At 72.7% G+C, this 57419-nt stretch carries 52 protein-coding genes (1 of these 52 running past the window's edge); 35 read left to right on the top strand and 17 right to left on the bottom strand.

The annotated features are described in order from the left end of the window. The 4 genes from ACFRCG_RS35120 to ACFRCG_RS35105 all read left to right on the top strand — a co-directional run. On the top strand, positions 1-733 hold the 3' portion of the coding sequence (locus ACFRCG_RS35120; RefSeq protein WP_380039058.1) for a dihydrodipicolinate reductase. 347 nt of this gene lie to the left of the window's left edge; only the last 733 of its 1080 coding nucleotides appear in the window; the start codon falls outside the window, past its left edge; the stop codon is at positions 731-733. Beyond that, complete coding sequence (locus ACFRCG_RS35115) at positions 730-1209, top strand: carboxymuconolactone decarboxylase family protein (protein WP_380039056.1); 480 nt, start codon at positions 730-732, stop codon at positions 1207-1209. Before ACFRCG_RS35120 ends, ACFRCG_RS35115 begins: the two co-directional genes overlap by 4 nt. Positions 1210-1323: 114 nt before the next feature. After that, complete coding sequence (locus tag ACFRCG_RS35110) at positions 1324-2052, top strand: TetR/AcrR family transcriptional regulator (RefSeq protein ID WP_380039054.1); 729 nt, start codon at positions 1324-1326, stop codon at positions 2050-2052. A gap of 106 nt (positions 2053-2158) precedes the next feature. Continuing rightward, the gene (locus ACFRCG_RS35105) at positions 2159-2302 is read left to right on the top strand and encodes a hypothetical protein (RefSeq protein WP_380039052.1); all 144 of its coding nucleotides are present in this window, start codon (positions 2159-2161) and stop codon (positions 2300-2302) included. Positions 2303-2374: 72 nt separating this feature from the next. Here ACFRCG_RS35105 and ACFRCG_RS35100 read toward each other — a convergent pair whose 3' ends face one another. The 4 genes from ACFRCG_RS35100 to ACFRCG_RS35085 all read right to left on the bottom strand — a co-directional run bounded on the left by ACFRCG_RS35100 (position 2375) and on the right by ACFRCG_RS35085 (position 7069). Next, positions 2375-3643, bottom strand: coding sequence for an alpha/beta fold hydrolase (locus tag ACFRCG_RS35100; protein WP_380039050.1), 1269 nt, complete (start codon positions 3641-3643; stop codon positions 2375-2377). A gap of 13 nt (positions 3644-3656) precedes the next feature. After that, positions 3657-4400 (bottom strand): GntR family transcriptional regulator, encoded by a 744-nt coding sequence (locus tag ACFRCG_RS35095; protein ID WP_380039048.1) that lies wholly within the window; start codon positions 4398-4400, stop codon positions 3657-3659. A 188-nt stretch (positions 4401-4588) separates the two neighbouring features. Then, on the bottom strand, positions 4589-5998 hold the full coding sequence (locus ACFRCG_RS35090) for an aldehyde dehydrogenase family protein (RefSeq protein ID WP_380039108.1): 1410 nt from the start codon (positions 5996-5998) through the stop codon (positions 4589-4591). A gap of 159 nt (positions 5999-6157) precedes the next feature. Further along, the gene (locus ACFRCG_RS35085) at positions 6158-7069 is read right to left on the bottom strand and encodes a dihydrodipicolinate synthase family protein (protein ID WP_380039046.1); all 912 of its coding nucleotides are present in this window, start codon (positions 7067-7069) and stop codon (positions 6158-6160) included. 467 nt (positions 7070-7536) lie between these two features. On the opposite strand from ACFRCG_RS35085, the gene ACFRCG_RS35080 reads away from it, so the two are divergent. The 5 genes from ACFRCG_RS35080 to ACFRCG_RS35060 all read left to right on the top strand — a co-directional run bounded on the left by ACFRCG_RS35080 (position 7537) and on the right by ACFRCG_RS35060 (position 13582). Then, positions 7537-8541, top strand: a complete 1005-nt coding sequence (locus ACFRCG_RS35080; protein ID WP_380039044.1) for an ABC transporter permease — start codon at positions 7537-7539, stop codon at positions 8539-8541. A 52-nt stretch (positions 8542-8593) separates the two neighbouring features. Next, the gene (locus ACFRCG_RS35075) at positions 8594-10354 is read left to right on the top strand and encodes an ABC transporter substrate-binding protein (RefSeq protein ID WP_380039042.1); all 1761 of its coding nucleotides are present in this window, start codon (positions 8594-8596) and stop codon (positions 10352-10354) included. A 140-nt stretch (positions 10355-10494) separates the two neighbouring features. Next, the gene (locus ACFRCG_RS35070) at positions 10495-11469 is read left to right on the top strand and encodes an ABC transporter permease (RefSeq protein WP_380011495.1); all 975 of its coding nucleotides are present in this window, start codon (positions 10495-10497) and stop codon (positions 11467-11469) included. Continuing rightward, positions 11469-12566, top strand: a complete 1098-nt coding sequence (locus tag ACFRCG_RS35065) for an ABC transporter ATP-binding protein (RefSeq protein ID WP_380039040.1) — start codon at positions 11469-11471, stop codon at positions 12564-12566. The genes ACFRCG_RS35070 and ACFRCG_RS35065 overlap by 1 nt, the downstream gene beginning before the upstream one ends. After that, positions 12563-13582 carry an ABC transporter ATP-binding protein gene (locus ACFRCG_RS35060; protein ID WP_380039038.1) on the top strand — a complete coding sequence of 340 codons (1020 nt, stop codon included), beginning with the start codon at positions 12563-12565 and terminating at the stop codon, positions 13580-13582. The genes ACFRCG_RS35065 and ACFRCG_RS35060 overlap by 4 nt, the downstream gene beginning before the upstream one ends. 121 nt (positions 13583-13703) lie before the next feature. On the opposite strand, the gene ACFRCG_RS35055 is transcribed toward ACFRCG_RS35060, so the two are convergent. The 4 genes from ACFRCG_RS35055 to ACFRCG_RS35040 all read right to left on the bottom strand — a co-directional run bounded on the left by ACFRCG_RS35055 (position 13704) and on the right by ACFRCG_RS35040 (position 17281). Next, entirely contained in the window at positions 13704-13973 is a 270-nt protein-coding gene (locus ACFRCG_RS35055) for a hypothetical protein (protein WP_380039036.1), read from the bottom strand. A gap of 92 nt (positions 13974-14065) precedes the next feature. Next, on the bottom strand, positions 14066-15433 hold the full coding sequence (locus ACFRCG_RS35050) for a sensor histidine kinase (protein ID WP_380039034.1): 1368 nt from the start codon (positions 15431-15433) through the stop codon (positions 14066-14068). Continuing rightward, a complete protein-coding gene (locus tag ACFRCG_RS35045) occupies positions 15430-16110 on the bottom strand; it encodes a response regulator transcription factor (RefSeq protein ID WP_380039032.1) in 681 nt (226 codons plus the stop codon). Before ACFRCG_RS35045 ends, ACFRCG_RS35050 begins: the two co-directional genes overlap by 4 nt. 37 nt (positions 16111-16147) lie before the next feature. Beyond that, positions 16148-17281: an MBL fold metallo-hydrolase gene (locus ACFRCG_RS35040; protein ID WP_380039030.1), complete on the bottom strand. Its 1134-nt coding sequence runs from the start codon at positions 17279-17281 to the stop codon at positions 16148-16150. A 251-nt stretch (positions 17282-17532) separates the two neighbouring features. Here ACFRCG_RS35040 and ACFRCG_RS35035 point away from each other — a divergent pair, with 251 nt between their 5' ends. After that, positions 17533-18969 carry an amidase gene (locus tag ACFRCG_RS35035; RefSeq protein ID WP_380039028.1) on the top strand — a complete coding sequence of 479 codons (1437 nt, stop codon included), beginning with the start codon at positions 17533-17535 and terminating at the stop codon, positions 18967-18969. Positions 18970-19197: 228 nt separating this feature from the next. On the opposite strand, the gene ACFRCG_RS35030 is transcribed toward ACFRCG_RS35035, so the two are convergent. Then, positions 19198-19608: a RidA family protein gene (locus tag ACFRCG_RS35030; RefSeq protein WP_380039026.1), complete on the bottom strand. Its 411-nt coding sequence runs from the start codon at positions 19606-19608 to the stop codon at positions 19198-19200. Between the two features lie 174 nt (positions 19609-19782). Between ACFRCG_RS35030 and ACFRCG_RS35025 the strand changes: the two genes are divergently transcribed. Next, entirely contained in the window at positions 19783-20229 is a 447-nt protein-coding gene (locus tag ACFRCG_RS35025; RefSeq protein ID WP_380039024.1) for a MarR family winged helix-turn-helix transcriptional regulator, read from the top strand. A 269-nt stretch (positions 20230-20498) separates the two neighbouring features. Here ACFRCG_RS35025 and ACFRCG_RS35020 read toward each other — a convergent pair whose 3' ends face one another. Beyond that, a complete protein-coding gene (locus ACFRCG_RS35020; protein ID WP_380039106.1) occupies positions 20499-20906 on the bottom strand; it encodes a DUF2267 domain-containing protein in 408 nt (135 codons plus the stop codon). Between the two features lie 768 nt (positions 20907-21674). Here ACFRCG_RS35020 and ACFRCG_RS35015 point away from each other — a divergent pair. The 5 genes from ACFRCG_RS35015 (at position 21675) to ACFRCG_RS34995 (ending at position 27446) form a co-directional block, all read left to right on the top strand. Continuing rightward, entirely contained in the window at positions 21675-23111 is a 1437-nt protein-coding gene (locus ACFRCG_RS35015; protein ID WP_380039022.1) for a hypothetical protein, read from the top strand. 39 nt (positions 23112-23150) lie between these two features. Next, positions 23151-25157 carry a phosphocholine-specific phospholipase C gene (locus ACFRCG_RS35010; RefSeq protein WP_380039019.1) on the top strand — a complete coding sequence of 669 codons (2007 nt, stop codon included), beginning with the start codon at positions 23151-23153 and terminating at the stop codon, positions 25155-25157. Positions 25158-25390: 233 nt separating this feature from the next. After that, entirely contained in the window at positions 25391-25582 is a 192-nt protein-coding gene (locus ACFRCG_RS35005; protein WP_078981407.1) for a hypothetical protein, read from the top strand. Then, positions 25575-26546, top strand: a complete 972-nt coding sequence (locus tag ACFRCG_RS35000) for a hypothetical protein (RefSeq protein ID WP_380039017.1) — start codon at positions 25575-25577, stop codon at positions 26544-26546. The genes ACFRCG_RS35005 and ACFRCG_RS35000 overlap by 8 nt, the downstream gene beginning before the upstream one ends. 84 nt (positions 26547-26630) lie before the next feature. After that, positions 26631-27446, top strand: a complete 816-nt coding sequence (locus tag ACFRCG_RS34995; protein ID WP_380039015.1) for a hypothetical protein — start codon at positions 26631-26633, stop codon at positions 27444-27446. A 3-nt stretch (positions 27447-27449) separates the two neighbouring features. Here ACFRCG_RS34995 and ACFRCG_RS34990 read toward each other — a convergent pair whose 3' ends face one another. The 3 genes from ACFRCG_RS34990 to ACFRCG_RS34980 form a co-directional block, all read right to left on the bottom strand. Continuing rightward, positions 27450-28229: a gamma-glutamyl-gamma-aminobutyrate hydrolase family protein gene (locus tag ACFRCG_RS34990; RefSeq protein ID WP_380039013.1), complete on the bottom strand. Its 780-nt coding sequence runs from the start codon at positions 28227-28229 to the stop codon at positions 27450-27452. A 97-nt stretch (positions 28230-28326) separates the two neighbouring features. Further along, positions 28327-29808 (bottom strand): ethanolamine permease, encoded by a 1482-nt coding sequence (gene eat / locus ACFRCG_RS34985; protein ID WP_380039104.1) that lies wholly within the window; start codon positions 29806-29808, stop codon positions 28327-28329. Positions 29809-30127: 319 nt separating this feature from the next. Further along, positions 30128-30871: a FadR/GntR family transcriptional regulator gene (locus ACFRCG_RS34980; RefSeq protein ID WP_380039011.1), complete on the bottom strand. Its 744-nt coding sequence runs from the start codon at positions 30869-30871 to the stop codon at positions 30128-30130. Between the two features lie 83 nt (positions 30872-30954). Here ACFRCG_RS34980 and ACFRCG_RS34975 point away from each other — a divergent pair, with 83 nt between their 5' ends. The 3 genes from ACFRCG_RS34975 (at position 30955) to ACFRCG_RS34965 (ending at position 34532) form a co-directional block, all read left to right on the top strand. After that, a complete protein-coding gene (locus ACFRCG_RS34975; RefSeq protein ID WP_380039009.1) occupies positions 30955-32322 on the top strand; it encodes a glutamine synthetase family protein in 1368 nt (455 codons plus the stop codon). Positions 32323-32393: 71 nt separating this feature from the next. Further along, positions 32394-33746 (top strand): aldehyde dehydrogenase family protein, encoded by a 1353-nt coding sequence (locus ACFRCG_RS34970; RefSeq protein ID WP_380039102.1) that lies wholly within the window; start codon positions 32394-32396, stop codon positions 33744-33746. After that, complete coding sequence (locus tag ACFRCG_RS34965) at positions 33747-34532, top strand: 3-oxoacyl-ACP reductase (protein WP_078981401.1); 786 nt, start codon at positions 33747-33749, stop codon at positions 34530-34532. Positions 34533-34882: 350 nt separating this feature from the next. On the opposite strand, the gene ACFRCG_RS34960 is transcribed toward ACFRCG_RS34965, so the two are convergent. Together ACFRCG_RS34960 and ACFRCG_RS34955 are read right to left on the bottom strand one after the other, a co-directional pair. Next, positions 34883-35422: a DUF1772 domain-containing protein gene (locus ACFRCG_RS34960; protein WP_380039007.1), complete on the bottom strand. Its 540-nt coding sequence runs from the start codon at positions 35420-35422 to the stop codon at positions 34883-34885. 317 nt (positions 35423-35739) lie between these two features. Next, complete coding sequence (locus ACFRCG_RS34955; protein WP_380039005.1) at positions 35740-36741, bottom strand: LacI family DNA-binding transcriptional regulator; 1002 nt, start codon at positions 36739-36741, stop codon at positions 35740-35742. A gap of 397 nt (positions 36742-37138) precedes the next feature. Here ACFRCG_RS34955 and ACFRCG_RS34950 point away from each other — a divergent pair, with 397 nt between their 5' ends. The 9 genes from ACFRCG_RS34950 to iolD all read left to right on the top strand — a co-directional run bounded on the left by ACFRCG_RS34950 (position 37139) and on the right by iolD (position 47240). Further along, a complete protein-coding gene (locus ACFRCG_RS34950) occupies positions 37139-38317 on the top strand; it encodes a Gfo/Idh/MocA family oxidoreductase (protein ID WP_380039100.1) in 1179 nt (392 codons plus the stop codon). Continuing rightward, positions 38314-39201 (top strand): TIM barrel protein, encoded by an 888-nt coding sequence (locus tag ACFRCG_RS34945; RefSeq protein WP_380039002.1) that lies wholly within the window; start codon positions 38314-38316, stop codon positions 39199-39201. Before ACFRCG_RS34950 ends, ACFRCG_RS34945 begins: the two co-directional genes overlap by 4 nt. 213 nt (positions 39202-39414) lie before the next feature. Further along, complete coding sequence (locus tag ACFRCG_RS34940; RefSeq protein WP_380039000.1) at positions 39415-40410, top strand: sugar ABC transporter substrate-binding protein; 996 nt, start codon at positions 39415-39417, stop codon at positions 40408-40410. Next, positions 40407-41525: an ABC transporter permease gene (locus ACFRCG_RS34935; protein ID WP_380038997.1), complete on the top strand. Its 1119-nt coding sequence runs from the start codon at positions 40407-40409 to the stop codon at positions 41523-41525. Before ACFRCG_RS34940 ends, ACFRCG_RS34935 begins: the two co-directional genes overlap by 4 nt. Beyond that, entirely contained in the window at positions 41522-42397 is an 876-nt protein-coding gene (locus tag ACFRCG_RS34930) for an ATP-binding cassette domain-containing protein (RefSeq protein WP_380038994.1), read from the top strand. Before ACFRCG_RS34935 ends, ACFRCG_RS34930 begins: the two co-directional genes overlap by 4 nt. Before the next feature lie 73 nt (positions 42398-42470). Beyond that, positions 42471-43508 (top strand): 5-dehydro-2-deoxygluconokinase, encoded by a 1038-nt coding sequence (iolC, locus tag ACFRCG_RS34925; protein WP_380038991.1) that lies wholly within the window; start codon positions 42471-42473, stop codon positions 43506-43508. Beyond that, positions 43505-44422 carry an aldolase gene (locus tag ACFRCG_RS34920; protein ID WP_380038989.1) on the top strand — a complete coding sequence of 306 codons (918 nt, stop codon included), beginning with the start codon at positions 43505-43507 and terminating at the stop codon, positions 44420-44422. The genes iolC and ACFRCG_RS34920 overlap by 4 nt, the downstream gene beginning before the upstream one ends. Beyond that, positions 44419-45321, top strand: a complete 903-nt coding sequence (gene iolB / locus ACFRCG_RS34915; protein ID WP_380038987.1) for a 5-deoxy-glucuronate isomerase — start codon at positions 44419-44421, stop codon at positions 45319-45321. Before ACFRCG_RS34920 ends, iolB begins: the two co-directional genes overlap by 4 nt. A 62-nt stretch (positions 45322-45383) precedes the next feature. Then, entirely contained in the window at positions 45384-47240 is a 1857-nt protein-coding gene (gene iolD, locus ACFRCG_RS34910) for a 3D-(3,5/4)-trihydroxycyclohexane-1,2-dione acylhydrolase (decyclizing) (protein WP_380038985.1), read from the top strand. An 80-nt stretch (positions 47241-47320) separates the two neighbouring features. Here the strand turns inward: iolD and ACFRCG_RS34905 are convergent, their stop codons facing one another. Continuing rightward, entirely contained in the window at positions 47321-48148 is an 828-nt protein-coding gene (locus tag ACFRCG_RS34905) for an inositol monophosphatase family protein (protein ID WP_380038983.1), read from the bottom strand. A 233-nt stretch (positions 48149-48381) separates the two neighbouring features. Then, positions 48382-49308, bottom strand: a complete 927-nt coding sequence (locus tag ACFRCG_RS34900) for an HNH endonuclease (RefSeq protein ID WP_380038981.1) — start codon at positions 49306-49308, stop codon at positions 48382-48384. A 170-nt stretch (positions 49309-49478) separates the two neighbouring features. Here ACFRCG_RS34900 and dnaK point away from each other — a divergent pair, with 170 nt between their 5' ends. The 7 genes from dnaK to ACFRCG_RS34865 form a co-directional block, all read left to right on the top strand. Continuing rightward, positions 49479-51353, top strand: a complete 1875-nt coding sequence (gene dnaK, locus ACFRCG_RS34895) for a molecular chaperone DnaK (RefSeq protein ID WP_380038979.1) — start codon at positions 49479-49481, stop codon at positions 51351-51353. After that, entirely contained in the window at positions 51350-51877 is a 528-nt protein-coding gene (gene grpE / locus ACFRCG_RS34890; RefSeq protein ID WP_380038977.1) for a nucleotide exchange factor GrpE, read from the top strand. The genes dnaK and grpE overlap by 4 nt, the downstream gene beginning before the upstream one ends. Then, the gene (locus ACFRCG_RS34885; RefSeq protein ID WP_380038975.1) at positions 51874-52170 is read left to right on the top strand and encodes an acylphosphatase; all 297 of its coding nucleotides are present in this window, start codon (positions 51874-51876) and stop codon (positions 52168-52170) included. Before grpE ends, ACFRCG_RS34885 begins: the two co-directional genes overlap by 4 nt. A gap of 154 nt (positions 52171-52324) precedes the next feature. Further along, positions 52325-52591 carry a DUF1876 domain-containing protein gene (locus tag ACFRCG_RS34880; RefSeq protein ID WP_380002618.1) on the top strand — a complete coding sequence of 89 codons (267 nt, stop codon included), beginning with the start codon at positions 52325-52327 and terminating at the stop codon, positions 52589-52591. A 338-nt stretch (positions 52592-52929) separates the two neighbouring features. Further along, positions 52930-53739: a LuxR C-terminal-related transcriptional regulator gene (locus tag ACFRCG_RS34875; protein WP_380038973.1), complete on the top strand. Its 810-nt coding sequence runs from the start codon at positions 52930-52932 to the stop codon at positions 53737-53739. A gap of 169 nt (positions 53740-53908) precedes the next feature. Then, complete coding sequence (locus ACFRCG_RS34870) at positions 53909-55945, top strand: AAA family ATPase (protein ID WP_380038971.1); 2037 nt, start codon at positions 53909-53911, stop codon at positions 55943-55945. Continuing rightward, positions 55945-57419 (top strand): DUF4157 domain-containing protein (locus ACFRCG_RS34865; RefSeq protein WP_380038969.1); only part of this gene is annotated, 1475 nt, incomplete at its 3' end. The genes ACFRCG_RS34870 and ACFRCG_RS34865, both read left to right, overlap by 1 nt.

Genomic DNA, 57419 nt, shown 5'->3' with positions numbered 1-57419 from the left:
GCTGCGCGATCCGGTGCTGGCGGCGATCGCGGCGGGCGGCGGTTCGTTGTTCGTCTCCGGCGTCGACCCGGGGTGGGGCAACGACGTACTGCCACTGCTGATCAGCGGATTGGGCACCACGGTCGACGCGATCCGCTGCCAGGAGATCTTCGACTACTCCACCTACGACCAGGAGGACTCGGTCCGCAACCTGGTCGGCATGGGCCAACCCATGGACTACGGCGCGCCGATGTTGTGGCCGGACATGCCGACCATGGTGTGGGGCGGGCAGATCCGGCTGATGGCCCGGGCGCTCGGCGTGGAACTCGACGAGATCCGCGAGACGATGGACCGTCGGGCGCTGGAGAGCACGGTGCGGACCTCGACGATGGGCGAGTTCGCGGCGGGCACGCAGGGCGCGGTGCGGTTCGAGGTGCAGGGCATCGTCGAGGGCGAACCGCGCATCGTGATCGAACACGTCACCCGGATCCACCCGTCCTGTGCGCCCGACTGGCCGACGCCGCCCGACGGGGCCGGGGCGCACCGCGTGGTGATCGAGGGCCGGCCGCGGATCGAGGTCACGGTGGAGGCCGCGGACGAGGGCGAGAACCGATCCGCAGGCGGCAACGCCACCGCCGTCGGGCGCCTGGTGGGCGCCATCGACTGGCTCGTGGCCGCCGAACCCGGGCTCTACGACGCACTCGACATCCCCCTTCGGCCGGCCGTGGGCAAACTCGGAAGGAAACACGCATGAGGATCGACATCCCCGAGGACAAGGACCCGATCGCCTACGTCTGGGGCGAGATGGTGCCGGAGATCGGCATCGCCGCCTCGACCTTCTCGATGAAGGTCTACGACCACAGCACGCTCGGCCTGCGCGAGTTCGAGGCCGCGCGGTTGCGCATCGCGCAGATCAACGGCTGTGTGTTCTGCCTGGACTGGCGCACCGAACGGGACGGGGAGAAGGTCGAGGACGGCTTCGACGAGGCGGTCGCGCAGTGGCGCACCACCGAGGTCTTCGACGACCGCACCCGGATGGCCGCGGAGTACGCCGAGCGTTACGCGGAGGACCACCACAACCTGGACGACGAGTTCTGGGCCCGGATGTCCGCGCTGTACAGCCAGGTCGAGATCGTCGAGCTGAGCATGGCGATCGGCTCCTGGCTGGCGTTCGGCCGGCTCAACCACGTGCTCGGCCTCGACACGGTGTGCGTGCTGACGCGGGACTGACGCCGATCGGCCGGGCGCGGTCGTCCCGGTCGCCCGGTCGGCGGGCGACCGGGACGGGATCCCTCCCCGTACGAGCGTTCGTATGGATCGGGAGGCGCGTGGGACGATGGAGGTATGAGTCCGACACGTCCCGATTCGGCAGCCGGGCCGGCCCGCGAGCCGGTGGATCCGGCCGATGCCGTCGATCCGCTCGACCCGATGGAGCCGATGGAGCCGGTGGATCCGGTGGATCCGGTCGCGTCAGGGACGACCGATCGACGGCTGTTGCGCGGCGCTCGGGCTCGGCAGGTGATCGCGCGGCACGCCGTCGACGTGGCCTCCATGGAGGGGCTGAACGGTCTCAGCATCGGGCGACTGGCCGGTGACCTGGGGCTGAGCAAGAGCGGCATCGCCACCCTCTTCGGCTCCAAGGAGAAGTTGCAGCTCGCCGCCGTGGCCTGGGCGCACGCCGCCTTCCTCGACGCGGTCGTGCGTCCCGCCTCCGCCGCCCCGCGCGGCGCCGCGCGACTGCGGGCGCTGATCGAGCACTGGATCGGCTACGCCGAGACGCCGCTGTTCGCCGGCGGTTGCTTCTGGGCCGCCAACCTCCCCGACTTCGACAGCCGGCCCGGCCCGGTCCGGGACGAACTGCTGCAACACCACCGCGGCTGGCTGGCCCTGCTCGCCGGCGAGGTGCGCCAGGCCGTCGAGGCCGGCGAGATCGTGGACCCCGACGCGGACCTGGCGGCGTTCCAGATCGACGCGGTGCTCACCGCGGCCAACACCGCGCTGCGCCTGGGCGACGCGGACGCGCCGGGCCGGGTGCGCCGGATCGTGGACACGCTGCTCGTGCCGCCGGCGTGAGGCGCGGGTGCGCGCGGCGGTCGGGCGGCCCGCGGCTCGAGGGTCGCCCGCCGGGCCGAGTCTCGCTGGAGCCCCGGCCGGGGGCGGCCGGCCCGACGAAGCCGGCGTGGTCGTTGTCGAAGACGGGGCGTCGGCGGAACGCCGCCCGGCCGAACGGCTCGGTGCCGAGGAGGTGGCGACCACGCGCGAGGTGTTGTCCCGCGTCGTGGCGACCACGTCCGACTCCACGCGCCCGTTCCGGTCCGTGTAACCGCCCGCGGACACGATCGAGTCGTGCCGCGCGGACGCGGCACGACTCGGGTTCGAGGTGGTGCGGGCGGGCTCAGAGCACGCCGGCCGTCATGTCCATCAGGCGGGACAGGACCGCGTCGCCGGAGGCGGTGACGCCGTCGTGCTCCCACTCGTTGGTGACCCAGGTCCGGAGCGCGCCGACCGCGCGGGCGGTGCGCAGGGACAGGCCGGCGTCGACGTACATGTCGTCGTGGTAGACGACCGCCGCGACCGGGACCCGGTTGGCGGCCAGCCGCGCCGGGTCGTACAGCGGCGCCCAGTCGGCACGCTCGGCGAGCAGGTGGGCGGCCTCGGCGAACGGGCGCAGGCCGGCGATCTCGTCGAACATCCAGGGGTGGATGGTCTCGCCGGTGAGCAGCAGCGGGTCCGCGTCGTCGGCGAAGTCCGCCAGCGCGGTGTGGGTTCGCTCGGCGGCCCATCCGGTGGGGCCCGCGCCCTGGGCGTAGATGGGCTCCTGGAGCACCGCGTACAGCGGGTTGTCGACGAACCCGGTCAGCGTGGCCACCTGGCGCAGGAAGGTGTCGGAAAGTTCGCCGGTCGTGGGGTCCAGCGCCTCGTCGAGCAGCCAGTGCACCCGCTCGAAGCCGTCGCCCATGCCGAACACCTGGCCCAGGGTGCGCAGTCGACGCACCGTCAGCACATCGCCGTCGGGCAGTCGCACGCCGCCGCCGGCGACCGTGTCGGCGATCCGGCGCAGCCGGGCCACGTCGTCCGGGTAGCGCTCGCGGAACTCGGCGTTCTTGTCCCGGATGCGCGGGTAGGTCAGCGCGTACACGTCGTCGGCCGTGGCGGACAGGCCGGGCAGGCCGCCGGTGATGTGGCAGCGGCGCAGTCCCTCCGGGGCAAGTGACAGGTAGCTGAGCGTGATGAAGCCGCCGTAGCTCTGACCGAGCGTCTCCCAGGGTTCGTCGTCGCACAACGCGCGGCGGATCGCCTCGGCGTCGGCGACGATCGAGTCGGCGCGGAAGTGCGCGAGGTGGGCGGCCAGTTCGTCGGCGGAGCGGAACCGGGCGGCGGCCCGCGCGGTCACCGGGGTGCTGCGTCCGGTGCCGCGCTGGTCCAGGAGCAACACGCGGTGGGTCCTGGTGGCGTGCCGCAGCCAGCCGGGGGAACCGGAGATCGGCCGCGGCGACTTGCCGCCCGGGCCGCCCTGGAGGTAGAGCAGCCAGGGCAGCTTCTCGTGGGCGCGGGCGGGATCGACGACCTCGCGGGCGAAGACGTCGATCCGGGGACCGGTCGGATCGTGGTGGTCCAGCGGCAGCGGGAACACGTGGTCGGTGATCGTGTATCGGTGGTTCATGGGGGAGTTCGCCCTAGTCTTCCGGTGTGGACTCGCCCGCCCGGTCGGACCAGAGCGAGCGGATGTGGCCCAGGTGTTCGCTCATCGCGCGGCGTACGCCGGCCGCGTCTCCGGCGAGCAACAGGTCGAGGATCTCCTCGTGTTCGCGGGCCGAGGCGACCAGCGCGCCGCGTTCGGCGAGTCGGGTGAGGCCGTACAGCCGCGAGCGCTTGCGCAGGTCGCCGACCACCTCGACCAGGCGGCGGTTGCCGCCGAGTTCGAGCAGGCCGAGGTGGAACTGGCGGTCGGATTCCAGGTATCCGATCAGGTCGCGGCGTTCGGCGGCGGCCACGATGGCCGCGGCCACCGGGCGCAGCGCCTCCAGGGCCGCGTGGTCGGCGGTCTCGGCGAGGCGTTCGATCACGGGGATCTCGATCAGCGCCCGGATCTCGGTGTATTCGTCGAGGTCGCGGCCGGACAGCGCGGTCACCCGGAAGCCCTTGTTGCGGACCACTTCGACCAGGCCCTCCTTGACGAGGTCGAGCATCGCCTCGCGCACGGGGGTGGCCGAGACGCGGAACTGGGCGGCCAGGCTCGGTGCCGAGTAGACGACGTCGGGGCGCAGCTCGCCGGCGATCAGGGCGGCACGCAGCGCGTGTGTGACCTGATCGCGCAGACTGCGGTGTTCCCGCACGGACGGCAGGTTCAGCGAGCCGGAGGTGTCCCCGGCGCCGTTCCCGAGGACGTGCCCGCTCGATACTTCGGCGTCCGCGCTCATCTGGTGTGTCCCTCCTCGGGACCGGATACGATCCGGCCTTTGTACGATGTGCAATGGCACAGCGTAGCCGCCACCGCGCCCGAAGCCTCCTTTCCGTCGTGATCTCTTTGTGCGCCGGTGTGCCGACCGGGCGCCCGGCGGGTCCGGCCGCGGGTCGGCAGTGGGCCGGCCGTGGGTCGACCGCGCGGCTACGGCGTGCCGGCGGGGTCCGCCGGGAGCAGGCTCACGGTGCGTACCGACGTGTAGAAGTCGGCGGCGGCGCGGCCCTGTTCGCGGGGGCCGTGGCTGGATGCCTTGGTGCCGCCGAAGGGCATGTGGAAGTCGACGCCGGTGGTCGGCGCGTTGACCTTGACCAGACCGGTGTCGATCCGGTCGACCACGGTCAGCGCGGCGTCGAGGTCGCGGGTGTGTACGGACGTGACCAGGCCGTGCGGCACGTCGCGGGCCAGTTCCAGGGCCTCGGTGAGGTCGGGGGCGGTCTGTAGGACGGCGACCGGGCCGAAGACCTCCTCGCGCAGGATCGGGTGGCCGGCGGGGACCCGCTCCAGGATGGTCGGGGCGGTGTACCAGCCGGGGCTGTCGGGGGTCTGGCCCGTGGCCAGGATCCCGGCGCCGGCGCCGGTCGCGGCGTCGATCGCGGCGCGTACCCGGTCGCGGGCCGCCTCGCCGATCACCGGTCCGCACACCGTGGCGGCGTCGCGGGGGTCGCCCACGGTCAGGGCGCGGACGGCGGCGGCCAGGGCCGCGCGCAGCGGCTCGGGGTCGCCGACCACGATGATCCGGCCGGTGGCGGTGCACTTTTGGCCCGCGTAGCCGAACGCGGCGGCGATCAGTTGGCCGGCGGTGGTGCGCACGTCGGCGTCCGGGAGCACCAGCGCGGCGTTGCAGCCGCCCAGCTCGGCCTGTACCGGGATGCCCCGGGCGGTGGCGGCGCGGACCACCTCCTGCCCCACGGTGGTGGAGCCGGTGAAGGAGACCACGTCGGCGGCCTCGACCACGGCCGCGCCGGTGGCGGCCTCGCCGGGCAGCACGGTGAACACGTCGGCGGGCAGCACCTCGGCCAGCAGTTCGGCCAGGCGCAGCGCGCAGCCCAGGGCCTGCGGAGCGGGCTTGAGCAGGACGGCGTTGCCCGTGGCGAGCGCGGGCGCGGCCTTCCAGAGCGGGATGGCCAGCGGGAAGTTCCACGGGGTGATCAGCCCGGCCACGCCGTGCGGGCGACGGCGGGTGAGCAACAGGCCGGGACCGGCGGCGGGTTCGTGCACGGTGCCGACCGGGTCGTACGCCTGCTGGGCGTTGAAGCGCAGGATCGCGACGGCCCGGGCGACCTCGCCGCGGGCCTCGGCGATCGGCTTGCCGACCTCGCGCACGATCAGGTCGGCGAGGTCGCCGGCCGCGGCGGCGATCCGGTCGGCGGCGGCGTCGAGCGCGGTACTGCGGGCGCCGGCGCCGGCGTCGAGCCAGGCCCGCTGTGCGATCCGGGCCCGCTCGACGGCCCGACGCACGTCGGCGGGCGCGACGGCCGGAGCCTCGGCGACCCGCGTGTCGGGGTCCGCGGGGTCGTGGCTGCGGACGGGCGGTGCGGTGGTGGTGGTCACGATGGCAAGCCCTTCGGGAACGGAACGGCGGGGGCGGTTGGCGTCGATGCGGCCGGTCGGCGGCCCGCGACGGGCGTGACCCGGAGCGCTGCCCGGGTGGGCGAGGGTGGCGTCGCGGGCCGGAGGCGGGTGTGGGCCGGCCGGTCGGGGCCGGTGGGTCGGTCAGCTCAGCCCGGCGGCGACGGCGCGTTCGGTGGCTCGGCGCACGGTGTCCTGGGCCTCGGCGGACAGCGGGCGGCGCGGGGGACGGCAGGGGCCGCCGGGCTTGCCGACCACATCCATCGAGAGCTTGATCGCCTGGACGAACTCGGTGCGGGTGTCCCAGCGCAGCAGCGGGTGCAGGATGTCGTACAGCTCGCGGGCACGGACCAGCTCGCCGGCGCGCGTGGCGTGGTACAGCTCGGCGCAGGCGGTCGGCAGCACGTTGGAGAAGCCGCCGATCCAGCCCTTGGCGCCGCCGACGGCCAGCTCCAGGAGCACATCGTCGGCACCGGCCAACAGGTCGAGGTCGGGGGCGAGTTCGGCGATCCGGTAGGCGCGTCGAGTGTCGCCGCTGAACTCCTTGACGCCGACGATGTGGCCGTCGGCGTGCAGCTTGGCGAGCAGTTCGGGGGACAGGTCGACGCGGGTGTCGAACGGGTTGTTGTAGGCGACGATCGGCAGCCCGACGGCGGCCACGTCGGCGTAGTGCGCGTGCACCTCGGCGTCGTCGGCGCGGTAGGCGTTGGGCGGCAGCAGCATGACCGCGCGGGCGCCGGCCTCGGCGGCCTGTTCGGTCCAGCGGCGGGCCTCGGTGGAGCCGTACGCGGCGACTCCGGGCATCACCCGGTCGCCGCCGATGGCCTCGATCGCGACCTCGACCACGCGGGCGCGTTCCTCCGGCGTGAGGGTCTGGTATTCGCCCAGGGATCCGTTGGGCACCACGCCGTCGCAGCCCGCCTCGACCAACTCGCGCAGGTGCTCGGCGAACGCGTCGTAGTCGATGCTCAGGTCGGCCCGCAGCGGCAGCGTGGTGGCGACCATGAGGCCGCGCCAGGGGTGCAGGGTGCGGTCGGTGGTGGTCGGTGCGGACATGGGAACTCCTTGGCGGGTGAGGCGAATCGGATGGTGGCGCGCACTGCGGAGGCGGCCCCCGGGCGCCCTCGGTGAGCATTCGCGCGGGCTCGGCGCGGGCCGAGGGGCGGGTGACGGGGGAGGGCGGGTGCCGGTCGTCGGCGAGGCGAACGACCGGCACCCGGGCGCCGGGGCCGGGGGTGCGGCGCCGGTGCCGGTCCATGTCGGCTCGTGCGACGTCGTTGTCGCAGGGCTCCGCTCCGGTCACCTCAGTACAATGTCACATGGCTCCAGTGTTGCGCCAGCCCTCTGCCGAAGGCGGCCAAAAAATGGCCGCGAGGGTAAAGCCGCAGGTGGAAGGTAAAGACAAGGTAAATACAATGTCGCACCTCAAATGTGACACGACCTAAACCTTGACCCTTGGATCACCCGTGGGCAGAGTTCCCCACCACCACCCACCCCGCCGCCTCCCGAGAGGCTCGCCAAAGATGACCACCCTCGCGCCCCCCACGGATCCGCCGGTCGAGGAGGATCCGCCCATCACCCGGCCGGCCCCCGCCGGGCTGCGCCCCTCGCAACTCGCCTGGCGACGCTTCCGGCGCGACCGCACCGGGATCGCCGCCGCCTGCGTCGTCGCCGTCTTCGTCGTCGCGGGCCTCGGCGCACCGCTGTTCGCCAAGCTCTACGGCAAGGACCCGTACACCACCTACGGCCAGAACCGCCCCGGCCTGCTCAACGAGTTCGGCTTCCCGATCGCCCCCAACGGCGGCATCTCCGGCGACTTCTGGCTCGGTATCGAACCCGGCCTCGGCCGGGACGTGCTCACCCAACTCCTGTACGGCATCCGCACCTCGCTGCTCATCTCGCTCGCCGTGGTCGTGGTGGTCACCGTGCTCGGGGTGCTGGTCGGGGTGACCGCCGGATACCTGGGCGGCGGCACCGACTTCGTCGTCGGCCGGGTGATCGACGTGATGCTCAGCTTCCCCTCGACGTTGTTCTTCATCGCTTTCACGCCGGTGGTCACCTCGCTGCTCACCGAGCCCGGCGAACAGATGTCCTCGGTACTGCGGGCGGGGGTGATCATCGCCGTGCTCGCCGCGTTCGGCTGGGCGTCGGTGGCCCGCCTGCTGCGCGGCCAGGTGTTGTCCCTGCGCAGCCGCGAATATGTCGAGGCCGCGCGGGTGATCGGGGCCTCGCCCGGCCGCGTGGTGCTGCGCGAGCTGCTGCCCAACCTGGTCACCCCGATCCTGGTCAGCGCATCGATGGCGGTGCCGACCTACGTGACCACCGAGGCGGCGCTGTCCTACCTCGGCGTGGGCATGGTCGAACCCACCCCCGACTGGGGGCGGATGTTGCTCAAGGGCGCCGAGGTCTACAAGACCGACATCACCTACATGTGCGTGCCGGGCATCTCGATGCTCGTGTTCGTCGTCGCCTTCAACCTGCTCGGCGACTCGGTCCGCGACGCGCTCGACCCGAAGAGCGACCGCTGACCACCGCGCTCCTCGCGATACCGCACCAGCACGGCAACCCTCGGAAGGAACCATGACCCTGCGCACCGGTACCACCAGAGCCACGCTCGTCACGCTGGTCCTCGCCCTCGGCGCGGCCGCGTGTTCCAGCGGCGGCGACACTTCCGACGGCGGAGGACCCGGCAAGGGCGCCGCTCCCAAGGCCCAGGTCCGCGCGGTGTCGATCGGCGCCGCCGCCGAGTCGAAGGGTCCGGCCAAGGAACTCCCCGGCGCCAAGCCCGGCGGCACCGCCACGGTCCTGGAGCGCGCCGACTTCAACCATCTCGACCCGGCGCGCGTCTACGTCTCGCACGAGCAGACCGCCGAACTGCTGATCTCGCGTCAGCTCACCACGTACAAGCAGGAGGGCGACCACACCACGCTGGTCGGCGACCTGGCCACCGACACCGGCACCAGCCCCGACGGCGGCAAGACCTGGACCTTCACCCTCAAGGACGGGCTCAAGTACGAGGACGGGTCGCCGATCACCGCGCAGGACGTCAAGTACGGCGTCGAGCGCTCCTTCGCCAAGGAGATCACCGGCGGCCCGACCTGGATCCAGGAATGGCTGGTCGGCAACACCGACTTCCGCTCGGTCTACGACGGCCCGTACGGGGGCCGCGAGTTGGACGCGATCAAGACCCCCGACGCGCGTACCATCACCTTCGCGCTGCCCGCGCCGCGCGGAGACTTCCCGTTCGCGGTGGCGATGCACACCAGCACCCCGGTGCCGCGCGCCAAGGACACCAAACTCGAGTACGACAAGCACCCGTTCTCCAGCGGCCCCTACAAGATCTCCGGCCGCGAGATCGACAAGTCCATGACCATGGTGCGCAACGAGCACTGGGACCCGAACACCGACGCGGTCCGGCACGCCTACCCCGATCAGTGGAAGTTCGAGTTCGGCGCGTCCAACCAGCAGATCAACGAGCGGCTGATCGCGGCGAACGGCAACGACCGCAGCGCGATGACCTTCCGTGTCGCGGTCGGCCGCGAGGTCGCCCAACAGGTGCTCACCACACCGGAGTTGAAGGCCCGCACGGCGGACGCGGCCACCCCGTACACCGAGTACTTCGAGATGAACAACCGGCGCCTGACCAACCCGAAGGTGCGCCAGGCGCTGATCGCGGCGTTCCCCAAGGAGCAGGTGCGACAGATCCTCGGCGGCCCCGCCTACGGCGAGTTCGCCACCACGCTGATGGGCCCGACGGTGCTCGGCTTCGAGTCGTACGACCTGGCGGGTGTACCGCCCACGGGTGATGTGAACAAGGCCAAGCAGCTGCTCGCCGAGGCCGGCACGCCCAACCCCACCATCACCTACGCGTACAACCAGACCCCCATGTGGGAGCAGGTCTCGGTGACCATCGTCCAGGCCCTCCAGCAGGCGGGCTTCAAGGTGGTTCCGCAGCCGATCAACGACAAGAGCTACTACACCGAGATCGGCCGGGTGGACAACAAGTACGACCTGTACTGGGCCGGTTGGGGCGCCGACTGGCCGAGCGCGGCGACCGTGCTCCCGGCCAAGTTCGACGGCCGCAAGATCATGGACGACGGCTCCGTGTACAGCCTGTACAACAACCCGGCGATGAGCACCGAGATGGACCGGATCACCGCGATGTCGGACGTGGTCGCCGCGGGCAAGGAGTGGTCGAACCTGGAGAAGAAGATCATGGCCGACGCCCCCGTGGTGCCGTTCGTCTACCGGCGCCAACTGACCCTGTACGGCCCCGGCCTGGGCGGCGTGCGGGTCGGCTTCATCGGCTCGACCTACCCGATCGACGTCTGGGTCAAGTAGCCCCGGGCGAGGCGGCCCCGGCTCCGGCCGGCGGCGCGGGCGGGAAGGCTCCCCCCTTCCCGCCCGCGGCACCCACGCCGCCGGGCCGCCCGGCCGCCCGGCCACCCCCAGGTCCGACCTCCAGTGAGGGCCCCATCCCCATGTTCCGATTCCTCGTGCAGCGACTGCTCGGCGCGGCGCTGATCCTGTTCGTCGTCTTCACCGTCACCTTCTTCCTGTTCTTCGCGATGCCGGACGACCCGGCGCGGCTGTCCTGCGGCAAGACCTGCACCCCCGAGACGCTGGCGCTGATCCGCCGCGACCTCGGCCTGGACGAGTCCGTGCCGATGCAGTACTGGCACTACATCGTCGGCGTCTTCGCCGGCCGCGACTTCGGCGCCTCGCACTGCTCCGCGCCGTGCCTGGGCTACTCGTTCGTCAACCACGAGCCGGTCCTCGACACCCTGCTCGACCGCTTCCCGGCCACCCTGTCGCTGGCGCTCGGCGCCTCGGTGATCTTCCTCGGCGTCGGCGTCATGATCGGCATGCTCGCGGCGCTGCGGCGCGGCACCTGGCTGGACAAGTCCACCATGGCGCTGTCGCTGATCGGCGCCTCGGTGACGATCCAGTTCCTCGGCGTGATCGCCCGCTACGTATTGGTCGACCAACTGCGCTGGTTGCCCAAACCCGAATACCTCCCGTTCACCGGTGATCCCGGCGGCTGGATGGGCGGGTTGTTGCTGCCGTGGCTGACGCTGGCCTGCGTCCAGGCCGCGGTGTACGCCCGACTGACCCGCGCGTCGATGATCGACGCGCTCGGCGAGGACCACGTACGCACCGTGCGGGCCAAGGGATTGACGTCGCGTCAGGTCTATCTGAAACACGCGTGGCGCGGCGCGATCACCCCGGTGGTGACCGTGTACGGCATCGAGTTGGGCGTGCTGCTCGGCGGCGCGGTCGTCACCGAGACCACCTTCAACATCCCCGGCATCGGCAAGCTCGCGGTCAACGCGGTCGCCAACTCCGACCTGCCGATGATCACCGGAGTGGTACTGATCGCCGCCACCGCCATGGTGCTCGCCAACGTCGCGGTGGACGCCGTGTACGCCGTCATCGACCCCCGGGTGCGTGTGTGATGACCCCTCCGCTGCTTGCGGTCCGCGACCTGCGGGTCCGCTTCGCCACCGAGGGCGGCGTGGTCAAGGCCGTCGACGGTGTCTCCTTCGACGTCGAGCGCGGCCGTACCCTCGGCATCGTCGGCGAGTCCGGCTCGGGCAAGAGCGTCACCAACCTCACCCTCCTGGGCCTGCACAACCCCGCCCGCACCACCGTCGAGGGCAGCGCCGTCCTGGACGGCACCGAACTGGTCGGCGCGTCCGAACGCACCCTGCGGGACCTGCGCGGACAACGTGTGTCGATGGTCTTCCAGGACCCGCTCACCGCGCTCTCCCCCTACTACACGGTCGGCGCGCAGATCATGGAGACCTACCGGCGCCACACCGGCGCCGGCCGCCGCGAGGCGCTCGACCGGGCGATCGAGATGCTCGACCGGGTCGGCATCCCCCAGGCCGCCCGACGGGCCCGGGAGTATCCGCACCTGTTCTCCGGGGGTATGCGCCAGCGCGCGATGATCGCCATGGCGCTGGTGTGCGAACCCGACCTGCTGATCGCCGACGAGCCCACCACCGCGCTCGACGTCACCGTCCAGGCCCAGATCCTCGACCTGCTCGGCGAACTCCAGGCGCAACTGGGCACCGCGATCATCCTGGTCACGCACGACCTCGGCGTGGTCGCCGACGTCGCCGACGAGGTGCTGGTGATGTACGCCGGCCGGGCCGTCGAACTCGGCCCTGCCGCCGAGGTGTTGGAGAGCCCCAAGCACCCGTACACCCGGGGTCTGCTCGCCTCGGTGCCGCGGCTGTCCGATCCGCTGGACCGGCCGCTGCGACCGGTGCCCGGCGCACCGCCCAGCCTGCTCGCGCCGCCGCCCGGCTGCGCCTTCCACCCGCGCTGCGCCCAGGTGATCGCGGGGCCCGGATCGCCGTGCCGCACCCAGGCGCCGGTGCTCGTGGGGGAGGGCGACAGCGGACACGCGGCCGCCTGTCATCTGGAGGCGGTGCCCGTGGCGGTGGCGGCCGGGTCGGTGGCGGTGCCGGCGGCAGCCGGGTCCGCGGAACGGGAGCAGGAGCGGGCGCAGGTGCCCGACGCGCGAGAAGGCGGGAAGAACGTATGAGCACATCCGAGGCGCCGCTGCTCGAAGTGGCGGGACTGACCAAACACTTCCCCGGGCCGCGCAGTCTGCTCCGCCGCCGAGTCGGAGCCGTCCGCGCGGTGGACGGCATCGACCTCACGGTCGAGGCCGGGGAGAGCATCGGACTGGTCGGCGAGTCGGGCTGCGGCAAGTCGACCACCGGGCGGCTGATCACGCGCCTGCTCGAACCGAGCGCGGGCACGATCCGGTACCGGGGCCAGGACATCACGCACGCCTCGCGCCGCGAACTCGCGCCGATCCGGGCGCAGATCCAGATGGTGTTCCAGGACCCGTACTCGTCGCTGAACCCCCGGCACACCATCGGCGGCATCCTGCGCGCCCCGCTGGACGTCAACAACATCGACCCACCCGGCGGTCGGCGCAAGCGGGTCCAGGAACTCCTCGACACCGTCGGCCTGAACCCCGAGCACTACAACCGCTTTCCGCACGAGTTCTCCGGTGGACAGCGGCAACGCATCGGGATCGCCCGCGCGTTGGCCGCCGGGCCCAAGCTGATCGTGGCCGACGAGCCGGTGTCCGCGCTGGACGTGTCCATCCAGGCGCAGGTGATCAACCTGCTCGCGGACCTGCGGCGCGATCTGGGCATCGCGTTCGTGTTCATCGCGCACGACCTGGCGGTGGTCCGGCACTTCTGCGACCGGGTCGTGGTGATGTACCTGGGCCGGGTGGTGGAGAGCGCGGAACGCGGCGCGCTGTACGAGAACGCGCATCACCCGTACACACACGCCCTGTTGTCGGCGGTGCCCGGTGCGGTCGGGCCGGACGGCGGCCGGCGTGAACGTATCCGCTTGACGGGTGACGTGCCCAGTCCGATCAACCCGCCCTCGGGCTGCCACTTCCGGACCCGCTGCCACAAGGCACAGGACGTGTGCGCGACGACCGCGCCGCCGTTGACCGCCCTGACGGGGGATCCCGGGCATCGGGTGGCCTGCCACTTCCCGTCGCCCGCCAAGACGTTGGCGCCGGTGGGGGGATAGGACCCCGGCCGGGCGGGGGGCGGCCGGACGGGGGGATGGGGGACGGGGGCGGGGCGGGCGGCCGGTCATGGCTTTGGCAGGCCGCCCGCCCCGTGGGGGCGCCGGTGAAGGGCCGATCCCTTCACCGACGTTCGGTGTTCCGGTGCCACCACCGCCAGGCCCGCTCGACCGGCTGCCAGGCGGGGTTGCCCACCGATTCGACGGTGGGCCGACGCGGCGCCGGTTGGTCATGCCGGGCGGCGTCGGGACCGAACACCGCGGCCGGGACCACGATCACGATCACCACGGCCACCACGATCGACACCAGCACCCGACGGGCGGTGCGGGACGAGGGTTTCGGGCGCCGGGTATCGGAGCGGCGGGAGTCGCCGTGGCCGGGGGTGACGGACATGGGAAGAGTCTGGCGCGGGGTTCATGAGGATTTCGTGATGCGGCTGATGTGGCCTCGAGGTGGCCGGATCGGTGGCGCCGGGGCGGGTCGGGTCAGGGTTCGCGGGGTTCGCGGGGTTCGGGGGGCGATTCGGGGCGGGATTCCGGGGGCTGTTCGGTCGGCAGGCGGAGTTCGGCGACGGCGCCGCCGCCGGGGGCGTCGGTGATGCGGGCGGTGCCGCCGTGCAGGTCGGCCACCCAGCGCACGATCGCCAGGCCGATTCCGGTACCGCCCGTCGGGCCCATCGCGCGCCGCTCGAAGACCCGCTCGCGGTCGCCCTCGGCCACCCCGGGCCCGCGGTCGCGCACCCGTATCGCGCCGTCCGCGACCTCGACGTCGATCGCGGCATCGCCGCCGCCGTGCTTGAGCGCGTTGTCCACCAGGTTGCGCACCGCCTGGGCCAACAACTCCGGATCGCCGCGCACCACGGTCGGCTCGGTCCGTACCACGAACCGTGCCCCGGACGGCGGCAGTTCGTCCACCACCTGCTCGACCAGCTGATCGAGCCGCAGTGCCTCGCGCTCCACCTCCTGCGTCCCGGCCTGGACCCGGGCCCGCACCAGCAACCCGGTGATCAACCGGCCCAGCTGATCCACCAGGCGCGTCGCGCGGGCCAGTTCCCTCGGCGCGGTATCCGGCGCCGCCGCGCCCGCGGAGGTGACCAGACGCAACGTGGCCAACGGGGTGCGCAGTTCGTGCGCGGCCTCGGACAGGAACTGCTCCTGCTGCTCCAGCGTGCGCAGCGCGGGCCGCATGCTGCGCCCGGACAGCAGATGCCCGGCCAGGCCCGCCGCCGCGGCCAGGGCGAGGCAGCCCAGGAACAACCAGCGCACGAGCCGATCGTGGTCGCGCCGCCCGGGTCCCGGGTCGGCGACGGCGATCAGCGCCGCGTCGACTCGGTCGCCCTCCCACACCGGCGCCGCGGCCGCCCGCACCGTGCGGCCGTCGCGCCCCTCGGCGTCCCAGGCCACCGCCGACTGCACCTCCCGGGCGTCCGCGCCGATCTCGGTCAGCTGCTCCGCGCTCGGCAGCAGCGGCGAGTCGGCGGGTTCGGCGTAGGAGCGTCGGGGCACCCCGGCCGGATCCCATTCGACCACGGCGATCGCCACGTCGCCCTCGACGAGTTCGTCCTCGTGCAGCGAGTCCAGGCGCAGCGTCCCGTCCTCGTAGTAGAGGGCCCGGGACAGGCCCGAGACGCGGCGGTCGAGGTCGTTGTCCAACTCGCGGTCCCGGGACTGGCCGTCGATGGATCCGGCGACCACGGCGAGCACGACCAGGCAGACCGCCGTGGTGAGGGTGAACAGCGCGGTCAGCGTCCAGCGCAGGCGACGCAGCCGGGTGACGGCGGGGCGGAGGGGCCGGCCGGCACGGGTGGGCGGTGCGTTCGGTGCCCGGGCCGCCGATCGGGCGCGGAATCTCACGGGGTGCCGGCCGCTTCGTCCGCGCCGATCACGAAACCGACGCCGCGCACCGTCCCGATCAGGGCCGGTGGGCCGAGTTTGCGGCGCAGTTGGGCGATCACCGCGTCCACGACGTTGGACATCGGTTCGGCCATCTCGTCCCAGCAGCACTCGATCAGGTCGGCGCGCGGCACCACCTGTCCGGCGCGGGCGGTCAGCAGTTCCAGGACCGCGAACTCCTTCACGGTCAGCGTGAGCAGCACCCCGGCCCGGCGCACCCGACGGCGGGCGGTGTCGATCTCGACGTCGCCGATCACCGAGACCGGCGGCCGGGGCTGCTCGGCGCGGCGGCACAACGCACGTACCCGGGCCGCCAGTTCCTCGAAGACGAAGGGCTTGACAAGGTAGTCGTCGGCGCCGCCGTCGAAGCCCGCGAGCCGGTCGGGCACGGCGTCCATCGCGGTCAGCATCAGCACCGGCGTACGTGCGCCCGCCGCGCGCAGCCGGCGGACCAGGTCCAGCCCGTCGCCGTCGGGCAGGCCGCGGTCGACGACCAGGCAGTCGTAGGTGTTGACCGCGACCTTGAGGTCGGCGTCGCCGATGCGTGCGGCAGCGTCCACCGCGAACCCGACCGTTTGCAATCCGGACACCACGGCCCGACCCAGATCCGGATCGTCCTCCACCACGAGCACACGCATGATCGTGAGCTTAGGCCCTGCCCGGCGGGGGCTCGGGTCAGTGGCTCCGGGCGGGGGTCGGGCCGCGGGTGAGTTCCCACCACGGGCTGACCTGGGCGGCGTCGTCGGTGTCGACCCGATCCCCGGGGCGCGGGATGGCCAGCCGTACGTCCTTGGCCTTGGCCTCCTGCCACAGCCGGTCGACCGGTTCGGCCCACGGGTGCAGGGCGAGGTCGAAGGTCGCCCAGTGCACCGGGAGGAGCACGTTGCCGCCCAGGTCCAGGTGGGCGGCGACGGCCTCTTCGGGGTTCATGTGGATGTCGGGCCAGCTCGGGCTGTACGCGCCGATCGGCATCAGGGTCAGGTCGAAGGGGCCGTGCGCGGCGCCGATTCGGGCGTAGCCGTCGAAGTAGCCGGAGTCGCCGGCGTAGAACACCCGGCGCTCGGTGCCCGAGACCACCCACGAGCCCCACAGCGTGTCGTTGCGGCGCAGGGTGCGGCCGGAGAAGTGGCGGGCCGCGGTGGCGGTGAAGCGCAGGCCGGCGACCGTGGCGTCCTCCTCCCAGTCGAGTTCGACGATGCGGTCGGCGGGGACGTTCCAGCGCTCCAGGTGGGCGCCGATGCCGAGCGGGACGAGGAAGGGCGCGGTCTGGGTCGCGGTGAGCGCGCGTACGGTGGCGCGGTCGAGGTGGTCGTAGTGGTCGTGCGAGATGACCACCGCGTCGACGGTGGGCAGGGCGGCGAGCGGGACCGGCAGCGGATGCATCCGGCGGGGGCCGACGAGCTGCGACGGGGAGACGCGGTCGCTCCACACCGGGTCGAAGAGCACGCGGCGGCCCTCGATCTCGACCAGGGTGCTCGCGTGGCCGTACCAGACGGCACTCACCCCGTGCGGGGACTGCGGCACGGTCGGGGCGGCGACCAGGGGTACGGGCGCGGCGGGTCGGCGCAGGTCACGGTCGCGGAGCAGGTCCGCGATCAGGCCGGGCGCGCTGCCGGCCGCGACCAGGGCGGCGGGTACGGGGTTGTGGAACGCGCCGTCCCGGAACTGCGGCGAGCGCCGCATGCGGGCCAGCCGTTCGCCGTCGGCTTTGCCGCCGAGCTCCGCCGGGACGTCCCGCAACGCCCAGCCGGCGGCGGCCAACGCCAGCCCGCCCGCGACCAGTCGGCCCGCCGATCGGATTCCCGCCATCGATCACACTCTCCTCGTGTCGTCCTCAGGCACTTCAACCGACGACGGGTGTGACACGTTCCCCAAACCACGATTCCCAACGCATCCACCACGCCCGCACCCATTGCCCGGCCCCCACATTGCCGCCCCCTCGCGCTCGCCGCCCACGCGCCCGCCGCGCCGATCGGCTTCGTTGTGGTTGTTGTGTTCCGGATTGCTTGATTGCATCATGCAGTTGATGGATTGAGTCAAGCGAAGCGAGGGTGCGCGCGATGGACACCGGTGAGTTGTTGGACGACCACGACGCCGTGGGGCTGGCCGATCTTGTTCGGCGGCGGGAGGTGTCGCCGGCGGAGTTGCTCGATGCGGTGCTGGGGCGGATCGAGGAGCGCGATCCGACGCTGCGCGCGTTCGTGTCGACACGTGTCGCCGCGGCCCGGGCGGAGGCGGCGGGGGAGTTGCCCGACGGTCCGCTGCGAGGGGTGCCGTTCGCGGTGAAGGACCTCGGCTGCGACGTGGCCGGCATGGTGAGCAGCCAGGGTTCACGGCTGTTCGCCGACGCGGTCGCGGCGCGCGACGGTGCGCTGACCACGCGGTACCGGCGGGCCGGGCTCGTCGTGGTCGGCAAGACGAACAGCCCCGAGTTCGGCAAGAACGCCAGTACCGAACCGCTCCTGCACGGCCCCTCGCACAACCCCTGGCGGACCACGCACTCCACCGGGGGCTCCTCCGGCGGTTCGGCCGCCGCCGTGGCCGGGGGCATCCTGCCGGCCGCGCACGCCAACGACGGCGGCGGCTCGATCCGGATCCCGGCGGCCTGCTGCGGGCTGTTCGGGCTCAAGCCGTCGCGGGGCCGGGTGCCCGACGACCAGGGTCTGTCCGCCCTGGCCTACCCGCTGTCGATCGCGCACGCGGTCACCCGGACGGTCCGCGACTCGGCCGCGCTGCTCGACGTGGTCGCCGGACCGCTGCCGGGCGACCCGTACGCGGCCCTGCCCGCGCCGGCGGCCGGATCGTTCCTGGCCGCGCTCGACGCCGCACCCACCCGGCTGCGGGTGGGGTTCGCGACGGCCAACGTGGACGGGCTCGCCGCGCACCCGGCGGCGGTGCGCGCGGTGGAGCGTACGGCGGCGCTGCTCGCCGAACTGGGCCATCGGGTCGAGGAGGCCGCGCCGGCGTGGGACGGACCGGCCACGGGGCAGGCGCTCGGGCAGGTGATGGCGGCGGCGACACACGCTCAGATCGAGGACCGGTTGGCCGAACTGGGCCGGGAGTTGCGAGAGGACGACATCGAGCCGTTCACCCGGGTGATCCACGAGCGCACGGCGGCGATGCGGGGGCCGGATCTGGTGCGGGCGTTGCAGACCGTGGTGCGGATCGGGCGGGAGGTGGCGCCGTTCTTCGAGGCGTACGACGTGTGGCTGAGCCCGACGTTGGGCGTGCCGGTGCCCGAACTCGGTGTGCTGGACACGAGCGACCCGGCGAGCATGTACGCGCACGCCGCGAAGATGACCTGGTTCACCTCGGTGTTCAACGTGACCGGACTGCCGTCGGCGAGTGTGCCGGCGGGCTTCGACGAGGCCGGGTTGCCGGTGGCGATCCAGCTCACCGGGCGGCTCGGTGCCGAGGCGCAACTGCTGCGGGTGGCGGCGCAGTTGGAGGAGGCCGCGCCGTGGCCCCGGCAGGCGCCGTGGCCGCCGGAGGGATGACGACGGCGGCGCCGTGGGGCGCGGCGGGGCTCGGCGTTCGATGCCGGCGCCGCCGTAGCCCCGGACGTTCGCCGCGCCGAGGGAATTGCCGGTCGAGCCGGAGCGTGGTCGGCGGGTCCGGCATCGCGTCGGGACGGACCCCCGCGCGGGACGGCGCGGGGGTCCGCCGGGCGCCGAAGTCGCCGGGTATGTCCGGGAGCGGGCCCGACAGCGCGCCGCGCGGCGTGCTCAGGCGGGCAGCGCCGCCGTGAGCTCGACCTCGACCAGCTGCCCCGCGAAGCCGAGTTGCGCCACGCCGAGGAGCGTACTCGCCGTGGTGAACGCGGGTCCGAGGTCGGAGCCGGTGAGGCGGGCCCAGGCGGCGCCGAGGACCGCGCGGTCGGCGCTGACGACATAGATGACGGAGCGAACGACGTGCTCCGGCCGGGCGTTCACCGCCCCGAGGGCGGCGAGCGCGTTCGCGGCCACCTGGTCGATCTGCGCGTCGAGATCGTCCGGGCCCACCAGCGCGCCGGATCGGTCGAGCGGGCACTGGCCGGACAGGAAGGCCGTTCGCCCGGCCTCCACCACCGCGATGTGGTGATAGCCGGGCGTCGGGTGCAGGTCGTCGGGGTTGATGCGCGTGATGTCGGTGCTCATGAGGGCGAGTCTGGCGATCGGGCGGAGGGGGCGCACCGGATTTTCGAACCGGTCGTGGCTCGGCCGCGGAGGTCGCCCGTCGAAAGATAATAGCCATGGACATGATAGCCATGTACGGTAATTGTCATCGGCCCGGCGAAGTCGGCACCGCGGAGCACCCATCAAGGAGCGACCATGACCACCACCGCACCCCCGGTCACCCCCCGCGCCCTCGCGCTGGCGCACTACGCCGGGCGGGCCCTGCTGGAGCGGGTGTTGGCCCGCCACGGGGTCACCTTCCACCAGAGCGTCACGCTGCGGGTCGTCGCCGTCGCGGACGGGCCCGTCGGTCGCGACGAACTCGTCGGCGAGGTGACCGGTTCGCTCAAGGAGCGCGAGTCCGTGGTGCGCGGCGTCGTCGAGGAGTTGGTGGCCGCGAAGCTGGTCGAGGCGGACCCGGCGGACGCGGCCCGGCTCCGGCTCACCGACGCCGGGCGCGCGTTGTACGACACCACCACGGCCGAGACCGCCGGGATCTCCGCCCGCGTCTACGCCGGCATCGCCCCCGAGGACCTGGCCGTCGCAGGCCGCGTCCTGGCCCTGATCACAGAGCACGCGAATGCCGAACTGGCCCGCGTCTGAGGGGTATTCGGCCCGGTCGGCGGTGGCGGGTCAGTCGGCCGGGTGGAAGTCGTACGGGAGTTCGTCCCGCCCACGCCGAGGGCCGGGGTGAGGGCCGGGACGGCCAGGAGGGCCCGGCTCCGCCGCCGACGTGCCGCCGTCCAAGTCCGTGCCCGTGTACGCGTTCGTGCCATGACGACTCCCCGAGAGCGCGCAGGCCCGAAACGGTATTCGGACCATGGTCCGCTCAACGTGGCGGACTGTGGTCCGTTTGTCTTGTCCGTGCTGGATCATTCGAGGGGTCGGCCCGGTCGAGGGCGGCCGAAGAGCATGTCGTAGCCCGGTGGCAGTTGCAGGAGCAGGCGGTTCATCAGGTCTTCGCCGGCGGCGTCGGCCACCACGCTCAGCACCGCCCCGACGTCCCACAGTGCGGTCTCGTCGGTCGCGCCGTCGATCCAGGCGCCGGTCGCGCGGACGAAGCGCTCCGCGCTGAGCGGTTCGTGCGCGGGGAGCGGGTTGAGCAGTACCAGCGCGCAGGTCTCCGGCAACCGCGGGGCGAGTTCGGCGCGTTCGGCGCCGACCAAGTGGGCGCCCAGGAGCGCGAGTACGACCCGGACGGCGCGTTCGGCCTCCTCGGGCGAGGAGTATTCGCCCCGTTCCCGGACTGCCGCGAGGAATGGTTCCCATCGCATCGGCATGTGCATCGGACCTTCTTTTCCTATCGGTCTGCGGTGCTCGGGGCCGCCGGCGAGCACGGGGCGCGATGCCTCGGACCGCTCTTCGGCCCGGGTCGGCGCACGCGGCCTCGGGGCGGGAGCGGTGCGCCCGGGGGCTCGGGAAAACCCCGGGGCCGACCGCCTCCGGGGCTCCCGCTCACAGAGCGGGTGCGTGCGGATGCGCGTCGTTATACGCGCGCCTCCTCGGGTCTGCGACGCGCATGGGGTGACCCCATCTATTTAACTCTCCACCTGACGCCGGCACGAACATTCACGGCATATCGGACGCATTCCATCCTCGGACGTCGGGCCGGTGTCGTCTTCCCGGGCCGCGGATTCACGCCGAGTGGCCTTCGGTGGCGGGACGTGACCGTCCGCCCGCCCTCGCCGGCGGGTTCGGGTGGCCCTCGGGTGCGCCGGGTCTTCCCGTGAAGCTCGTTCGGGTGTGCGCGGGTGTTCATGTGCCGGACATCGGTCGCCGGCCTACTGAGCCGAACCGTTTGGCCAACTCGACTTCTGCCTGGAGTACTTCCGTGCCCACCACCCGTGGCCGCGACATACCGGTCCCCGCCGGTCGCGCCGCCGCGCTCGGGCGCGGGTCGGGCACGGCGTGCGATTGCCGAGTGGTGGTCCTACGCGGCGCCGCCTGCCGGAACGTTCTCGGCTGAGTCTCCCCGAGTCGGTGTGCCGCACCACCCGGATGCCCCTCGTACCACTGCCACCTCCCCGTACGGGAAAGGAATCGACGACATGTCTGGGAGCTCGCTCACCCTTGTGCGCCCCACCGCGCCGAAGGAGGGTGATCAACTGATCTTCCGCTTCGCCACCGACGCGCCGCACCCGAAGAACTGGGTCGGGGTGTACGACGGCGCCCGCGTGCCGGGCAACGGGGGTTCGCTGGTCTGGAAGTACGTCACCGCCGCCGAGGGCGAGGTGACCCTGGAGACCCAGGGGCTCACCGACGGGCCGTACACCGCCTACCTGTTGGCCAAGGACGGCTACACGATCCTCGCGCGGAGCGCGCCGTTCGGCTTCGCGGCCCGGCCGCTGCCGCCGCGGCCCCATTTCGCCGTCGACACCCTCACCACCTCGGCGGTCGCGGCGGGGGAGGCGGTCGTGGTGCGGTTGGCCGGCCTGTGGACCGCGGCCGACGGGCAACAGAACGGCCGGGGCGTCACGTTCCGGGCCCGCGGCGGCGACGACTGGCTGAGCGTCGGCGCCGACGGCACCGTCATCGCGAAGGCCCCGCGCGCCGGCACGCACCACCCCGGCGTACTCACCGTCGAGGGCCGCGACGGCGCGACCGGCGCCACGTCGCAGCTCGCCGTCCAGGTGCCGGTGCGGCGCAACCCGCGCGGCATCGTGTTGAAGGTGGCCACCCTCGACGCCTGGGACGGGGGCCGGCACGTGGACGGCACGCTCACCAAGCTGCTCCGACTCGTGCTCACCCAGGGCCTGGACGTGCTCGCGCTCCAGGACACCGGCGGCACGCTGGGTACTTCGCTGGCCGACGCGCTGGGGTGGGCGGTGTACGAGGACCCGGGAGGGCTCGCGCTGATCAGCCGGTATCCGCTCACCGACACGCGGCCCGAGGATCGTGATCTCCCCGCGATCGCGGCCACGGTGCGGGCGCCGGGCGTGCGTGCCGTGCGGGTGTGGAACGCGCGCCTGGACGAGGGCGACTACGGGCCGCTCGGGATCCGGCGGGGGCGCACCCCCGCGCAGGCGGAGGCGGCCGAGTGGGCGAGCCTGCGCTACCGCCAGGCACAGAACCTGGTCACCGCGATGGCCCCGGACCTGGGCGCGTCCCGGGACACCCCGGTGCTGCTCGCCGCCGCGCTGTCCTCGCCCTCGCACCTGGACTGGACCGTACGGACCGCCGGCAGCCACGGCACGACGGGCCCGGTGCGCTGGCCGGTCACCCAACTGCTCGACCAGGCCCGCCTCGTCGACGTCTTCCGAGCGGCGCACCGCGACCCGGCCCGCGAGCCCGGCAACACCTGGTCGCCGGTGGACCCGGCCCAGCCCCAGGACCGGATCGACGCGCTGTACACGGCCGGACCCCTGTCCGCCGACGAGGCGCACATCCTGGTCACCGGCTGGCCCAAGCCGATCCCGGACACGGCCGCGAACGGCTGGCCCAGCGACCATGCCGCCGCCGTGGCCACCTTCGGCGTCCGCGCCTGACTGCCCGTCAATTCCCCTTTCCCGAAAGGTCGCTTCGCCATGACCGAGTTCAGCCGCCGCTCCTTCGTGGGGGCCTCCGCGGCCGTCGGCGCGGCCGGCGCGGTGGGTCTCACCGCGACGCCCGCGCAGGCGGATCCGGATCCGGCCGTGGACGCCGCCCGCCGGCCCGCGCCGGGCAGCATCAAGGACGTGCGCCACGTGGTGATCCTGATGCAGGAGAACCGCAGCTTCGACCACTACTTCGGCGCCCTCGGGGGCGTGCGGGGCTTCGCCGACCGGCAGGGGCTGGTCCTGCCGGGCGGTGGCGACGTCTTCCGCCAGCCGCACCCGGGTCGCACCGACGGCGGCTATCTGCTGCCGTACCGGATGGACTCCACCAAGTACAACGCGCAGAACGCCGGCGGCCTCCCGCACGACTGGACCACCGGGCACACCGCGGTCAACAACGGCGCGCAGAACCGCTGGGTGGCGGCCAAGGGCGAGCGGTCGATGGGCTACTTCACCCGGGAGGACATCCCGTACCAGTACGCCCTCGCCGACGCGTTCACCGTCTGCGACGCGTACTTCACCTCGCTCAACGGGCCCACCGACCCGAACCGGCTCTACCTGTGGTCGGGCACGGCGGGACCCGGCCGGGACGGCACCACGGGGCCGTGGATCGACAACACCCCCGTGACGGACAACCCGGTCGCCGACTGGACGACCTACGCCGAGCGGTTGTCCGCCGCCGGGGTGAGCTGGCGGGTGTACCACAACCCGAGCAAGGACGAGCGCTACGGCGACTACGACGACAACGGGCTGTCGTACTTCAAGCAGTTCCACACGTTCGCCAAGGACGACCCGCGGTATGTGAACGCGATGACCAAGTGGGACCTGGGCGCGTTCGACGCGCACTGCAAGGACGGCACCCTGCCGACGGTCTCCTGGCTGGTCGCGCCGTATCTGTTCAGCGAACACCCCGACGCCGGGCCGAACTACGGGGCGCACTGGGTGAACACGGCGCTGCGGTCGATGTTCGCCAACCCCGAGGTGTGGAAGCACACCGTGTTCCTGTTGATGTACGACGAGAACGACGGCTACTTCGACCACGTGGTGCCGCCGATGCCGGAGCCGGGCACGCCCGAGGAGTTCGTCGGCGGGCGGCCGATCGGCCTCGGGTCGCGGGTGCCGCTGTGGGTGGTCTCGCCGTGGAGCCGGGGCGGGCGGGTGAACTCGCAGGTGGCCGACCACACGTCGGTGCTGCGCTTCCTGGAGACGGTGACGGGGGTCGCGGAGCCCAACATATCCGCGTGGCGGCGCACCGTCTGCGGCGACCTGACCTCGTGCTTCGACTTTGGCCGGCCCGACTTCACGATCCCGGCGCTGCCGGATACGAACGAGCTGATCGCCAAGGCGGACGCGGCCAAGGCGCTGCCCGGTGTGCGGTTGCCCGAGCCCGGCGCCCAGCAGGTGCCGGTCCAGGAACCCGGCCACCGGCCGCATCGGCCGCTGCCGTATCGGCCCTGGGCGGACGCCACCGTGGACCGGGGCACCGGTCGGGTGGTGTGCACGCTGGTCAACGAGGGCACGGTGGGCTACCACTTCACCGTGTTCCCCAACATCGCGCTGCCGTTCGCGGGGACGCCGTTCACCGTGCCGGCGGGCAGGAACGCGACGTACGTGTGGGAGGCGGCGGGCACGGACGGCGCCTACGACTTCAGCGTGCACGGGGCGGACGGCTTCGTGCGACGCTTCGCCGGCACCGTGGTGCGCGAGCCGCAGCGCGACATCCCCGTGCCGTCGGTTCGGGCCACGCTGCGCGGGCACCGGCCGGACTCGGCGCGGCTCGACCTGCGACTGGGCAACGACGGCGACACGGAAGTCCGCTTCACCATCACCCCGAACGACTTCGGCGGCACCGCGCGCGACCACTGGATCGGGCCCAGGGCCCACGACTCGGTCTCCTGGCCCACCGACGAACACGGCCGCTACGACATCACGATCACCGCCCCCGACGGCTTCACCCGCCGCTACGCCGGCACGGTCCACCCCTCCGACCGCGACTGACCGACCGCCTCCCCCGGACCCGGACGCGCCGGGCCCGGGGGCAGGCGGCTCCGGGTCGTTTTCGATGCGGACATCGAGGGCAAACGGTCGGCGCGTGGCCGGGGCGGAGTGGGGCGGAAGCCGGAACCCGGTCGGCTTCTTTGGCTGTGAGTGCAACTGATCGGGGCAGTCTCAGCGTTGATGAACATGACGCACCGTTTCGGGTCGTCGCCCATTCACAGTCAGGAGAGGCCATGACCGGTCCCTTGATCCTCGGCCGCAGGGCCCCGGTTCCCATGGGTGGGGCACCCGTGCTGCCCCGTCACCACTACGACCCGGATCTGTGCGTCAACGTCACCGCGGGTGGGAAGTTGCTGATCCACGCGGTGAACTCCGGCACCTACACCGGCACGCAGGAACCCCGGGGTTACAAGAAGGATGACTGATCACGGCGCGGGCGTCGTGATCGTGGCCACCGAGGAGGACCTGACCGCCGACATGGTGGCGGCTCACCTCCTCGGCGGCCCGGCGGCCGTCCTGCGTCTGGATCCGGGGCGAATGCGCGAACGGCCGCTGGTCACCGGGCACTTCAGCGACGGGCGCTGGCGCACCGTGCTGAGTTCCGGTACCGCGACGGTGACCCTGGACGAACACTGCGCCGTCTACTGGCGCAAGCCCACCCGCCCCGACACGCTGACCCCCGCCGAGGAGCGCTGGCGGGCGGACGAGAACACCACCGCGCTGCTGGGCCTGTTGCGCGCGCAGCCGCTGAAGGTGTGGATCGACGATCCCACCGTGGTCGAGGCATCGCGCCACAAACCCACCCAGCTGCGGGCCGCCGCGCGGCGCGGCTTCACCGTGCCCGACACGCTGTTCACCAGCGACCCCGAGGCCGCGCGCGCGTTCATCGCCGCGCATCGGGACAAGGTCGTGGTCAAGGCGCTGACCCAGCGGCACACCACGTTCATCCCGACCACGCGCATCCGGCTCTCCGACGATTTGTCCGGGATCGCCGGCACCCTGCACTACCTCCAGGCCCTGGTCGAGGACCGGCTGTTCGACGCGCGGGTGACGGTCGTCGACGACCGGGTCTTCGCCGCGGCGATCAGCACCGAGGGCGAACTGGACTGGCGCTCCGTGCCCGCGGACGCGTGCGAGCACCGGGTGATCACCCCGCCGCCGCACCTGGCGCGGGCCTGCGTCGAGCACGTCCGCGATCTCGGACTCACCTACGCCGCCCTGGACTTCGTGGTCACCGCCGCCGGTTGGACCTACCTGGAGACCAACTGCGTCGGCGAGTTCGGCTGGATCGAGAGCGCGACCGGGCTGCCGATATCCGCCCGGATCGCACACACCCTGCGGCACGGCCGCAGCCGACCGAGCGCCCCCCTCCGCGCCGTCCGCGGCTGAGCGCGCGCCCACCGCGTGACCCGAAGACCCGCCGTCATCCCCCATGCCGTCCACGGTGTCCCGGGCGCCTGCGAAGATCGGGGAATGGATCCGCTGCTCGCCGCCGCGCTGGACGCCCTCGGCATCGCCGACCGTCCGCGTCCGCTGACCGCGCACCACACCAACGCCTGGCGGGCGGGACAGTGGCGGATCAAGACCGCGCAGAGCCCGGCGGAGGCCGTCCCGCTGCGTCACGAGGCGCGGGCGCTGACCCTGTTGCGCGGGCAGGGGCTGTATCCGGTCTCGGGCACCTACGGGCACGTGGGCGCCGGGTTGTGGACCGCGGTGGAGTGGCGGCCGGGGGTGACCCTGTGGCAGTGGTGCGCCTCCGCCCGACGCGGCGGTCCCGGCCGGGCGCATCACCTGCCGGTTCTGGCGCACCGGGCGTTCGCGGGGCTGGCCCGGCTGCACGCGGCGGGCTGGCACCACGGCGACATCCAGCCGATGAACATCCTGGTCACCCCGAGCGGCGAGATCGAGTTCATCGACCACGACCTCGCCCAGCATCCCGACCTGCTCCCGCTGTCGGTGCCCTATCGGGGCGGCATGGACCTGACCACCGCGCCCGAGATAGCCAGGCGTCTCCTGGACACCGGGCCCGGCCAGCACATCGAGCTCAGCGACGCCGCCGAGGTGTACAGCCTCGGCGCCTCGTTCCGGGCCGCGTGGACCGGTCGCCCGCCCGCCACCGACCGGCAGGTCGGCGACGGGGTCGGCGCCGCCGACATCCTGGCGGACATCGCCACCGGCCGGCGCCGCACACCGCTGGTCGACGCCCGGCCGTGGGCGGATCCCGATCTGGAGTCGCTGATCGAGGCGACCATGTCCCTCGACCCGGCCCGGCGCGCCAAGGGCCTGTGAGGCTCAGGCCACCGGCGAGGGGAGATCGGCGATCGTCGCGGTGTGCGGCGCCGCCTCGGACCGTCGGGCGGGCACCAGGTGCGGGCGGCGGGCGGCGGCGACCAGGACGTCGGCGACGCGCGTGTCCCGGCCCGCCTCGGGGTGCCACTGCACGCCGAGCACGAAGCCGTCGCCCGGCAGCTCCACGGCCTCCACGATGCCGTCGCGGGCCCGGGCGCCCACCACGAGCCCGTCCCCGAGCCGGTCCACCGCCTGGTGGTGGTAGGTCGGCACCTCGTACGGCTCCGCGCCCAGCGACCCGAACAGCGTGCCGGGGAGCGGTTCCACCACGTGCGCGGCCGGCGTTCCCGGCGGGCCGGAGTGCTCGCCGTGCCCGACCACGTCCGGCAGGTGCTGGATCAGCGTGCCGCCGAGCACCACGTTGAGCAGCTGCATGCCCCGGCAGATGCCCAGGAGCGGGGTGTTCGACCCGAGGGCCGCCTCGATCAGCGCGATCTCCCAGACGTCGCGCGCGTCGTTGGCCGGCCCGGTCCGCGGATGCGGCTGCGCGCCGTAGCGCTCCGGCCGCACGTCCGGCCCGCCCGCGATCACCACCGCGTCCACCCGCGCCACCGTCTCGGCCGCCGCCTCGGGCTCGTCCGGCGGCAGCAGGACCGCCAGGCCGCCGGCACGCCGGAAGTACGTCGGGTAGTCGAGCGGGACCAGGGCGGCGGGCTGGTGCCAGGCGCCCCAGCGGACGGATTCCTCGTGGTAGGTGCTGATGCCGATCAGGGGCTTGGACATGGTGGGTGGCTCGGTTCCTCACGGTGCGCGGCGAGTGGGGGGCCGGGGTTCGGTGGGGGTCGGGGACGGGTCGGTCGGGGGCGGACGGGCGTCGGAGTCAGTCCCGGTCGAGTTCGGCCTCGGCCGCGGCCAGCGCGGCGAACTCCTCCTCCGGTGCGTTGGCCACCAGGCGATGCCGGCTGTACAACGCGAAGTACGCGAGTGCGACCGCGTAGACGGCCAACGCGATGAAGGCCGCCTCCTTGTCCACCAGGAAAGTCGCGACCAGCGCGGAACAGGCGAGCACGAAGGCCACCGACGAGGTGAGACTGCCACCGGGAGTGCGATACGGCCGGGGCAGCTCGGGCTCGCGACGACGGAGCACGATGTGCGAAAGCGACATCAGCGCGTACGAGATTGTCGCACCGAACACCGCGATGTTCAGCATCCGAGCGCCGTCCCCGCTCCAGGCGGCCAGGGTGAAGCCCAGCGCACCCGGAACCACCAGGCCGAGCCAGGGTGCCTTGCGGCGGCTGGTCAGAGACAGGAAACGGGGCAGGTAGCCCGCCCGGGAGAGGGCGAACAGCTGCCGCGATCCGGCGTAGATCAGCGAGAAGAACGAGGCCACCAGGCCGGCCAGACCCGCGTAGTTGACGAACCGACTCAGCACGGTCGGATCACCGTCGCCCTGGAGCGCGGTCACCAGCGGGTTGCCCGCGTCCAGGACCGCGTTGGACCCGTGCGCCCCGGTCGCGGCCAGGAAGGTGAGCACGGCCAGCAGCAGCAACACGCCGATCGACAGGCCCATCGCCTTGGGCAGCGTACGGGCCGGATCCTTCGTCTCCTCGGCGGCCAGCGGCACCCCCTCCACACCCAGGAAGAACCACATCCCGAACGGGAACGCCGACCAGATGCCGAGCAGGCCGAACGGCAGCCACGAGTTGGCGCCGAGCGCGTCGTGGTCGACCGGAATGTCGTTCAGCCCGCCACCGTCGAACTCCGTGAACGCGCCGACCGCGAAGATCAGCAGCGCGGCCACCGCGATGCCGGTCACCACGAAGCTGAACCGCAGCGCCTCGCCGACGCCCCACAGGTGGATGCCGATGAAGATCACGAAGCAGGCGAGGTAGACCGGCCACGACGACTCCAGGCCGAACAGGTTCAGCGACTCCACATAGTCGCCGATGAAGATCACGATCGCGGCCGGGGCCAGGACGTACTCGATCAGGATCGCGGTCCCGGTCAAAAATCCGCCCCAGGTGCCGAGGGCGCGGCGCGCGAAGCCGTAGCCGCCGCCCGCCGCGGGCAGGATCGAGGCCAGCTCGGCCAGCGAGAACACCATGCACGTGTACATCAGGCCCATCAGCGCGGCGGCGATCGCCAGCCCGCCGAAGCCGGCCTCGGCCAGGCCGTAGTTCCACCCGGAGAAGTCGCCCGAGACCACGTAGGCCACACCCAGGCCGGTCAGCAACAGCCAGCCGGCGCTGCCGCGGCGCAGGGTGCGCTTCTCCAGGTAGGCGTCCGCCGGGCCGGCCGGGCCGGCCGTGCCGCTCGCGGCGGTCGTGTCGGTGCCGCCGCCCTGCTTCGTGCGCGCTGCCATGTCGTCGACCACGAGCCACTCCTGACGGGAGGGAGGGTGAGGGGGAGGGGTGATTATTGGTTCGAGCGCATACCTTTGCCGGTCGGGTCGGGGCGGCGCAAGACCCCGGGGCGAATCGATATCGACACACGAAACGCCCGACGGCCCCGAAAGCGGGCGTCGCGCGACGCCGCACGGGGCCGCCGCGGGATGCCCGAAAGTGTGTCGCCGGGTGCGGCAAGGGGTGTCGCGGGATGCGCGGCGAGGCGATGCGGCCGGGCGCGGAAGACCCTCACGCGCCCCGCGGTCGGCCTCGACCAAGCCGTCCCGCCGTCCCCCGTCAGGCCAGAAAACCGCGCAGCAGGGCCGCCGTTCCCGCGCAGTGTTCGCGCATCACCTCGGCCGCGGCGTCCGGGTCGCCCTCCAGGATCGCCTCGACCAGCGCGGTGTGCTGATGTTGCGAATGCTCCAGATTGCGCACCAGCAACGGGATACAGTCCAACAGATCGTTCACGGTGGCCCTAACCGCCGCGTACTGGGCGGCCAGCGAGGGCGAACCGCACAACTCCGCGAGGGTCAGATGCAGCAGCGTGTCGCAGCGCCGATACTCCGCCAGCGGCGCGTCCCGGGTCCGGTCGAGCGCCGCCCGCAACCGCGCGGCCTGCGCCTCGTCCAGGCCCTGCGCCGCGCACAACCCCGCCGCGCCCACCTCCAGCACCTCGCGAAAGCGCAGTGTGTCCTCCACGTCCACCCGCGCGATCCGCCGCCGCAGCTCGGCCGCCGAGCCGTCACCCACCGGCCCCGGGCGCTCACGCACGAAGGTGCCGCCGTAGCGCCCCCGGCGGCTCTCCACGATGCCCTGGTCGGCCAGTACCTTCAGCACCTCGCGCAGGGTCACCCGGCTGACCCCCAGCCGATCGGCCAGCTCGCGCTCGGCCGGCAACCGGCCGCCGTCCGCGACCAGGCCGAGCCGGATCACCTGGAGAATCTGCTCCAGCGCCTCCTCGAAGCCATTGCCCGCGCGAACCGGGCGCAGCAGCGGCGACAACCGGTCCCGGTGATCCGCCCCCGATCCCTCGGCCACGATCCCTCCCCTCCAGCTCTTCCCAATCAATGGTTCACAGCCATACCTTATGGCTTCCGGTTGGACCGACAGGAGGCATTCCCTTGGCAGACCGAACGCCCCCGCTGTCCGTCGACGAGTTGCGCGCACTCGTCGACACCGGGGAAATCGACACGGTAGTCCTGGCCTTCACCGACATGCAGGGCAGGCTCCAGGGCAAGCGCTTCGCCGCCCGGTTCTTCCTCGACGACACGCTCTCCCACGGCACCGAGGGCTGCAACTACCTCCTCGCCGTGGACACCGACATGAACACCGTCTCGGGCTACGCGATGTCGTCCTGGGAGCGCGGCTACGGCGACTTCGTGCTGCGCCCCGACCTCGCCACCCTGCGCCGCACCCCCTGGCACCCCGGCACCGCCCAACTGACCGCGGACCTCGTGTGGCACGACGGCTCCCCGGTCGTGGCCTCGCCGCGCCAGATCCTGCGCCGCCAACTCGACCGCCTCGCCGAACGCGGCTGGACGGCGCACGCCGGCACCGAACTCGAGTTCATCGTCTTCAAGGACACCTACGAAGCCGGCTGGGACCGCGCCTACCGCGGGATGACGCCGGCCAACCAGTACAACGTCGACTACTCGATCCTGGGCACCGGCCGGGTCGAACCGCTGCTGCGCCGCATCCGCAACGAGATGGGCGCGGCCGGGATGACCGTCGAGTCGGCCAAGGGTGAATGCAACCTCGGCCAGCACGAGATCGCCTTCCGCTACGACGAGGCACTGGTCACCTGCGACCAGCACACCGTCTACAAGACCGGGGCCAAGGAGATCGCCGCGCAGGAGGGCATGTCGCTCACCTTCATGGCCAAGTACGACGAGCGCGAGGGCAACTCGTGCCACATCCACCTGTCCCTGCGCGACGAGGCCGGCCGGCCCGTGCTCGCGGACGACTCCGGCGCCTACGGCATGTCGAAGACGATGCGGCACTTCCTGGCCGGGCAGTTGGCCGCGATGCGCGAGTTCACCCTGCTGTACGCCCCCAACATCAACTCGTACAAACGTTTCCGTCCCGGCTCGTTCGCGCCGACCGCGGTCGCGTGGGGCCCGGACAACCGTACGTGTGCGCTGCGGGTGGTCGGACACGGCCACGCGCACCGCTTCGAGAACCGCCTCCCGGGCGGCGACGTCAACCCCTACCTCGCGGTCGCGGGGATGATCGCCGCCGGTCTGTACGGCATCGAGCACGAACTGGATCCGGGCGAGGCGTGCACGGGCAACGCCTACACCGGCGACGCGCCGCACGTACCGGGCACGCTGCGCGAGGCCGCCGAGTTGTGGGCGGGGTCCACGATCGCCCGGGACGCCTTCGGCACGGAGGTGGTGGAGCACTACCTCCACATGGCGCGGGTCGAACAGGACGCGTACGACACCGCGGTCACCGACTGGGAGCGCTTCCGCTCCTTCGAACGTATGTGAGGATCGGAACGTTGTCCGAACACCAGGCACCCGACGGCCGATTCGCGTCGGACGGGCCGCACGAGCACGACATCATCGACCCGACCACCGAGGAGATCGTCGCCACCGTCGCGGCCACGCCCGCCGCCGAGGTGGACGCGGCTGTGGTCCGCGCCGCCCGGGCCGCGGAACAGTGGGCGGCCCGCGCCCCCGGGGACCGGGCCCGCGTGTTGCGCCGGTTCGCCGTCGTGGTGGACGAACACCTCGAGGAACTGGCCCGGTTGGAGGTCCGCGAGGCCGGCCACCCGATCGGCAACGCGCGCTGGGAGGCGGGCAACGTCCGCGACCTGCTCGACTACGCCGCGGGCGGGGCCGAGCGGTTGAACGGCCGGCAGATCCCGGTGGCCGGCGGCCTCGACGTCACCTTCCACGAACCGCTCGGCGTGGTCGCGGTGATCGCGCCGTGGAACTTCCCCATGCCGATCGCCGGTTGGGCCCTGGCCCCGGCGCTCGCGGCCGGCAACGCCGTCCTGCTCAAGCCCGCCGAGACCACCCCGCTGACCGCGCTGCGCCTGGCCGAACTGGGCCTGGCGGCGGGGCTTCCGGAGGGACTGTTCCAGGTGCTGCCGGGCGCGGGACCGGTGACCGGACGGGCCCTGGTGGAGCACCCGGGTGTGGCCAAGGTGGTGTTCACCGGCTCCACGGCCGTGGGCAAGGACATCATGGCCCGCTGCGCCGCCGGGCTGAAGCGGATCACCCTCGAACTCGGCGGCAAGAGCCCGAACATCGTCTTCGCCGACGCGGACGTCGAGGCCGCCGCGGCCGCCGCCCCCGGCGGATTCCTGGACAACTCCGGGCAGGACTGCTGTGCGCGCACCCGGATCCTGGTGCAGCGTTCGGTGTACGACCGGTTCCTGGAACTGCTCGAACCGGCGGTACGGGCCTTCCGGATCGGCGATCCGAACGACCCCGACACGCACATGGGGCCGTTGATCTCCGCGGCGCACCGCGAGCGAGTGCGCTCGTATGTGCGCGAGGACGCGCCGGCCGTGATCCGCGGTGAGGTGCCGGCCGGCAAGGGCTTCTGGTATCCGGCCACGGTGCTCGCCCCGGAGTCCGCGGCGGACCGCACCGCCGTCGAGGAGATCTTCGGCCCGGTGGCCGTCGTGTTGCCGTTCGACGACGAGGGCGACGCGGTACGCCTCGCCAACGCCACCGCGTACGGCCTGTCCGGATCCCTGTGGACCCGCGACGTCGGGCGCGCGCTGCGCGTTTCGCGGGCCGTTCGGGCCGGGAACCTGTCGGTCAACTCGCACAGCAGTGTCCGCTATTCGACCCCCTTCGGCGGGTTCGGGCAATCGGGTCTGGGCCGCGAACTGGGCCCGGATGCCCTGGTCGCCTTCACCGAGACGAAGAACGTGTTCATCAGCACCGAGGAGAACTAAGTGACCGAGCAGACCCCCGTGTGCCGCCGCCTGGTCGGCCGTACCGCCGTCGTCACGGGAGCGGGCAGCGGAATCGGCCTGGCCACCGCCCGGCGACTGGCCTCCGAGGGCGCCAACGTGGTGTGCGCCGACATCGACGAGGCGTCGGGCAAGGCCGCCGCCGCCGAGGTGGGCGGCCTGTTCGTCCGGGTCGACGTGACGAACGAGGAACAGGTCGAGGCGCTGTTCAAGGCCGCGTTCGACGCCTACGGCTCGGTGGACGTCGCGTTCAACAACGCCGGCATCTCGCCGCCCGACGACGATTCGATCCTGACCACCGGCCTGGACGCCTGGCGCCGGGTCCAGGAGGTCAACCTGACCTCGGTGTTCCTGTGCTGCAAGGCCGCGTTGCCGTACATGCGCCGGCAGGGCCGCGGTTCGATCATCAACACCGCGTCGTTCGTCGCGGTGATGGGCGCGGCCACCTCGCAGATCTCGTACACCGCGTCCAAGGGCGGCGTGCTCGCGATGTCGCGCGAGTTGGGCGTGCAGTTCGCCCGCGAGGGCATCCGGGTCAACGCGCTGTGCCCGGGACCGGTGAACACCCCGCTGCTGAAGGAGTTGTTCGCCAAGGACCCCGAGCGGGCCGCGCGCCGCCTGGTGCACATCCCGGTGGGCCGGTTCGCCGAGCCCGAGGAACTGGCCGCCGCGGTCGCGTTCCTGGCCAGTGACGACGCGTCGTTCGTGAACGCGGCCGAATTCCTGGTCGACGGCGGCATCGCCGGGGCGTACGTCACCCCGATGTAGCCCATCCCATGGGCGGGTTCGACCCGCCGACGAGCACCCGCGGGCGCGATCACGCCGACGCTCCCGCGGGTTGGCCGCCGCCGATCGTTCGCGCCGTACGCGACCGGTCGGCGGCAATCGGCTGCCGAGCCGACAACGGAGGCCGCAACGGTCCGACAATGTGCGGCGGACCAGGTCGTGTGCGATGCGTCGCACGGTCCGGTGACGGTGTGATCGTCCATTGGCCCACCATGACCGCGCTTCGGCGCCGCAGCTCGGGTACCGGGGTCACTCGGTGACCCGTTCGGCCGGCGCCCGAACACGCGTGCGCCACACTCGCGCGTTCACCGTCGATTGTGTGCGGCCCGAGGTCAGACACGGTTGCGGCGGTGCAGGCGGACGGCCTTGACCGAGGCGTAGGCGGCGATGGTGGAGAGGGCGGCGCGGATGCCGTTCCAGATGTTCCAGGTGGTCTCGAAGTCGGTGCGGGTCTTGGTGGGGTCGGCGCTGCCGGCGTGGGCGAGCATCTGGTTGAGGGGGACGTTGATGCCGGAGGTGGTCAGGACGGTGGTGGTGTAGAGGGCGAGGGCGGCGAGGGCCCACTTCATGGCGGTGCCGCCGCCGAGCCTGCGGAGCTTCCAGGCGGCGACGGCGGGGGCGGCCATGGCGGCGGTGAAGACCGCGAAGAACAGCGGGTTCTCGATGCCGGTGTTGATGTCCTGCATGGTGGTCACGAAGCCGGCGTCGTCCTTGGTGCCCAGCCACGGCATGACGATCGCGGAGAACGCGACGTAGGTGCCGGCCATCAGGGTGTTCGCGACGGCGCCGGCGGTGAGCCAGCGGCCGACGGTGTCACGGGTGCGGGCCTTGGCACTCGAACCGGCGACGAGCGTGTTGTCGATGGCGGCCATGATGAACTCCCTTGCGGCGATGAGGTGTTGGGCGTCGGGGCGGTGGCTTTCCCTGGTGGTCCGCCGTGCCGTTCCTTCCGACACCTCAAGATTCGCGGGTACGCCGGCTTCGAACAACGGCCGATCCCGGAACCGGGGTTAACCCAGGGGTTATCGATGCGACGAGGGGCGCGGGCGGCCGGCCGCGCCGGGTCGGGCCGACCACGCTCCCGACCGTGGGGCGTGGTCGAACAGGACCAGGCCCGGCCCGGGGCCGATCGCGTGATCGCCGGTGTGGCACCGGAGCGGACCCGGCACGGCGAAGAGTCGGTCAGCGCTCAACTCCTCGGCGCGCCGGTGCTGGTGCGGACGACCAGTTCGGGGTGCAGGAGGTGGCGGGCGGCCCGGGTACGTTCGCCGCGCAGGCGCTGGAGCAGGGTCTCGGTGGCGAGCCGGCCCATCTCCTGCCTCGGCTGGTTGACCGTGGTCAGCCCGATGTGCCGGAGCCCGGCCAGATGGGTGTTGTCGTAGCCGATCACCGACACGTCCTGGGGCACCCGGACGCCCGCCTCGGACAGTTCGCCGATGATGCCGACCGCGTTGAAGTCGTTGGCCGCGACGATCGCGGTCGGGAGCGCGTCGCCGGCCAAGAGGGCGCGGGCGGCCGCGGCCCCGCCGATGTCGGTGTACTCGCTCGGCACCACGCGCAGGTGGCGGCCCAACGCCAGTCGCCGCATCGCCTGTTCGTAGCCCCGGCGACGGACCGACGACTGCGAGCCGCCACCGCCGTCCACGTGCACGATGTCGCGGTGGCCGAGCGCGGCCAGGTGCTCGACGGCCAGCGCCGATCCGGTGGCGCCGTCGTCGTTGACCGTGTCCACGTGCCCCGCCCGCACGCTGCGGGCGACCAGGACGGTGGGCACCTGGGACGCGGCCTCCTCGATCGCCGCCGTCTCCACCACGGGGCCGAGCAGGAGCAGGCCGGCGGGACGGAACTGGAGCAGGCGCTCGACGCTGCGGCGTTCGTGCGCGGGCCGGCGGCCACCGGTGCCCAGGATGATCTCCATGCCGTTGTCGTGCGCGGCGGCCTCGACGCCGTCGACCACCTCGGCGAAGTACGGGTTGTGCAGGTCGGAGATCATCACGCCGAGCGTGCTGCTGTTGCCGGTGGCCAGCGTGCGGGCGTTGAGGTTGGGGCGGTAGCCCAACTCGCGGGCGGCGGCGAGCACGGCTTGCCGCCGGCCCTCGCTGACCTTGGGCGAGTCGCGCATCACCAACGACACGAGGGAGCGGGAGACCCCGGCGCGGGCGGCGACGTCCTCGAGGGTGGGACCGGACACTGATGCTCACCTTTCTCCCGGAAGCGGCGTTGTCGATCCGACGGCGCGCCGTCGGCCGGGTCGGTGGCGTCGACTCGTGACGACGACTCCACGACGTCGACGTCACGGTGGGAGCGCGACCCGCACAACCGCGCCCCGTCCACCCGGCATCCGAACCTCGGCGCCGTGATCCCCACGATCCCCATGCGGCCGGACCCCGGTCACACCGGGTTCCCGACCGACAACCCGAACCGAAGATACACGCTTGGAGCGCTCCAAAGAATGGAGCGCTCCACTCCGGTCGGGACGGGGTCGCGGCGGCCGACCCGACGAATGGCTGTAATGCGCACCGATCCTGGTGTGTCGACGACGTACGGCGAACGTGGCGGGTGACCCTTGACATGCTCGGACGGCGAGTATCAGTCTTGGGGCGTTCTCGGATTGGAGCGCTCCAAAAAGTGGAGCGCGCCGACGCACGGAGTGCTCCGTCGGGCGGACCCGGGGAGGCTCCTCGATCGGCTCGACTGCCAAGTTCCACCTGCCCACTGGAGAAATGAATCTGATGCGTATCGGAGTCGCAGGCGTGGGGCGGATCGGCGCGATGCACGCGCGCAACCTCACCGACCTGGAGACGGTCGACAAACTCGTCCTGTTCGATCCCCAACCGGGGCGCGCGGACGCCCTCGCCCGGGAGATCGGCGCCGAGGCGGTCGCCGACCTCGACACCCTGCTCCGCGAGGTGGACGGGGTCGTGGTCGCCACGCCCACCGACACCCACCCGGAGATGGTGCGCCGCACCGTCGCCGCCGGCGTCCCGACGTTGTGCGAGAAGCCGATCGCCTCCGACGTGCCGGCGATGCGCGCGCTGATCGCCGAGGTGGAGGCGAGCGGGGTGCCGGTGCTGGTCGGCTTCCAGCGCCGGTTCGACCCGGCGGTGGTCGAGCTGAAGCGGCGCCTGGACGCGGGTGAGGTGGGTACGCCCTACCTGGTCCGCGCGGTCGGTCAGGACGCCGCGCCGCCGGACTTCGGCTACCTGCCCGCGTCCGGCGGGATCTTCCGCGACCTGCTGATCCACGACCTGGACGCGGTGCCGTGGCTGATCGGCGAGCCCGTGGTCGAGGTGTACGCCGGCGGATCGGTGCTGGTCGACCAGGCGTTCGCGGACGCCGACGACGTGGACAACGCGGTGGTCATGCTGCGCTTCGCCGGCGGGGCGCACGCGGTGCTCACCGGCGGGCGGCACAACCCGGCGGGATACGACCACCGCATCGAGGTACTGGGTTCGGCCCAGTCGCTCGCGGTGGGCCTGGACCCGCGCACCCCGCTGACCTCCCTGGAGGAGGGCGGACCGCAGGCCGGGCCGGACGCCTACCCGGGCTTCCCGGAGCGCTTCGCCCGGGCGTACGGCAACGAGATGCGGGTGTTCGTCGAGGTGGTCGCCGGGCGGATGGCCAACCCCTCGCCGGTGCGCGACTCGCTGGGCAGCCTGATCCTGGCCGCGGCCTGCGAGCGGTCGCGGCGCGAGGGGCGCCCGGTGGTCCCGGACCCGCCGGCCGACGACCCGGCCGTGTCCGCGGTCGGCGAGGCGGCGTCGTGAGCGCCCCCGCGGGAGCCGACCTGCGGCTCGCCGGCGCGCCGATCACGTGGGGGGTGTGCGAGGTGCCCGGTTGGGGTCCGATGCTCCCGGTGGACACCGTACTCGGCGAGATGGCCGCCCTGGGCCTGACCGCCACCGAGCTGGGCCCGCCCGGCTACCTGCCGGACGACCCCGCCGCGCTCAAGGGCGTGTTGGCCGGCCACGGCCTGACCCTGGTCGGCTCCTTCGCCGCCCTCGTCCTGCACGACCCGCACCGGCTGGCGCAGACGCTGACCGCCGCCGCGCACACCGCCGAACTGATCGCCGCGGCCGGCGGCGAGGTATTGGTGCTGGCCGCCGCCACCGGCCTGGACGGCTACGACACCCGCCCCGAGTTGTCCGACGCGCAATGGGGGCAACTGATCGCCGGCGCCGAGGAGATCGCCCGGATCGCGGCCGAGCGCGGCCTGCGCGCCACGCTGCACCCGCACGTCGGCACCCACGTGGAGAACGCGGCGGAGGTCGAGCGATTCCTCCGGGACAGCACCCTGCCGCTGTGCCTGGACACCGGCCACCTGCTGATCGGCGGCACCGACCCGCTCGACCTGGTCCGCCGCCACCCCGACCGGATCGGGCACGTGCACCTGAAGGACGTACACGCGGACACCGCCGCCCTGGTGCGGTCCGGCGCGCTGACCTACGCCGACGCGGTCGGGCGCGGCATATACCGCCCGATCGGCGAAGGCGACGTGCCGGTCGCCGAGATAGTGGCGACGCTGCGCGCGGCGGGCTATCGGGACTGGTACGTCCTCGAACAGGACATGCGCCTCGGCGACGACCCGGCGGACGCGGACCTGCCGCGCCGGGACACCGCGCGCGGGCTGGCCCACCTGCGCGGCAACTGACCGGTGGGCGCCGGGTGTGGCGCGGTGGACGGATTCGGTCGCCCGGTCGGGGTACGACACACCCACCGGGCCGGGCGCCCGGTACGCCGAGCACCCCCGGTCGCCCACGCACCCGAGCCGCACCCGACCCTCACCCTCATCACCTCCCTCCCCGAACCTCCCGAACCTCCTGAACCTCCCGAACCTGCCGAACGTCCTGACGAGGAGTATTCGATGCCCCGACGTTCCCTCGGATTCGCCGCAGCCCTCGGCGTGTCCGCGCTCGTCCTCGCCGCCTGCAGCAGTCCCTCCGGTTCGGACCCGGACGCCAAGAACACCGCGAACAGCGCACCGACGGTCGCGACCAAGGGCAACAACACGGTGGCCGTGATCACCCACGGCTCGGCCGGTGACGCGTTCTGGAGCGTCGTGCAAAACGGCGCGCAGGACGCCGGCAGGAAGCTGGGCGTCGACGTCCAGTACCAGGGCAACGGCGACCCGGCCGGCCAGGCCCGATTGATCGACAACGCGGTCACCCAGGGGGTGGGCGGGATCGTGGTCTCGATGGCCAACCCGGACGCGCTGGCCAACTCGATCAAGGCGGCCACCGCCAAGGGCATCCCGGTGATCACCATCAACTCGGGGCAGAGCCGGTCCGCCGAGTTCGGCGCGATCGCGCACGTCGGCCAGGACGAGTCGATCGCCGGCGAGGCGGCCGGCGCCAAGCTCAAGCAGGCGGGCCGGACCAAGATGTTGTGCGTCATCCACGAGGCGGGCAACATCGGCCTGAACCAGAGATGCGACGGCGCCAAGGCCGGCTTCGGCGGCGCGACGCAGACCCTCCAGGTCGACATCGGCAACCCCACCGACACCCAGGCCCGGATCCGCGGCGCGCTCCAGTCCGACTCCTCGATCGACGCCGTGCTCGCGCTCAACCCGCAGGTCGCCGCGGTCACCGTCGGCGCGGTCGGCGACGCGAACTCCAAGGCGCAGATCGCCACGTTCGACCTCAACCCCGACGTGGTCACCGCGATCAAGGGCGGCAAGATCGTCTTCGCGGTGGACCAGCAGCAATACCTTCAGGGCTACCTGCCGGTGACGATGATCAAGCTGTATCGGGACAACGCCAACACCGTCGGCGGCGGCAAGCCGGTCCTGACCGGTCCCGGATTCGTCGACAAGAACAACGTCGACGCGGTGGCCGGATACGCGCAGCGGGGGACGAGATGACCACGACTCCACCGTCGAAGCCCGCGCCCAGCCCCGCGCCGTCGGTACGGGTCTCCGGCGGCGCCGGCACCGAGGCGCCCGGGCCCGCGCGCGCCGGCGACGAGCGGGTGTCGCCGGTGAGCCTGGCCCACCGACTGCTCGTGCGGCCGGAGTTGGGCTCGCTGATCGGCGCCGTGCTGGTCATGGTGTTCTTCTCGGTCGTCGCCGACGGGTTCTTCACCGCCGCCGGCGCGGCGACCTGGCTGGACGACTCGGCCACCCTGGGGATCATGGCGGTCGCCGTGGCCCTGCTGATGATCGGCGGCGAATTCGACCTGTCCGCCGGGGTGATGACCGCCTCGACCGCGCTGATCACCGCCATGCTCGCCACCCGCGCGGGCTGGTCCGTCTGGCCGGCGCTCGCGGTGTCCCTGCTCTTCGCCCTGGCCGTCGGCGCGCTCAACGGCTGGCTGGTGGTGCGTACCGGACTGCCCAGCTTCATCATCACGCTCGGCACGTTCCTGGCCCTTCAGGGCCTCAACCTCGGGGTCACCCGGCATGTGACGAACAGCGTCCAGGTCAGCGGGATGCGGGCCACCGACGGCTACGAGTCGGCCGGGCGGTTCTTCGCCTCGACGATGGCCGTGGCCGGCACCGAGATCCAGGTCTCCGTGTTGTGGTGGCTGCTGCTGGCCGCGCTGGCCACGTGGGTGCTGGCCCGTACCCGGTTCGGCAACTGGATCTACGCCGTCGGCGGCGCCCCGGTGAGCGCGCGCAACGTCGGCGTCCCGGTGGACCGGACCAAGATCGTGCTGTTCATGACCACCGCCGCGGCCGGCTGGCTGGTCGGCTCGATCAACATCCTGCGCTACACCTCGGTCCAGGCCAATCAGGGCATCGGGCTCGAATTCCAGTACATCATCGCGGCGGTGATCGGCGGCTGTCTGCTCACCGGCGGCTACGGGTCGGCGATCGGCGCCGCCCTGGGCGCGCTCATCTTCGGCATGGCCCGGCAGGGCATCGTCTACGCGAAGTGGAACAGCGACTGGTTCCAGCTCTTCCTCGGGGTGATGCTGCTCGCCGCCGTGCTGGTCAACAACTCCTTCCGGCGCCGCGCGGAAAGGTCCCGCCGATGACGAACACCACTCCCGAACCCCGGCCGACCGGCACCACGCCGGACAACCCCGCCCCGCCCGCCTCGGGTGCCACCCGAGCCGGCGCCGGGTCCGGGCACCTGCTCGAACTGCGAGGTGTGGGAAAGCGGTTCGGCAATGTGATCGCGCTCGACGACGTGTCCACCTCGGTCGACGCCGGCGAAGTCACGTGTGTCCTGGGGGACAACGGCGCGGGCAAGTCGACGTTCATCAAGATCCTGGCCGGCGTACACGCCAACGACAGCGGCGAATACCTCGTCGAGGGCGCGCCGGTGCACTTCCACTCGCCCCGCCAGGCGCTGGACCGGGGGATCGCCACCGTCTACCAGGACCTGGCCGTGGTGCCGCTGATGAGCGTGTGGCGCAATTTCTTCCTCGGCTCCGAACCCCGCAAGGGACGCGGGCCCTTCGCCCGGCTCGACATCGCGCAGGCGCGCGCCGGGGCGCGCCGGGCGCTGCTCGACATGGGCATCGACCTGCGGGACGTGGAGCAGCCGGTGGGTACGCTCTCCGGCGGCGAACGGCAGTGCGTGGCGATCGCCCGGGCCGTGCACTTCGGCGCCAAGGTGCTGATCCTGGACGAGCCCACCGCCGCGCTCGGCGTCAAGCAGGCCGGGACGGTGCTGCGGTACATCGCCCGGGCGCGCGATCGGGGTCTGGGCGTCGTGTTCATCACGCACAACCCGCACCACGCCCACCCGGTCGGGGACCGGTTCCTCCTGCTCAACCGCGGGCGCAGTCAGGGCAGTTACACCAAGGACGAGATCACCCTGGCCGAACTCACCCGGCAGATGGCCGGTGGCGCCGAACTGGAGGCGCTGGCACACGAGTTGCATTCGGGGGCCAAGGCATGACGGGCGTGCGGGAAGTGACGGTGGCGCACGAAGCCATGGCGGGGGCGTGGGAAGCCATGACGGGGGTGCGGGCATGACCGGGCCCACGGCGGAGCCGGAGCGCGGCGGGCCTTTCGACATCGAGCCCGAGGTGCTGACGGTCGGACGAGTCGGGGTGGATCTGTACCCGCAGCAGAGCGGCGTCTCGCTCGACCGGGTCGAGACCTTCGCCCGGTTCCTGGGCGGCACCGCCACCAACGTGGCGGTCGCCGCGGCCCGGCTCGGCCGTCGATCGGCGGTGTTGACCAAGGTCGGCGCGGATCCGTTCGGCACCTTCGTCCGCGACGCGCTGACCGGGTTCGGGGTCGATCCCGCCTGGGTGTCCACGCACGAACGGCTGTTGACCCCGGTGGTGTTCTGCGCGCTCGACCCGCCGGAGGATCCGCCGCTGCTGTTCTACCGACTGCCGACCGCGCCCGATCTCACGCTCACCGACGCGGACGTGCCGTGGGATCTGGTCCGCCGGGTCCCGGTGTTGTGGGTGACCGGGACCGGCGCCAGTGTCGAGACCTCGCGCGGCACACATCTGCGGATGCTGGCCGCGCGCGGTCGGCGCGAGCACACCGTGCTCGACCTCGACTATCGGCCGATGTTCTGGCCGGACCGGGACACCGCCTCGCGGCACATCGGCGCGCTCGTCGACGAGGCCACCGTGGTGGTGGGCAACCGGGCCGAGGTGGAGATCGCGGTGGGCACGGCCGATCCGGACGAGGCCGCGAGGCGGTTGCTGGCTCGGGGGGTGCGGCTGGCCCTGGTCAAGAAGGGCGCCGAGGGTGTCCTGGTGGCCACCGCCGAGGGCAGCCACACGGTGGCGCCGCGTCGGGTCGAGGTGGTGTGCGGGCTCGGCGCGGGCGACGCGTTCGGGGGCGCGCTCGTGCACGGCCTGCTGTCCGGGTGGGATCCGGTGCGGATCGCCGAGTTCGCCAACGCCGCCGGAGCGCTGGTGGCGGGGCGGCTCGCGTGCGCGGACGCGATGCCCACGCCGGGGGAGATAGCGGAACTGCTGGGCGCACACGCAACGAATGTGAACCACCCGATCGTGAACCACCCGATGTTGGAGACCCGAACGTGATCAGCGACCACGACTGGAACACCCTGCTCGCGACCCGGGCGAATCGGCCCGACGCGGTTCTCGCCGCGTACGACGAGCGCCGTCGCCGACCGAGCCTGCTCTCCCCGCACGGCACCCTCTTCCTGGTCGCCGCCGACCACCCCGGACGCGGCTCGCTGGGGGTGGGCGGCGACGCGCTCGCCATGGCCGACCGGCGCGACCTCCTCGACCGGTTGGTCACCGCCCTGGAACACCCGGACGTGGACGGGGTGTTGGGCACACCCGACGTGATCGAGGAGTTGCTGCTCCTGGGCGTCCTCGAGGACAAGGTGGTGATCGGGTCGATGAATCGGGGCGGCCTGGCCGGCGCGTCGTGGGAGATCGACGACCGGTTCACCGGGTACGACGCCGAGGCCATCGACCGCTACCGGCTCGACGGCGGCAAGATGTTGTTGCGCATCGTGGACGCCGACGCCGGCACGATACCCACCCTGGAGGGTTGCGCACGGGCGGTGAGCGAGCTGGCCGACCGGGGGATCCGGGCGATGATCGAACCGCTGCCCTATCGGCGCGACACGTCCGGGCGGCTGGTCCTGGATCGCTCGACCGAGGCCAACGTGCGGGCCGTGACGGTCGCCTCCGCGCTGGGGACGACCTCCGCCTACACCTGGCTGAAGCTGCCCGCGACCGACGAGCCGGACAAGGTGGCCGGCGCCACGACCCTGCCGACCGTGGTGCTGGGCGGGGTGCCGTCCACCGATCCGGGGGCCGACCTGTCCTCGTGGGGCCGGGCGCTCGCGCAACCGGCGGTGCGCGGCCTGGTGGTGGGCCGGGCGCTGCTGTATCCGGCCGACGGGGACGTGCGCGGCGCGGTGGACGCCGCCGCGCGGATCCTGCGCGCGGCCAATCCGCGCGCGGCGGAGGTGATCGTGTGAGCGACCCGCGACTGTTCCACCCCTGGGGCACGGCGGGCGGCGCCGACGACCCGCTGCTGATCACGCCCGAACTGGCCGGCTGGCGCTACAGCGGCCTGCGGGTGATCCACCTGCCGCCGGGGGGCCGGCGCGTGCTGGACACCGGGGACCACGAGGTGGCGGTGATCCCGCTGGCCGGTGGGCTGACCGTGGAGACCGAGGGCCGCCGGTTCGAACTGGTCGGGCGCGAGACGGTGTTCACCGCCGTGCCGGACTTCGCGTACGTCCCGCGCGACGCGGAACTGCGGCTGAGCGCGGCGCACGGGTGCGAGGTGGCGTTGGCCTCGGCGCGGGCGACCCGACGGCTGGATCCCGCGTACGGGCCGGCCGCCGACGTGCCGGTCGAGGTGCGCGGCGCGGGTCGGGCCACCCGGCAGGCGAACAACCTGCTGACGCCGGAGGCGTTCGACGCGGACAAGCTGGTGGTCTGCGAGATCCTGACCCCGGACGGCAACTGGTCGTCCTTCCCGCCGCACAAGCACGACGAGGCGAGCGCGCACGAGGTCGTCAACGAGGAGATCTACTACTTCCGGGTGGCCGGCCGGGACGGGCGCACCCCCGACCGGGAGGGCTTCGGGCTGCACCGCACCTACACCGCCGACGGCTCGATCGACGAGACCGTGACGGTGCGCGACGGGGACGTCTTCCTGGTCCCGCGCGGCTACCACGGCCCGTGCGTGGCCACTCCCGGACACCACCTCTACTACCTGAACGTGATGGCCGGACCCGCCGCCGATCGCGCGATGCTCGCCTGCGACGACCCCGCCCACCACTGGGTACGGGACAGTTGGGCCGGACAGCCGGTCGATCCGCGCTGCCCGCTCACCTCGCCGCCCGCCCCCGACGGAGGAAGCCGATGACTGCGACGACTCCGGTGCCTCCGATGCCTCCGATGCCTCCGGCGCCGACGTCCGGAGCCACTGTGCGGCTGACCACCGCCCAGGCTCTCGTGCGCTGGCTGATCGCCCAGGGGAGCGAACTCGTGGACGGCCGCCGAGTGCCGCTGTTCCCGGGCGTGTTCGCCATCTTCGGCCACGGCAACGTGCTCGGCCTGGGCGACGCGCTGCACGAGGCCGGTGGGCGACTCCCGGTGTGGCGCGGTCAGAACGAACAGGGCATGGCGCTCGCGGCGGTCGGCTACGCGCGGGCGACGCAGCGCCGCCAGGTGATGGTCGCCACGTCCTCGATCGGGCCCGGCGCGCTGAACATGGTCACCGCGGCGGGTGTGGCGCACGCCAATCGGCTGCCGCTGCTGCTCCTGGTCGGGGACACCTTCGCGAGCCGGGCGCCCGATCCGGTGCTGCAACAGGTCGAGCACTTCCACGACCCCGGCGGCACGGTCAACGACGCGTTCCGCTCGGTGAGTCGCTACTGGGACCGGATCACCCGGCCGGAGCAGCTGATCGCCACGCTGCCGCAGGTGGCCCGGGTGCTCACGGATCCCGCCGACTGCGGGCCGGTCACGCTGGCGCTGCCGCAGGACGTGCAGGGGCAGGCGTACGACTTTCCGGTCGCGATGTTCGCGCCCCGGCTGCATCGGCCGGTGCGCCCGCGCCCGGACCTGGGCGAACTGGCGGACGCGGCGGCGCTGGTGCGGGCGGCCGCGCGGCCGTTGCTGGTGGTGGGCGGCGGGGTGCGGTACGCGGACGCGGCGGCGGAGGTGCTGGCACTCGCCGAGGCGTACGGTGTCCCGTTCGCCGAGACGGTCGCGGGGCGCACCCTGCTGCCGCACGAACACCCGCTGCACGCCGGGCCGTTGGGTGTCACCGGATCCGCGTCGGCGAACGCGCTCGCGGCGGACGCGGATTTGATCCTGGCCGTGGGCACCCGCCTCCAGGACTTCACCACCGCGTCCTGGACGGTCTTCGCCGCCGACGCGCGCCTGGTGTCGATCAACGCGGCCCGGTTCGACGCGGTCAAGCGCGGCGCGGCGCCGGTGACGGGGGACGCGCGAGAGGCGCTGCGCGAACTGGCCCCGCTGCTGGGCGATTGGCGGCCGGATCCGGCCTGGACCGCGCGCGCCGCGAGCGAACGCCGGGCCTGGGACGGCACGATCGACGCACTGCGCGCGCCGGGCGATCCGGCGGATCCGCCGACGTACGCGCAGGTCGTTGGCGTGGTCAACCGGTTGGCCGGTCCGCAGGACTACGTACTCACCGCCAGCGGCGGGCTGCCCGGCGAACTGGTGGGCGGCTGGCGGTCGGTGGGCGCGGTCGGGGCGCCGACGATGGACGTCGAGTACGGGTTCTCCTGCATGGGCTACGAGATCGCGGGCGCGTGGGGCGCGGCGATGGCGCGGCCCGAGGGGGTGGTCACCACGCTCCTGGGCGACGGGTCGTATCTGATGCTCAACTCCGAGGTGTACTCGGCGGTGTTGTCCGGGCACCGGTTCGTCGCGGTGGTCTGCGACAACGGCGGCTACGCGGTGATCGCGCGCTTGCAGGAGGGGCAGGGGGCCGCGCCGTTCAACAACATGATCACCGACTGCCGGGGACCGGGCGCCGCCGCCGACCACCGGGTCGACTTCGCCGCGCACGCCGCCGCGTTGGGCGCGGAGGTGTTCACCGCCGACACGGTGGCCGACCTGGAGAAGGCGTACACGGCGGCGCGGGCGTCGCGGCGGCCGGCCGTGGTGGTGGTGCGCACCAGCCCGAACCACTGGACCGAATCCGGCGCGTGGTGGGAGGTCGGCGTCCCCGAACTCTCCGCCCGCCCGGAAGTGACGGCGGCCCGACACCGGATGGACGAGGCGAGAGCGGAGCGTACGGCCCGGGGCTGACCGGGCCCGCGCCGCCGGGCTCGGGTGGATCGTTCCACCCGAGCCCACCTTCGCGCGAACAGGCCGCGATCGGCTCGCGATCAGGCCGCGATCGGGCGTGCCGGCAGGCCCGCGCCCGCTCGCGCCTCGGCGAACGAGCGAAGCAGACGGTCGTGGATGGCGCCGTTGGAGGCGACCAACTCCCCGTCACCGGGCTTCCAGTCGTCGCCCTCGAAGGTGGTGGCCCGACCGCCCGCCTCGCGGACCAGGATCGCTCCGGGCGCCCAGTCCCACGGACCGCAGCGCTGCTCCCAATAGGCGTCGAGCCGGCTCGCGGCCACCCAGGACAGGTCGATACCGGCGCAGCCCAACCGCCGCACGTCACGGGTGTCGTTGACCACCGACAGGAACTCGGCCAGGTTGTTGTCCGGGTCGGTCGCCCGCGACGGCGGGAAACCGGTGGCGATCACGCTGCGGCCCAGGGTGCGGGTGTCCGAGACGTGCAGGCGTTTGCGGCCCTCGTACGCCCCGCGCCCGGCCTCGGCCCAGTACGTCCGGCGCCGCGTCGCGTCCGCGACCACGCCCAGGGCGAGTCGTTCGCCGTCCCAGAACGCGATCGCGCAGGCGTAGTGCGGCAGTCCGTGCGCGAAGTTGGTGGTGCCGTCGAGCGGATCGACGAACCAGGTGGGGCGACCGAGGTCCAACTCGGCCAGCCCGCCGCCCTCTTCGCCGACCACCGCGTCCTGCGGATAGTGGCTGCCCAGCCACGCCCGAACCAGTTTCTCCACGCGCAGATCGGTCGCGGTGACCAGGTCGGCGGACGACGACTTGAGCCGGATCCGCCGTGGTCGCCCGGCCCGGCGAATGACCTGGGCGGCCTCTCGGGCGACGCGCAGCGCCGCAAGCGTACGGGGGAGGGGGAAGACCACGATGACGCTCCTTGCCTACGGCGCTCGATGAAACCGATGCCCGATCGACCACGGAGCACCCACCGGCCCCCACACCCGACCCACGCCCCACGCGAAGACCGCCCCGACACCGACTCGCCGCCCTGCAACTCCTTGCCCCAGCATTATGTCGACCCCCACCCCCCACCACCACCAAGTTGGCCCGCGCCACAACCGCCGCACGGCCGCGTCGGCGGACCCAACGATCGGCGGACTCAGTCCCCGGTGGCCGCGGGCGGCTGCTCGTCCGGGTCGGGGGCGACCCCGCAGGCGATCCGGTGGTGGCGGATGTGCGCGGGATTCAGGCGATGGTCGGAGCGGAACGTCAGGGTGCCCTCGACCTCGAACGTGTCGGTGACGTAGACGACGCCGCCCGCGCCGATGTGGATGCCCTGTCGATCGAGTCGGCGGTGATGGTTGGGGCACAGGCACAGCAGGTTCGTCAGGTTGTCCGGCCCGCCCTCCCCGAGCGGGCGCACGTGTGCCCCGTCGCTGCTGCGCGTGCCGGCCCGGCCGCGCACGGTGGTCGAGCAGATCTGGCATTCGTCGTCGTACATCGCCTTGAGCATCTGCACGACTCGTGAATCACGGTCGTAACCGCTCGTGGTCCGGACGATCCGGGCGGGAGGTGTGTCGTCGGTCGGGTCCGGCGTGGGATTCGGGACGCCGTCCGGGGGCGGCGGGTCGTCGCCCTCCCCGATGCCGACAGCGGTCAAAAGCTGCTCGTGGTCGACGTCGGGGAACCAGGTGTCCAGCAGGTGCGCGACGACCTCGGCGCGGCGGGCCCGGTCGGCGAGTTCGGCGACCGCCGGCCGGGTGAAGCCCGCGACGGCGCCGGTCGCCTCCAGTACGCGGATCCCGGGGAAGCGCCTGTTGTCCGCGGTGCGGCCGGTGACCTGCCAGAACTCGCCGGCGAGATACCAGAACGGGTATTCCGGGGTGATCTGGTTGGGTGTGCGCCCGAAGCGTTTCAGCAGCGGACGCACCCCGTCCCGGAAGACCGGCCACGGGATCAGCCGGTCCTCGGGGGTCGGCTCGCGTCCGATGGCCCACAGGATCGCGATGGGCTTGTGTCGGGTGGGCGTGTCGCCCATGTGGTGCGTCCGCATGGTCCGCAATTGGTCGAGCAGCGTCGACGTCATCGGCCGAGCGTACGAAAGCGGGCCGACAATCCGTGCGGTGGGTTGAGGTTGGGCTGGTGGGTCATGATGAGGGGGTAGTGGTATCCGTGCGGCCGGAAGGTGCGAGCGTTCGGCGGATGGGCCTGGGGTGGGTGGGGCGTCGGAGCGCGTGAGAGTCGAGGAGCCCCCTCATGGCACGTCCTGTTGGTATCGACCTCGGTACGACGAACTCGGTGGTCGCGGTTCTGGAGGCCGGTGAGCCCACCGTCATCGCGAACGCGGAAGGGGCTCGGACGACGCCGTCGGTGGTCGCCTTCGCGAAGAACGGCGAGGTCCTGGTCGGTGAGGTGGCCAAACGCCAGGCGGTGACCAACGTCGAGCGCACCGCGCGGTCGGTCAAGCGGCACATGGGCGACAACACCTGGCACTTTCCCGAGACCGGCGACATCGACGGCAAGCGGTACACCGCGCAGGAGATCTCCGCGCGGGTGTTGCAGAAGCTCAAGCGCGACGCCGAGGCGTATCTGGGCGAGAAGGTCACCGACGCCGTGGTGACCGTGCCGGCGTATTTCGACGACGCCCAGCGGCAGGCCACCAAGGAGGCCGGGGAGATCGCGGGCCTCCAGGTGTTGCGGATCGTGAACGAGCCGACGGCGGCGGCGCTGGCGTACGGGCTGGACAAGGTGCGCGACCAGATGATCCTGGTGTTCGACCTGGGCGGCGGCACGTTCGACGTCTCGCTCCTGGAGATCGGCGAGGGGGTCGTGGAGGTCAAGGCCACGCACGGCGACACGCATCTCGGCGGCGACGACTGGGACCAGCGGGTGATGGACCACCTGGTCAAGCAGTTCAAGAACGCGCACGGGATCGACCTGTCCAAGGACAAGATGGCGGTACAGCGGCTGCGCGAGGCGGCGGAGAAGGCCAAGGTCGAGTTGTCCAGCGCGACCGAGACGTCGATCAACCTGCCCTACATCACCGCGTCGCCCGAGGGCCCGTTGCACCTGGACGAGAAGCTGACCCGGGCCCAGTTCCAGCAGCTCACGGCGGACCTGCTCCAGCGCTGCCGGGCCCCGTTCCACGCGGCGATCGACGACGCGGGGATCTCCGTCGAGAAGGTCGATCAGGTGGTCCTGGTCGGCGGTTCGACCCGGATGCCGGCCGTGACCGAGCTGGTCCGGGAGCTGACCGGCGGCAAGGAGCCGAACAAGGGCGTCAACCCGGACGAGGTGGTGGCCGTCGGCGCCGCGCTCCAGGCGGGCGTGTTGAAGGGTGAGGTCAAGGACGTCCTGCTGCTGGACGTCACGCCGCTCTCGCTGGGTATCGAGACCAAGGGCGGCATCATGACCAAGCTGATCGAGCGCAACACCACGATCCCGACGAAGCGTTCGGAGATCTTCACCACGGCGGACGACAATCAGCCGTCGGTGCAGATCCAGGTGTTCCAGGGTGAGCGCGAGATCGCCGCGTACAACAAGCGGCTGGGCATGTTCGAGCTGACCGGTCTGCCGCCCGCGCCGCGCGGGTTGCCGCAGATCGAGGTGATGTTCGACATCGACGCGAACGGCATCGTGCACGTGTCCGCGAAGGACCTGGGTACGGGCAAGGAGCAGTCGATGACCATCACCGGCGGTTCCAGTCTGCCGAAGGACGACATCGACCGGATGATGCGCGAGGCGGAGGCGCACGCGGAGGAGGACCACCAGCGGCGGGAGAGCGCGGAGACCCGCAACCAGGCCGAGCAACTGGTGTACAGCACCGAGAAGTTCCTCAAGGACAACGGGGACAAGGTGCCGGCGGACGTCAAGGGCGAGGTGGAGACGGCGCTGACCGCGCTCCGCGAGGCGCTCGCGGGCGAGGACACGGCCGCGATCCGCGAGGCGGCGGAACGGGTGAGCACGGTCAGCCAGAAGCTGGGCACCGCGATGTACGCGAACGCCCAGCCGGGCGCGGAAGGCGCGGCCGGCGCGGCGGGCGGCACCGCGGCCGAGGCCGACGCCGACGAGGACGAGGTCGTCGACGCCGAGATCGTCGACGACGACAAACGCGGAGGTGGGACCGCATGAACCGGATCTCTCCCGGACCGGGACTGCTGCCGGTTCCGGCCGGGCAGCCACCGTCGCCGGTCGTGGCGTCGCTGCTGGCCGAGATCGCGGCGCAGCGCGAGCAGGTGACCGAGCGGGTGGACGAGTTGTGCCGGCTCCGGGCGGACTACGACGGCTATCGGCGGCATGTGCGGCGGGACCGGCTGGCGGTGCGGGAGGCGGCGTTGGCCAATGTGCTCACGCCGCTGCTGCCGGTGGTGGACGGCTTCGATCGGGCGCGGGCCGCCGGTGATCTGACGCCGGGGGTGGCGAGTGTCGTCGACGCGCTGGAGGACGCCCTCGCGGCGCTCGGGCTGCGCGCGTTCGGGGCGGTGGGCGACGTGTTCGACCCGTACGTGCACGACGCGGTGGCGCTGCACGTGGCGGCCGGGGTCGATCCGCCGATCTGCTCGACGGTGCACGAGCCGGGGTATCGGGTGGGCGATCGGCTGCTGCGTCCGGCCCGGGTGACGGTGACCGGGCCGCCGCCGGCGGGTGCGCGATGAGTCGCCGGCGGGTGGTCGTGTCGGGAGACGTGCAGGGCGTCTACTTCCGGGACACGTGCCGCGGTACCGCGGAGCGGCACGGTGTCGCGGGCTGGGTGCGGAATCTGCCGGACGGCACGGTCGAGGCGGTGTTCGAGGGCGCGCCGGACGAGGTCGCGCGGCTGACGGCGTGGACGGGGCGCGGGCCGTCGTTGGCCGTCGTCGACCGGGTGTACGTGTACGACGAGGATCCGGTGGAGGAGGGGCTGGTCGGGTTCGAGATCCGCCCGACACCGGCTCTGCGGCAACGATGAACGGGCCGCCCGCGTGAGCGGATGGGTCGGCTGCGTGAGTGATCGCGGTAAAACTACCGATTTGTGGCTGATTGAACCATCCTGGTGAGAGGGGGTGAAAGCGGCGGCGGCGACCGAGTGGACCGACGGAGTCGGGGGCTTGGAGGCGACAGGTATGCAAATCGTGGGATGGCACATAGAGATGGAGTTCAAGGAGGACGGCAAGCGGACCGAGGCCGCGGCGCTGCTGCGCCTGCGCGACGGTACGGAGCTGCGCTCGCACGCGCACGCCAGCCGGTATCCGGACGACCCGGATCAGCCGGCGGTCGGCGAAGAGATCGCCGCGGCGCGGGCGTTGACCGACCTGACCCGGCAGCTGCTGGACAAGGCGGCGGGCGAGATCGAGTCGTCGACGAATCGGCCGGTTCACTCGCTCGCCTGAGCGGAGCGGGGCCGACCGCGCTCGACGGGGCCGGTGCCGACCGGCGGCGAACCGCCGGCCGACACCGGCCCGCGCGCTCGGGTCGGGACGGCGGGCGGACGTGGGTGGTGGGCGGTTCGCGTCCGGGGCGCCGGGGTTGGGAGCCGTCGGTCGACGCCGACTCGCCCGCCCGATCGGGATGGCGGGTGGATGGCCGGCGGTGGCCGGTCGCCGGGTGTGTTCCGGAGGATTTGGTGGGGTATCCATTACGCGAATCTCTTGGCGTGATCGAATGATTACCGTGTGTGCTCGTCGGGTGGGTGTCGCGGGCCGCGACGGCGGGGGGTAGAGCAGAGCCGATGAGTGTGGCGATCGAGGTACTCGTGATCACCCCGGTCCGGATCTATCGCGACGCCACCGTGCGGGCGCTCGCCGACGAACCCGCGTTGCGGCTGGTCGGGTCGGGCGGCTCCGCCTCGGAGGCGGTCGCCGGCGCACGACGGCTGCGCCCGTCCGTACTCCTGCTGGACCTGAGCACGCCGGACAGCATTCCCGCGATCCGCGCCATCCGACGCGGGACGCCGCAGACCCGGCTGATCGCGATGGGCGTGGACGAGTCCCGCGACGACGTGATCACCGCCGCCGAGGCGGGCGTGGCCGGATTCATCGGCCGCGAATACTCGCTCCCGCAGACCGCCGCCGCGATCATCGGCGTCGTGCGCGGCGAGGCCTCGTGCAGCCCTCGGATCGCCGCACTGCTGCTGCAACGCGTACAGTCCCCCACCGTCGCCGCGCAGCGCACCGTGTCGGGGCTGCCCGAGACGCTGACCGCGCGCGAGCGGGAGATCCTGTTCCTGATCGCCGAGGGCAGGACCAACCACGAGATCGCCCGGGGCCTGTCCATCGGTCTGTCCACGGTCAAGACCCATGTGCACGCCGTACTGCGGAAGTTGCGCGTCCCGCACCGCGAGGCCGCCGCCGGCCTGCTGCGGGCGACACCCGCCGGCGAACCCCTCGGCCGCGCCCGGGTGGAGGCCGACGGCGCACCGGATCGAGCGCTCGGCGCGGCGCGCGCCGTGCCGCCACCCGTGTGGGGTTCGCGCGCGCCGCGCACCCGGCGGGCGCCGGACCACGAACAACCCGCCGGTGGCGGGCCCACGACCGGATAGCCGGGTCTTCGGGGGGCGCGACGAGCCCACCCGATCGGGTGGACGACGCGCTCCATCCGAGGTGGAGGCGGGCGGAGCCGACCGGTGGTGGAGGTCTACTCCCGCGCTCGGCAAAGACCGAACCGGCGGGTGGATGACGCGCTTCGGGCCGATGATCAACGATCTCGTCATGGCCGTTGCCGGCTCGATCGGTTCGAGCGCACCCGTGTTCCCCGACCTCTCCGACCTGGAGCGGTGGATCGCGGACGTGCTGGCCCGGGCGGTGCAGGCCAACGGGCCCGAATCGGCCGAGAGTTCGCTGGAACGCCTGTACCCCTCCCACGGCGAGGTACGCGAGGCGCTGGCGGATACGCCGAGGCCCGCGCCGGTGCTGATCACCGGGCCGCCGCTGCCCGCCCACCTGGCGCTGCCGCTGGCCCGACGCGGTTTCGACCCGTTCGACCTCGCCGCGCTCGCGCTGATCCTCGCGCCCGAACTCGACCCGGCGTACGGCCGCGCGATCGCCTGGCTGCAACGCGACTCCGGGCAGCCGTACCCGACGCTCGACCTGCTCGCCCGGCTGTGCTGCGAGACCGGGGAGGACCGGGCGGCGGTCGCGGTACGGTTGTCCGCCGCCGGTCCGCTGCTCCGGTGCGGGCTGGTGGAGCCGGTCGGCAGGCGCTCCGGACCCTCCTACGCGGGCGCCGTACGGCCCTCGGCGGTGCTGCTGCGCCGGTTGTTCGCGATCGGCCGACTCGACGACGCGCTCGCCCCGTTCGCGACGGTGGACACCTACGCGCCGGTCGACGCACCCGACCCGATCGCCGCCGCCGCGCTGGTCGCCCGGCTCGTCGGCGACGCGCCCTCGCTCACCCACCTGTCCGGCGCGCCCGCCGCGACCTGCCTGGACGTCGCGTGGTGGAGCGTGGCGCGGGCCGGCCGGCGGATGCTGACCGCACGGCCCGAAGCGCTCGCCGATCCGGCCCTGCTGCCCGGCCTGGCCGCCGAGGCACTGCTGCGCGAGGCCGTACTCGTGGTGGACGCACACGCCGGCGGCCCGCCCGACACGGTGTGGGAGCGGTTCACCCACGTCGTCGTGGTCGGCGGCCCCGACACACTCGCCCCCACCGGTCCCGACGTGCCGGCCGAGCGGGTGGCCGCGCTGTCGGTTCGCCGCGCGGTCGGCGTGCCCGGCGGCCTGGCCACCGCCCTGGCCGCACACGGTGTCGAGGTCGCGAGCACGCCGGGCGCCGACCCGCTGGCCGGCTGGACCCACCTGGCCGGGCCGGAGTTGCGGCAGACCCTGGACGCGGTCGCCGCCCGGGCCCGCGGTCGGGCCGAGCCCGGCGCGCCGCTGCGCACCACCGCGGCCGAGGTCGTCGACGTCGCCGCCCGGGTCACCGGCGGCGAACTGGGCCGACTCGCCACCCGGTTGGGCACGTACGACGACTGGTCCGCGCTGATCGTCCCCGACGACGTCGGGGAGCGGCTGCGCGACGTGTGCGCGCACCTGACCGCCCATCGCACGGTGCTCGACGCATCCGGCTTCGCCGACCGGCCGGGTCTGGGCCGCGGCGTGTCGGTGTTGTTCGCCGGCCCCAGCGGCACCGGCAAGACGTTCGCCGCGCGCCTGGTCGCGGGCCGGCTCGGGCTGCCGCTCTACCGGGTGGACCTGGCATCGGTGGTGTCCAAGTACATCGGCGAGACCGAACAGAACCTGGACGCCGTGTTCACCGCCGCCGCGCGCACCGACGCCGTGCTGCTGTTCGACGAGTGCGACGCGCTGTTCGGCAAGCGCAGCGAGGTGCACGACGCGCGCGACCGCTACGCCAACCTCGAAGTGGCCTATCTGCTCCAGCGGTTGGAGGACCACGACGGGCTCGCGGTGCTGGCCACCAACCTCCTGCACCACATGGACGACGCCTTCATCCGGCGGCTGACCTACTGCGTGCACTTCCCGTTCCCGGAGGCCGCCGAGCGGCGCCGGATCTGGCAGGGCGCCTGGCCGGCGGCGCTGCCCCGGGACGTGGACGTCGACCTGGGCGAACTGGCCGAGCACTACCCGCTCTCCGGCGGCCACATCCACAACGTCGCGGTCGCGGCGGCGCACCTGGCCGCCGCCGAGGGACGCGCGGTGGACCGGGCGGCGGTGCTTCGGGCGATGGAGCGCGAATACGACAAGATCGGGCCCTCCCCGCAGGCCCCCGCAACGATCGGGGCGCGGTGATGGCGGCGCAGCCGAAGGCGGGGCACACCGCCTCGCACCTGCCGGCCGAGTTGGAGGCACGGGCCGAACGGGCCCGGCCGCTGGACGCGGCGCTGCGCGGCTCGATGGAGCGCTCGTTCGGCACGTCCCTGGGCGACGTGGTCGTGCACACCGACGCCGACGCGGCGGCGTCGGCCGACCGGCTCGACGCGAAGGCCTACGCCGTCGGTCGGCACGTCGTGTTCGGCCCCGGGCGCTACGACCCGCACTCGACCGCGGGCCGGGCGCTGATCGGCCACGAACTCGCGCACGTGGTGCAGCAGCGGCGCGGCGGCCCGCGGCCGGGCCCGCAGGGCGTGCACCCCTCGGGTACCGCCGCCGAAGGCGCCGCGCACACGGCGGGTGCCCGGGCCGCGGCCGGCCTGTCCGCCCCGGTCGCGGGCGGCACCGCGCCGGGGGTGTCCCGGGCGCCGAAGAACGAGGCGGAAGAGGAGGCCGAGCGCGCCGAACTGCGGGAGAACCGCGCCGCGGCGATGGTCGCGCTGGGCGCGACCGAGGGCATCGCACTGGAGGTCACCGGCGCCGTGGACACCCTGATCGGCCTCGGCTACGGAGCACACGACGCGGGCCGCCTCGGCGTGCGCAAGGCGGCGTCGCTGCTCGGCCTGTCGGACGACCAGACGAAGCTGGTCCAGGCGTGGTACGAGGGAACCTCCGGCGGATTCGTCCTGGACGCCGTGCGCGACCGGGCCAAGGCGGCGGAGTTGGTCGACCCGTACACCGGTGTACCCGCGCTCTCGCCGGGGGTCACGCAGGCGGGCAACCTGACCGAGGCGTACTACGACCGGGTCAGCGGCGGCCGGGCGCCCGACGACGGCAGCCTGTTCAGCGACCGCGAGCTGACCCAGATCGCCGTGCAACTCGGGGTGAAGACCATCCTCGCCTACACCGGAGGAGAGGAGGTGCTCCTCGCGCTCAAGGTGCTGGGCGTGGCGAGTTCGGTCGAGGCGATCCTGAACGCGATCAACGCCAATCCGGAGGGCTGGCCGTCCGATTCGCGGTTCTGGCTCCAGGTCGTCGGCGCCGTGCTCAACGTGGCCGGGCTGGCCGCGTCGTCGGCGGGCAAGCGGTTGGCGGCGCTGATGCTCGACGCGGCGTTGGCCACGTTGGCGACCGCTCCGGCCGTGCGGAAGTTGTGGGTGGATTGGAAGGGCGCGCACGGCCCGGACCGCGACGCGGTGGTCGAACAGGACCTCAAGGAGGTGGTGCGGGCGCTGATCGCGGTGATGCACCAGATCCTGCTGCACGCCGCCGGCTACCGACGCTCGAAGGCACCGGGCGGGGGCACGGGCGGTACGGAGGACACCGGCGGCCGAGAGCATGCCGGGCCGCCCGTGAAGCAGCCGCGGTCGGCCGCCGACGCGCATGCCGCGGGACCGCCGCCGGCGCCCGCGCACGCCGGTGCGGGCACGGCGCCGGCCGGGGCGACCACGGC

The organism is Embleya sp. NPDC056575, from assembly GCF_042793325.1.
GTDB lineage: Bacteria > Actinomycetota > Actinomycetes > Streptomycetales > Streptomycetaceae > Embleya.
This window is presented reverse-complemented; position numbering and strand designations above follow the sequence as displayed.

Coding starts and splice junctions, on each gene's coding strand:
- ACFRCG_RS35035 (WP_380039028.1), top strand. CDS start 17,533: ATGGACACCGGTGAGTTGTTGGACGACCACGACGCCGTGGGGCTGGCC.
- ACFRCG_RS35110 (WP_380039054.1), top strand. CDS start 1,324: ATGAGTCCGACACGTCCCGATTCGGCAGCCGGGCCGGCCCGCGAGCCG.
- ACFRCG_RS34885 (WP_380038975.1), top strand. CDS start 51,874: ATGAGTCGCCGGCGGGTGGTCGTGTCGGGAGACGTGCAGGGCGTCTAC.
- ACFRCG_RS35045 (WP_380039032.1), bottom strand. CDS start 16,110: ATGCGTGTGCTCGTGGTGGAGGACGATCCGGATCTGGGTCGGGCCGTG.
- ACFRCG_RS35000 (WP_380039017.1), top strand. CDS start 25,575: ATGACTGATCACGGCGCGGGCGTCGTGATCGTGGCCACCGAGGAGGAC.
- grpE (WP_380038977.1), top strand. CDS start 51,350: ATGAACCGGATCTCTCCCGGACCGGGACTGCTGCCGGTTCCGGCCGGG.
- ACFRCG_RS35040 (WP_380039030.1), bottom strand. CDS start 17,281: ATGGCGGGAATCCGATCGGCGGGCCGACTGGTCGCGGGCGGGCTGGCG.
- ACFRCG_RS35010 (WP_380039019.1), top strand. CDS start 23,151: ATGACCGAGTTCAGCCGCCGCTCCTTCGTGGGGGCCTCCGCGGCCGTC.
- ACFRCG_RS35030 (WP_380039026.1), bottom strand. CDS start 19,608: ATGAGCACCGACATCACGCGCATCAACCCCGACGACCTGCACCCGACG.
- ACFRCG_RS34995 (WP_380039015.1), top strand. CDS start 26,631: ATGGATCCGCTGCTCGCCGCCGCGCTGGACGCCCTCGGCATCGCCGAC.
- ACFRCG_RS34960 (WP_380039007.1), bottom strand. CDS start 35,422: ATGGCCGCCATCGACAACACGCTCGTCGCCGGTTCGAGTGCCAAGGCC.
- iolC (WP_380038991.1), top strand. CDS start 42,471: ATGACCGGGCCCACGGCGGAGCCGGAGCGCGGCGGGCCTTTCGACATC.
- ACFRCG_RS35060 (WP_380039038.1), top strand. CDS start 12,563: ATGAGCACATCCGAGGCGCCGCTGCTCGAAGTGGCGGGACTGACCAAA.
- ACFRCG_RS34870 (WP_380038971.1), top strand. CDS start 53,909: ATGGCCGTTGCCGGCTCGATCGGTTCGAGCGCACCCGTGTTCCCCGAC.
- ACFRCG_RS35070 (WP_380011495.1), top strand. CDS start 10,495: ATGTTCCGATTCCTCGTGCAGCGACTGCTCGGCGCGGCGCTGATCCTG.
- ACFRCG_RS34990 (WP_380039013.1), bottom strand. CDS start 28,229: ATGTCCAAGCCCCTGATCGGCATCAGCACCTACCACGAGGAATCCGTC.
- dnaK (WP_380038979.1), top strand. CDS start 49,479: ATGGCACGTCCTGTTGGTATCGACCTCGGTACGACGAACTCGGTGGTC.
- ACFRCG_RS35095 (WP_380039048.1), bottom strand. CDS start 4,400: ATGAGCGCGGACGCCGAAGTATCGAGCGGGCACGTCCTCGGGAACGGC.
- ACFRCG_RS35025 (WP_380039024.1), top strand. CDS start 19,783: ATGACCACCACCGCACCCCCGGTCACCCCCCGCGCCCTCGCGCTGGCG.
- ACFRCG_RS35075 (WP_380039042.1), top strand. CDS start 8,594: ATGACCCTGCGCACCGGTACCACCAGAGCCACGCTCGTCACGCTGGTC.
- ACFRCG_RS35115 (WP_380039056.1), top strand. CDS start 730: ATGAGGATCGACATCCCCGAGGACAAGGACCCGATCGCCTACGTCTGG.
- ACFRCG_RS35015 (WP_380039022.1), top strand. CDS start 21,675: ATGTCTGGGAGCTCGCTCACCCTTGTGCGCCCCACCGCGCCGAAGGAG.
- ACFRCG_RS35005 (WP_078981407.1), top strand. CDS start 25,391: ATGACCGGTCCCTTGATCCTCGGCCGCAGGGCCCCGGTTCCCATGGGT.
- ACFRCG_RS34940 (WP_380039000.1), top strand. CDS start 39,415: ATGCCCCGACGTTCCCTCGGATTCGCCGCAGCCCTCGGCGTGTCCGCG.
- ACFRCG_RS35065 (WP_380039040.1), top strand. CDS start 11,469: ATGACCCCTCCGCTGCTTGCGGTCCGCGACCTGCGGGTCCGCTTCGCC.
- ACFRCG_RS34875 (WP_380038973.1), top strand. CDS start 52,930: ATGAGTGTGGCGATCGAGGTACTCGTGATCACCCCGGTCCGGATCTAT.
- ACFRCG_RS35055 (WP_380039036.1), bottom strand. CDS start 13,973: ATGTCCGTCACCCCCGGCCACGGCGACTCCCGCCGCTCCGATACCCGG.
- ACFRCG_RS34900 (WP_380038981.1), bottom strand. CDS start 49,308: ATGACGTCGACGCTGCTCGACCAATTGCGGACCATGCGGACGCACCAC.
- ACFRCG_RS34935 (WP_380038997.1), top strand. CDS start 40,407: ATGACCACGACTCCACCGTCGAAGCCCGCGCCCAGCCCCGCGCCGTCG.
- ACFRCG_RS35080 (WP_380039044.1), top strand. CDS start 7,537: ATGACCACCCTCGCGCCCCCCACGGATCCGCCGGTCGAGGAGGATCCG.
- ACFRCG_RS34880 (WP_380002618.1), top strand. CDS start 52,325: ATGCAAATCGTGGGATGGCACATAGAGATGGAGTTCAAGGAGGACGGC.
- ACFRCG_RS34930 (WP_380038994.1), top strand. CDS start 41,522: ATGACGAACACCACTCCCGAACCCCGGCCGACCGGCACCACGCCGGAC.
- ACFRCG_RS35100 (WP_380039050.1), bottom strand. CDS start 3,643: ATGAACCACCGATACACGATCACCGACCACGTGTTCCCGCTGCCGCTG.
- ACFRCG_RS35020 (WP_380039106.1), bottom strand. CDS start 20,906: ATGCCGATGCGATGGGAACCATTCCTCGCGGCAGTCCGGGAACGGGGC.
- eat (WP_380039104.1), bottom strand. CDS start 29,808: ATGGCAGCGCGCACGAAGCAGGGCGGCGGCACCGACACGACCGCCGCG.
- ACFRCG_RS35085 (WP_380039046.1), bottom strand. CDS start 7,069: ATGTCCGCACCGACCACCACCGACCGCACCCTGCACCCCTGGCGCGGC.